This is a genomic window from Nocardioides sp. R-C-SC26 (assembly GCF_021246465.1).
In the GTDB taxonomy this organism is placed as follows: Bacteria; Actinomycetota; Actinomycetes; order Propionibacteriales; family Nocardioidaceae; genus Nocardioides.
Genome location: NZ_JAHRHK010000014.1, coordinates 57,672 through 104,767, shown reverse-complemented (window position 1 = coordinate 104,767; position 47,096 = coordinate 57,672). Strand labels below are relative to the sequence as shown.

The 47,096-nt window shown below is 70.6% G+C and carries 48 protein-coding genes; 14 read left to right on the top strand and 34 right to left on the bottom strand.

All coding sequences use genetic code 11. From position 1 onward, the window contains the following. From KSO97_RS13550 to KSO97_RS13540, 3 genes are all read right to left on the bottom strand, one after another. A partial coding sequence (locus KSO97_RS13550) for a hypothetical protein (RefSeq protein ID WP_232679743.1) occupies positions 1-748 on the bottom strand: 748 nt, incomplete at its 3' end. Positions 749-1,049: 301 nt separating this feature from the next. Then, positions 1,050-1,865 (bottom strand): PASTA domain-containing protein, encoded by an 816-nt coding sequence (locus KSO97_RS13545; protein WP_232679741.1) that lies wholly within the window; start codon positions 1,863-1,865, stop codon positions 1,050-1,052. A gap of 210 nt (positions 1,866-2,075) precedes the next feature. Beyond that, on the bottom strand, positions 2,076-4,214 hold the full coding sequence (locus KSO97_RS13540) for a DEAD/DEAH box helicase (RefSeq protein ID WP_232679740.1): 2,139 nt from the start codon (positions 4,212-4,214) through the stop codon (positions 2,076-2,078). A gap of 271 nt (positions 4,215-4,485) precedes the next feature. On the opposite strand from KSO97_RS13540, the gene KSO97_RS13535 reads away from it, so the two are divergent. Next, positions 4,486-4,929, top strand: a complete 444-nt coding sequence (locus KSO97_RS13535; RefSeq protein WP_232679738.1) for a nuclear transport factor 2 family protein — start codon at positions 4,486-4,488, stop codon at positions 4,927-4,929. On the opposite strand, the gene KSO97_RS13530 is transcribed toward KSO97_RS13535, so the two are convergent. Further along, positions 4,907-5,890 carry an oxidoreductase gene (locus tag KSO97_RS13530; RefSeq protein ID WP_232679736.1) on the bottom strand — a complete coding sequence of 328 codons (984 nt, stop codon included), beginning with the start codon at positions 5,888-5,890 and terminating at the stop codon, positions 4,907-4,909. The genes KSO97_RS13535 and KSO97_RS13530 overlap by 23 nt on opposite strands. A gap of 59 nt (positions 5,891-5,949) precedes the next feature. Here KSO97_RS13530 and KSO97_RS13525 point away from each other — a divergent pair, with 59 nt between their 5' ends. After that, positions 5,950-6,687 carry an acyltransferase gene (locus tag KSO97_RS13525; protein ID WP_308188305.1) on the top strand — a complete coding sequence of 246 codons (738 nt, stop codon included), beginning with the start codon at positions 5,950-5,952 and terminating at the stop codon, positions 6,685-6,687. 89 nt (positions 6,688-6,776) lie between these two features. Here KSO97_RS13525 and KSO97_RS13520 read toward each other — a convergent pair whose 3' ends face one another. Together KSO97_RS13520 and KSO97_RS13515 are read right to left on the bottom strand one after the other, a co-directional pair. After that, on the bottom strand, positions 6,777-7,112 hold the full coding sequence (locus KSO97_RS13520; protein ID WP_232679734.1) for a hypothetical protein: 336 nt from the start codon (positions 7,110-7,112) through the stop codon (positions 6,777-6,779). Between the two features lie 100 nt (positions 7,113-7,212). Continuing rightward, a complete protein-coding gene (locus tag KSO97_RS13515; protein WP_232679732.1) occupies positions 7,213-8,193 on the bottom strand; it encodes an SDR family NAD(P)-dependent oxidoreductase in 981 nt (326 codons plus the stop codon). Between the two features lie 89 nt (positions 8,194-8,282). Between KSO97_RS13515 and KSO97_RS13510 the strand changes: the two genes are divergently transcribed. Then, positions 8,283-8,771 carry a DinB family protein gene (locus KSO97_RS13510; protein WP_232679731.1) on the top strand — a complete coding sequence of 163 codons (489 nt, stop codon included), beginning with the start codon at positions 8,283-8,285 and terminating at the stop codon, positions 8,769-8,771. Between the two features lie 147 nt (positions 8,772-8,918). Here KSO97_RS13510 and KSO97_RS13505 read toward each other — a convergent pair whose 3' ends face one another. The 4 genes from KSO97_RS13505 to KSO97_RS13490 all read right to left on the bottom strand — a co-directional run bounded on the left by KSO97_RS13505 (position 8,919) and on the right by KSO97_RS13490 (position 12,243). Then, complete coding sequence (locus KSO97_RS13505; protein ID WP_232679729.1) at positions 8,919-9,401, bottom strand: HIT family protein; 483 nt, start codon at positions 9,399-9,401, stop codon at positions 8,919-8,921. 216 nt (positions 9,402-9,617) lie between these two features. Beyond that, a complete protein-coding gene (locus KSO97_RS13500) occupies positions 9,618-10,442 on the bottom strand; it encodes an FAD:protein FMN transferase (RefSeq protein WP_232679727.1) in 825 nt (274 codons plus the stop codon). Beyond that, on the bottom strand, positions 10,439-10,933 hold the full coding sequence (locus KSO97_RS13495) for an FMN-binding protein (protein ID WP_232679725.1): 495 nt from the start codon (positions 10,931-10,933) through the stop codon (positions 10,439-10,441). Before KSO97_RS13495 ends, KSO97_RS13500 begins: the two co-directional genes overlap by 4 nt. 5 nt (positions 10,934-10,938) lie before the next feature. Then, positions 10,939-12,243, bottom strand: a complete 1,305-nt coding sequence (locus KSO97_RS13490) for a ferric reductase-like transmembrane domain-containing protein (RefSeq protein WP_232679723.1) — start codon at positions 12,241-12,243, stop codon at positions 10,939-10,941. Between the two features lie 236 nt (positions 12,244-12,479). Between KSO97_RS13490 and KSO97_RS13485 the strand changes: the two genes are divergently transcribed. The 4 genes from KSO97_RS13485 to KSO97_RS13470 all read left to right on the top strand — a co-directional run bounded on the left by KSO97_RS13485 (position 12,480) and on the right by KSO97_RS13470 (position 16,005). Beyond that, entirely contained in the window at positions 12,480-12,980 is a 501-nt protein-coding gene (locus KSO97_RS13485) for a DUF2231 domain-containing protein (protein WP_232679721.1), read from the top strand. A 113-nt stretch (positions 12,981-13,093) separates the two neighbouring features. Next, on the top strand, positions 13,094-13,762 hold the full coding sequence (locus tag KSO97_RS13480) for a response regulator transcription factor (protein WP_232679719.1): 669 nt from the start codon (positions 13,094-13,096) through the stop codon (positions 13,760-13,762). Between the two features lie 16 nt (positions 13,763-13,778). Then, positions 13,779-15,149 (top strand): HAMP domain-containing sensor histidine kinase, encoded by a 1,371-nt coding sequence (locus KSO97_RS18370; protein ID WP_232679718.1) that lies wholly within the window; start codon positions 13,779-13,781, stop codon positions 15,147-15,149. Between the two features lie 67 nt (positions 15,150-15,216). Further along, complete coding sequence (locus tag KSO97_RS13470) at positions 15,217-16,005, top strand: hypothetical protein (RefSeq protein ID WP_232679716.1); 789 nt, start codon at positions 15,217-15,219, stop codon at positions 16,003-16,005. A gap of 58 nt (positions 16,006-16,063) precedes the next feature. On the opposite strand, the gene ychF is transcribed toward KSO97_RS13470, so the two are convergent. Both ychF and KSO97_RS13460 read right to left on the bottom strand, forming a co-directional pair. Next, positions 16,064-17,137: a redox-regulated ATPase YchF gene (ychF, locus tag KSO97_RS13465; protein WP_232679714.1), complete on the bottom strand. Its 1,074-nt coding sequence runs from the start codon at positions 17,135-17,137 to the stop codon at positions 16,064-16,066. Between the two features lie 60 nt (positions 17,138-17,197). Beyond that, a complete protein-coding gene (locus tag KSO97_RS13460) occupies positions 17,198-18,031 on the bottom strand; it encodes an oxygenase MpaB family protein (RefSeq protein ID WP_232679792.1) in 834 nt (277 codons plus the stop codon). Positions 18,032-18,091: 60 nt separating this feature from the next. Here KSO97_RS13460 and KSO97_RS13455 point away from each other — a divergent pair, with 60 nt between their 5' ends. The 5 genes from KSO97_RS13455 to KSO97_RS13435 all read left to right on the top strand — a co-directional run bounded on the left by KSO97_RS13455 (position 18,092) and on the right by KSO97_RS13435 (position 22,813). Continuing rightward, positions 18,092-18,682, top strand: coding sequence for a TetR/AcrR family transcriptional regulator (locus KSO97_RS13455; protein WP_232679711.1), 591 nt, complete (start codon positions 18,092-18,094; stop codon positions 18,680-18,682). A gap of 121 nt (positions 18,683-18,803) precedes the next feature. Beyond that, on the top strand, positions 18,804-20,360 hold the full coding sequence (locus KSO97_RS13450; protein WP_232679709.1) for a sulfatase: 1,557 nt from the start codon (positions 18,804-18,806) through the stop codon (positions 20,358-20,360). A gap of 2 nt (positions 20,361-20,362) precedes the next feature. Further along, positions 20,363-21,145 (top strand): exodeoxyribonuclease III, encoded by a 783-nt coding sequence (locus tag KSO97_RS13445; RefSeq protein ID WP_232679707.1) that lies wholly within the window; start codon positions 20,363-20,365, stop codon positions 21,143-21,145. 86 nt (positions 21,146-21,231) lie between these two features. Then, positions 21,232-22,344, top strand: coding sequence for a DNA recombination protein RmuC (locus KSO97_RS13440; protein WP_232679706.1), 1,113 nt, complete (start codon positions 21,232-21,234; stop codon positions 22,342-22,344). Between the two features lie 25 nt (positions 22,345-22,369). Then, entirely contained in the window at positions 22,370-22,813 is a 444-nt protein-coding gene (locus tag KSO97_RS13435; RefSeq protein WP_232679704.1) for a DUF6542 domain-containing protein, read from the top strand. On the opposite strand, the gene KSO97_RS13430 is transcribed toward KSO97_RS13435, so the two are convergent. After that, positions 22,776-23,396 carry an L-threonylcarbamoyladenylate synthase gene (locus KSO97_RS13430; RefSeq protein WP_232679702.1) on the bottom strand — a complete coding sequence of 207 codons (621 nt, stop codon included), beginning with the start codon at positions 23,394-23,396 and terminating at the stop codon, positions 22,776-22,778. The two genes, KSO97_RS13435 and KSO97_RS13430, sit on opposite strands and share 38 nt — an antisense overlap. Before the next feature lie 80 nt (positions 23,397-23,476). On the opposite strand from KSO97_RS13430, the gene KSO97_RS13425 reads away from it, so the two are divergent. After that, positions 23,477-24,442: a glycosyltransferase family 2 protein gene (locus KSO97_RS13425; protein WP_232679700.1), complete on the top strand. Its 966-nt coding sequence runs from the start codon at positions 23,477-23,479 to the stop codon at positions 24,440-24,442. Between the two features lie 42 nt (positions 24,443-24,484). Here the strand turns inward: KSO97_RS13425 and KSO97_RS13420 are convergent, their stop codons facing one another. The 16 genes from KSO97_RS13420 to hemL form a co-directional block, all read right to left on the bottom strand. After that, positions 24,485-25,486: a 4-hydroxy-3-methylbut-2-enyl diphosphate reductase gene (locus tag KSO97_RS13420; RefSeq protein ID WP_232679698.1), complete on the bottom strand. Its 1,002-nt coding sequence runs from the start codon at positions 25,484-25,486 to the stop codon at positions 24,485-24,487. 151 nt (positions 25,487-25,637) lie between these two features. Then, positions 25,638-26,234 carry a 50S ribosomal protein L17 gene (gene rplQ, locus KSO97_RS13415; protein WP_232679696.1) on the bottom strand — a complete coding sequence of 199 codons (597 nt, stop codon included), beginning with the start codon at positions 26,232-26,234 and terminating at the stop codon, positions 25,638-25,640. A gap of 139 nt (positions 26,235-26,373) precedes the next feature. After that, positions 26,374-27,390 (bottom strand): DNA-directed RNA polymerase subunit alpha, encoded by a 1,017-nt coding sequence (locus KSO97_RS13410; protein WP_232679694.1) that lies wholly within the window; start codon positions 27,388-27,390, stop codon positions 26,374-26,376. A 119-nt stretch (positions 27,391-27,509) separates the two neighbouring features. After that, complete coding sequence (rpsD, locus tag KSO97_RS13405) at positions 27,510-28,118, bottom strand: 30S ribosomal protein S4 (RefSeq protein WP_232679692.1); 609 nt, start codon at positions 28,116-28,118, stop codon at positions 27,510-27,512. A gap of 34 nt (positions 28,119-28,152) precedes the next feature. Beyond that, the gene (gene rpsK, locus KSO97_RS13400; protein WP_139982931.1) at positions 28,153-28,557 is read right to left on the bottom strand and encodes a 30S ribosomal protein S11; all 405 of its coding nucleotides are present in this window, start codon (positions 28,555-28,557) and stop codon (positions 28,153-28,155) included. Between the two features lie 100 nt (positions 28,558-28,657). Continuing rightward, positions 28,658-29,035 carry a 30S ribosomal protein S13 gene (rpsM, locus tag KSO97_RS13395; protein WP_232679689.1) on the bottom strand — a complete coding sequence of 126 codons (378 nt, stop codon included), beginning with the start codon at positions 29,033-29,035 and terminating at the stop codon, positions 28,658-28,660. Positions 29,036-29,320: 285 nt separating this feature from the next. Then, positions 29,321-29,434: a 50S ribosomal protein L36 gene (gene rpmJ, locus KSO97_RS13390; RefSeq protein ID WP_004008316.1), complete on the bottom strand. Its 114-nt coding sequence runs from the start codon at positions 29,432-29,434 to the stop codon at positions 29,321-29,323. 61 nt (positions 29,435-29,495) lie between these two features. Continuing rightward, positions 29,496-29,717, bottom strand: coding sequence for a translation initiation factor IF-1 (gene infA, locus KSO97_RS13385; RefSeq protein ID WP_232679687.1), 222 nt, complete (start codon positions 29,715-29,717; stop codon positions 29,496-29,498). A gap of 268 nt (positions 29,718-29,985) precedes the next feature. Further along, positions 29,986-31,041 carry an LLM class flavin-dependent oxidoreductase gene (locus tag KSO97_RS13380; protein ID WP_232679685.1) on the bottom strand — a complete coding sequence of 352 codons (1,056 nt, stop codon included), beginning with the start codon at positions 31,039-31,041 and terminating at the stop codon, positions 29,986-29,988. A gap of 55 nt (positions 31,042-31,096) precedes the next feature. Beyond that, positions 31,097-33,484 (bottom strand): ATP-binding cassette domain-containing protein, encoded by a 2,388-nt coding sequence (locus tag KSO97_RS13375; protein ID WP_232679683.1) that lies wholly within the window; start codon positions 33,482-33,484, stop codon positions 31,097-31,099. A 6-nt stretch (positions 33,485-33,490) separates the two neighbouring features. Then, positions 33,491-34,513, bottom strand: a complete 1,023-nt coding sequence (gene ccsB / locus KSO97_RS13370) for a c-type cytochrome biogenesis protein CcsB (RefSeq protein WP_232679681.1) — start codon at positions 34,511-34,513, stop codon at positions 33,491-33,493. 10 nt (positions 34,514-34,523) lie between these two features. Further along, entirely contained in the window at positions 34,524-36,188 is a 1,665-nt protein-coding gene (locus KSO97_RS13365) for a cytochrome c biogenesis protein ResB (protein WP_232679679.1), read from the bottom strand. After that, the gene (locus tag KSO97_RS13360) at positions 36,185-36,946 is read right to left on the bottom strand and encodes a cytochrome c biogenesis CcdA family protein (RefSeq protein ID WP_232679677.1); all 762 of its coding nucleotides are present in this window, start codon (positions 36,944-36,946) and stop codon (positions 36,185-36,187) included. Before KSO97_RS13360 ends, KSO97_RS13365 begins: the two co-directional genes overlap by 4 nt. Then, positions 36,939-37,553: a TlpA disulfide reductase family protein gene (locus KSO97_RS13355; RefSeq protein ID WP_232679675.1), complete on the bottom strand. Its 615-nt coding sequence runs from the start codon at positions 37,551-37,553 to the stop codon at positions 36,939-36,941. The genes KSO97_RS13360 and KSO97_RS13355 overlap by 8 nt, the downstream gene beginning before the upstream one ends. Beyond that, on the bottom strand, positions 37,550-38,257 hold the full coding sequence (locus KSO97_RS13350) for a histidine phosphatase family protein (RefSeq protein ID WP_232679673.1): 708 nt from the start codon (positions 38,255-38,257) through the stop codon (positions 37,550-37,552). The genes KSO97_RS13355 and KSO97_RS13350 overlap by 4 nt, the downstream gene beginning before the upstream one ends. Next, positions 38,257-39,540, bottom strand: coding sequence for a glutamate-1-semialdehyde 2,1-aminomutase (gene hemL, locus KSO97_RS13345; RefSeq protein WP_232679790.1), 1,284 nt, complete (start codon positions 39,538-39,540; stop codon positions 38,257-38,259). The genes KSO97_RS13350 and hemL overlap by 1 nt, the downstream gene beginning before the upstream one ends. Before the next feature lie 353 nt (positions 39,541-39,893). Here hemL and KSO97_RS13340 point away from each other — a divergent pair, with 353 nt between their 5' ends. Further along, positions 39,894-41,177 carry a lytic murein transglycosylase gene (locus KSO97_RS13340; protein WP_232679671.1) on the top strand — a complete coding sequence of 428 codons (1,284 nt, stop codon included), beginning with the start codon at positions 39,894-39,896 and terminating at the stop codon, positions 41,175-41,177. 51 nt (positions 41,178-41,228) lie between these two features. Here the strand turns inward: KSO97_RS13340 and hemB are convergent, their stop codons facing one another. From hemB to KSO97_RS13315, 5 genes are all read right to left on the bottom strand, one after another. After that, entirely contained in the window at positions 41,229-42,215 is a 987-nt protein-coding gene (gene hemB / locus KSO97_RS13335) for a porphobilinogen synthase (RefSeq protein ID WP_232679669.1), read from the bottom strand. A gap of 10 nt (positions 42,216-42,225) precedes the next feature. Next, positions 42,226-43,959, bottom strand: coding sequence for a uroporphyrinogen-III synthase (locus tag KSO97_RS13330; protein WP_232679667.1), 1,734 nt, complete (start codon positions 43,957-43,959; stop codon positions 42,226-42,228). Between the two features lie 109 nt (positions 43,960-44,068). Then, positions 44,069-45,016 carry a hydroxymethylbilane synthase gene (hemC, locus tag KSO97_RS13325; RefSeq protein ID WP_232679666.1) on the bottom strand — a complete coding sequence of 316 codons (948 nt, stop codon included), beginning with the start codon at positions 45,014-45,016 and terminating at the stop codon, positions 44,069-44,071. Next, positions 45,013-46,371: a glutamyl-tRNA reductase gene (locus tag KSO97_RS13320; protein WP_232679664.1), complete on the bottom strand. Its 1,359-nt coding sequence runs from the start codon at positions 46,369-46,371 to the stop codon at positions 45,013-45,015. Before KSO97_RS13320 ends, hemC begins: the two co-directional genes overlap by 4 nt. Next, positions 46,368-47,054: a redox-sensing transcriptional repressor Rex gene (locus KSO97_RS13315; protein ID WP_232679662.1), complete on the bottom strand. Its 687-nt coding sequence runs from the start codon at positions 47,052-47,054 to the stop codon at positions 46,368-46,370. Before KSO97_RS13315 ends, KSO97_RS13320 begins: the two co-directional genes overlap by 4 nt. Positions 47,055-47,096 lie beyond the last annotated feature (42 nt).

Below are 47,096 nucleotides of genomic sequence, written 5' to 3'. Positions count from 1 at the left end.
GCGGCGGGGGGCCGCTCGGGGGCCCGACGACGATCTGGTTCACCGCACCGCTGGTGGCGGTGTCGAACGGGTAGCCCGTGATGTCGAGGATGCCCTTGAAGGTGCCGGTGGTGGCGCCCTGCGCGGTGGTGACGGGCGCGTTGACGGGCGAGCCGGCGATCGCTCCGGCGCCGTCGCGACGCGAGATCGCGACGTTGCCGGTGGTGGCGGACGTCGTACCGCTCACGGCGGCCGTGACGGCGTTGTTCGGGGCGCCGTAGGGCTGGACGAAGTAGCCCAGGGTGCCGCCGGCGGCCAGCTCGACGGACTCGGCGGTCGAGCTCAGCACCACGCCGTTGGCGGTGTCGGTGACCGTGGGCGTGGTGGTGTTGTTCACCGCACGCACCGAGACCTCGCCGTTGACGAGACCCGTCGCGGGCCAGTCGTAGGAGAACGTGCCGTCGGCGTCACGGGTGTTGACGGTCTGGATGTCGGTCCAGGTGCCCCCGCCGTTCAGCGAGTACTGGAAGGTCACCGAGTTGATCGAGTCGCCCGCACCGGCGACGAGGCTGATCGTCGGCGTCACACCGGAGGCCTCGGCCTTCAGCGACGCGTCCCCGTCCGTGTTGAAGAACGAGTACAGCGTGATGGTGTTGGCACCGACCTGCGTGTTCACCGAGGTCGCGGCGGCGACGCCCTGGGCGCCGGAGACGGCGAGAGCTGCGACGGCCGAGACCGCGAGCCCACGCTTGAGAGCGCGATTGCGCATAACTGGTATTCCTCCCATGTCGTCATGCTGAGCGGATCTCAGGCATGAGCCCCACAGAGCCCCTCTGGCTCCCCTGGGTTGTGGACCCCCTCTGGTCCACGGGTGGTGCTGGGCCCCCTCAGGCCCTGTCCAGCAACCGACGTGCGTCGGCCGCCTTCCTTCCTAGCACAGTAGCGATGACGCACACCCGTGACGAGCCTGCGATCGCCCATCTGCCCGAAAGGGCACGTCCTGACGCGCCGGGCCTAGGACTGACTAGGTGGTGAGACCACCGAACGGCTGACGCGCGCGACGGCGGCGGTCAGGGCGCCACCCCGACCCGCACGGTCGCCCCCGGAGGCACGAGCGTGCCCGGCTCGGGATCGACGTCGGTCACGGTGCCCGAGCCCAGCCCGTCGACACGATCTCCAGGAACCTCATCGGCCCTCAGGCCGAGCTCGGCAAGGGTTTCGAGGTAGGGCTTCTCGGCGACTCGGAACCCCGGAACAGCGACGTAGCCCTCGACGACGGCGACGGTGTCGAGAAGTGCGTCGACACGCTCTTGGGCGTTGGAGGAACGAGCCCGGAAGACAGCGTTCTCGCTCGGGACGTAGACGCTCGCGCCGTAGATGGCGCGCCCCTTCGCGCCATCGGCACCCAAGGTCTCTTCGAACTCCTCGTCCGGGGAGCGCAACGCGTCCAGGCCGCCGATCTGGATCGGCACCCAGTCGGTGAACTCCTCGCCCTCGTAGGAGGGGCGGACCTCGACACTGTCGGTGTCGGCCGGGTACGGCACGTACATCATGCAGATGGCGCCGATGTCGACCAGCGCCGTCGGCTCGGTCGGCGTGCCGCACTGGTGCGCGTTGGTCGACCATTCCTCCGGGACCGCGATGACGGCGTGTCCCACGCCCACGTATCGCGTACCCACGGGCGGTGCCGGCGCGGCGCTCGCGTCGTCGTTCGCGCCGCCGTCGGACGCCGTGGGCTCGTCGTCATCGCCACCGGCGAAGGCGAACGTCGCTGCTATCGCGGCGACCAGGAAGACCACGACGAGCACTGCTCCCCCACCGCGTCGACGTGGCGTCGGCTCTGTCGTCAGATGGTCGGCAGGAGGCTGGGCGTCCGAGGTAGTCATGCAGGTGGGACGGACGACGCCGGGCCGTGGTTCCGGATTCGGTCATCGAGCTCGTCGAGATGCGGCGGGGGTCTCGACAAGCTCGACCACCGGGTCGCGGGTCTCGACAAGCTCGACCACCGGAACGGGGGTCTCGACAAGCTCGACCACCGCAACGCGCGGGTCTCGACAAGTTCGACCACCGGAGGTCTCCTCGACCACCGGGTTCGGTCAGCGGCGGTTGCCGAGTGCGTCGGTCAGCAACGCCACGAGTGCCTCGAGCTGGATGTCGACCGAGGAGCCGATCTCCTCGTCGGATCCGTCGAGGGCGCGGGCGGCGAGGCCGGCCTTGCTGTCGATCAGCTCGGCGATCCGGCTGTCGATGGTCTGCGCGGCGATGATGCGCCAGGCCGTGACCGGCTCCTCCTGACCGATGCGGTGTACGCGGTCGATCGCCTGTGTCTGCTCGGCGTCGGTCCACGAGAGCTCGGCGAGCACCACGTTGGAGGAGACCTGGAGGTTCAGGCCCACACCGGCGGCGGTGAGCGAGCAGACGACGACGGCGACGTCGGGGTCGGTCACGAAGTCGTCGATCGCCTTCTGGCGCGCGGACGGCGTCTGGTTGCCGCGGATGGAGGAGTACCGCAGGCCCCGCTTGGCGAAGACCTCCTCGGCGGCGTCCATGACATCGATGTGCTTGGCGAAGAACACGACCTTGCCGACGCTGCGCGCGAGCTGGGCGGTGTAGTCGGCCGCCAGTCCCGCCTTGGCGTAGCCGATCTTCCTCATCATCGTGAAGACGTTGTCGCCGCCGGCCTCGGTGGTGGTGTCCTCGCGCTCCCACGCGGCGACCTGGCGCACCAGGTCGTGGTCGATGCCCTCGACCTTCTGGCCCGACCGGCGCGTGGCGATCGCCATGTCGTAGCGCTCCAGCAGACGCCGGGCGAGCTCGCGCTCGGCGTCGCGGATGGAACGGCCCAGCTCGTCGTCCAGCTCCACCGGGAGGTCGGCGATACGTCGTGCCGGAATGTCGGCGGCGACGTCGACCTTGCGGCGACGCACGATGCCCATCTCGATGACGCTCTGCCGCGCCGAAGGGTAGAAGCCCCGGTCGATCGGCGTGTAGCCGTTCTCCTCGAGCTTGACCATCAGCTCGGTGCGCGGCTGCTTCTCGTCGATCCAGCCGAGGAACTGCCAGATCGCGCGGAAGTCCTCGATGTCGTTGATGAGCGGCGTGCCGGTGAGCGCCATCATCAGCGGTCGCGCCGTCCGCGCGCGGATCCGGTCGGCGATGCCGAGCACGTGCTGGGACCGCTGCGACGTCTTGTTCTTGATGAAGTGCGCCTCGTCGACGACCATCCCGCGGAAACCGAACTCGCCGAGCCAGCCGACGTGGCGATCGAGGATCTCGTAGTTGACCACGACGATGTCGGCGAAGGCGTCGAGGTCGGCGCCGTTGCCGTAGACGACGGTGACGGCACGGTTCGGCGTCCAGCGCTCGGCCTCGCGCGCCCAGTTCGCCTTGACGACGTTGGGGACGACCACCAGCAACGGGAACGCCTGGGCGGCCTGGGCCGCCAAGAGGGCCTGGGCCGTCTTGCCCAGGCCGGGCTCGTCGGCGAGCAGATAGGAACGATGACCCGCGCCGGCGGACTCGACCACCTCGGCCTGGTGCTTCATCAGCTCCAGCCCGGACGGTGTGCGCAGGCTCTCCGGCTCGGGCAGCGCCATGCAGGCCGAGGCCCCGTCGGCGGCACGCTCGAACGACTCCAGGAGCGGTTCGATCAGCTCCCACCCGACCAGCCGCCGCGGACCGTCGTAGCGCGGGGTCGTCACGGTGTAGTCGGGTCGCAGGAAGGGGTGGGACAGCAGGCGCCGGGTCACCGACAGCGGCACGACCTGCCGCTCCGCGGCAGCCAGCGCGACGTCGTCCGGCGCGACGGGTCGGTCGACCGGGGCCTCGAGCCCGGCCGCGGCCAGCATCTCCCGACGCAGCTCCTTGGCGTCGAAGGAGAGCTCGGCGCCCTCATCGAGCAGGGCGAACAACGACGGCTCACGAGCCGCCGTCTTGGCGAGGATCGTGCCGATGCCATCGAGACGCTTCAGTTGCTCGGCTCGCTGCGGCTCGGCGATGTCGGCGTCGGTCTTGACCCGGCCGCGCTCCTCGCGCGCCAACAGCGCCACGACCTGGAACTTGGCGCGGACCGAGGAGGTCACCCGCCCCCGCTGCACGGCCGACTCGACCTCGCGGACACCGCGGGCGAGCTGAGGGATGATCCCCTCGTTGTCGAGTCCGGTGCGCTGCTGGTTGCGCGGACGACGCTGCTGACCGCCGCGGGCACCGCCACTCTGCTGGCTACGTCGAGCCACTCACTGCTCCTTCGTGGGAGCGACCAGACGCTCCGAAACGGCGTCGGGCCGCAGTCGACGCCGGCGACGGGGGCCCACTCGAGGTGCGCGGACCTCGTGCATGTCCGTTCGGCGCGATCGCGCGGGGCTGACCGACCACGGTGAGCCCGCTGGAGAGGAGCGACGCCGGGCGTCGCTGCTCTGCACTCATGGTACCCCGCGCGCCGCCCGCGCACCGCAGATGCCCGCAGATCACCCGCCGAGGTCCTCACCCGGTGCCTACGGTGGGTCCATGGACGACGCCCGCCGGATCGAGAACCTGCTCTACACCTACGCCGATCGGATCGATCGCGGCGACCTGGACGGCGTGGCCGCGCTGTTCGCCCACGGGCGGATCCACGGGCAGGAGGGCGGTGGTCCGGAGACCGTGTTCGAGGGTGCGGATCGGGTCCGCGCCCTCTACGGCGCGACGGTGCGGCTCGACCCGGCGTCCGGGACGCCGCAGACCAAGCACCTGACCACCAACGCCATCATCGAGGTCGACGCCGACGCCGGGACGGCGACCTCGTCGTCGAACTACCTGGTCACCCAGGCCACCGCCGAGCTGCCGCTCCAGATCATCGTGACCGGGCGCTACCGCGACACCTTCCACCGCATCGACGGCACCTGGTGGTTCGAGAGCCGCACGATGTACGTCGACCAGACCGGCGACCTCAGCCAGCACCTGCTGTGGTGACCCCGGTGACCTGCTCGGACCACTCCCACAGGCGTGCCGCCTCGGTTCGATCGACGGCGTAGGGCTTCACCCCCGAGCTGTCGCTGCCGCCTGCCTCGTCCACCGCCGCGAGCGGAGCGACGTCGCAGTCGACGAGGTACTCGCCTCCACGATCGGCCAGGAGCGGGGAGACCGCGGCCCAGACGGCCGTCGCGGCACCCTGCTCGGGTGACTTGAACTCGGGAATCGCCACATTGCCGTGCTCGTCCGGTTCGAGCAGCGCGGCGACGTCGTCGGCCGTCAGGTGCCGGCCGAGCGTTGTGAGGATGGCACCCGGATGCACCGAGAACGCACGGATGCCGCGTCCGCGGCCACGGCGGTCGGCCTCGACGGCGAACAGCGCGTTGGCCGTCTTCGACTGCCCGTAGGCCAGCCACTTGTCGTAGCCGTCCTCGAACCACGGGTCGTCCCAGCGGATCGGCGAGTAGTAGTGGCCGGCCGAGGAGACGCTGACTACGCGCGCGCCGTCGGCGAGCAGCGACCACATACCGACGGTCAGGGCGAAGTGGCCGAGGTGATTGGTGGCGAGCTGCATCTCCCAGCCCTGCGGTGTGCGGGTCTCGGGCAACGCCATGATGCCGGCGTTGTTGATGACGGCGTCCAGGCGCACACCGTCGGCCACCAGGCCGGCGACATAGCCCGCGACGCTGCCCTGGTCGGCGAGATCCAGCGTGCCGATCTCGACGCCGTCGCAGCCGGCGAGCGCATCCCGGGCGACCTCGGGACGACGGGCGGGCGCGAGCACGCGCGCACCGGCGTCGGTCAACGCACGGGTGATCGCGGTACCGATGCCGGCGTAGCCGCCGGTGACCAGGACCGTGCGACCGGTCAGGTCGTGGCCGGCGAGGACCTCGGACGCCGTCGAGCCGGCACCGAACGGTGAGCCGAGGGGCTGTTGGCGGGGCGACGTCGGGGCTGACATGGCCCCGGACAGTAGTGGACACCTGTCCGGTTCGTGACCGCCGCCACTACGGTGTCGACGTGAATCCCCTGCAGCGCTCGGCCCTCGACCTGGCGCACCGCGCCGTCCAGATCGGCCACCGCTGCGTCGAGCGGGCGGGCGAGGTCACGCCCGACACGAGGACCGGGCGTCGGTTCGGCGCGCTCGGGCCGGGGAGCCTGATCGGCTACCCGCAGGCATCGCTGGTGAACATCGAGCGGATGCACTTCGGGCGCGACGTGCTCGTGGGGCGGCACGCCACGCTGGCGATCGGCTACGGCCCCGGCGACCCCTATGCCCCCGACCGCGCGCTGGTCGTCGGCGACCGCGCCGTGCTCGGCGCCCGGATCACCATCACCGCGCACGAGTCGATCGTGATCGGCGACGACGTCTTCTTCGGCCAGAACGTGTTCGTCACCGATGCCAGCCACGGCTACCAGGACCCCGAGCTCCCGATCGGACGACAGTTCGGTCCGCACGCGCCGGTGTCGATCGGCGCAGGTAGCTGGATCGGCCACGGCGCGATGATCCTGCCGGGCGCGCAGATCGGTCGGAACGTCGTGGTGGCCGCCGGGTCCGTCGTCCGGGGGTCGGTGCCGGATCGCGCCATCGTGGCCGGGACACCCGCCCGGATCGTGCGGTCCTTCGAGCCCGGCGTCGGGTGGGCCGACCGCCACGGCGACGTGCGCCCGATCGTGCCGGGCGTGTTCTCCGGCGTCCAAGCACTCGCGACCCCGGAGACGTCGGACGTCGTCGAGGACTCGTTGCCGCTGACGTGAGAGGCCGCGATCGCTGAGGTCGGGGATCGCACCTGACGCACGGCGGCCCGGGACGCACGTCGCGCCCCGGGCCGTCGATCAGCGTGGCGTCACTCCGCGGACGTGGCGCACTCCGCAGCGTCGTCAGCCAGGCCGGACAGCGCCTCGGCGTCCTTGTCGGACCCCTCGTAGTCCTCGTCGCCGTCGACGAGCGCGCGCAGCGTCTCGTCGGAGACGTCGGACTTCTCGAGCGCCTCGGCGATGCAGTCGACGACGCCGTCGGGCATCGAGTCGGCGACCTCCTGGGGCAGCGTCGGCACGTCTCCGCCCTTGATGGCGTCGGCGATCTCATCCGCGCTCGGCCGGTCTCCACCGCCGCCGCAGGCGGTGAGGGCGAACGCCATCGGGACGGCGACGGCTGCGATCTTGAATCGACGGATCGACACGTGGACTCCTCTAAGTCGGGCCCGCCGGCGCTCGGTCGGCCGGCGGCACCGGCCTCATTCCACCCAGGGGAGCGTGCGAAACCCGGCCCCGCGCGACCGCTCAGAGACGCGCGCCGGTCACGGCCTCGACGTAGGTCACCAGCCGCTCGACGGCGGCGTCGTCTCCGGATCGCTGCCACCCGAACGTCGTCGGCCGCTGCGCTCGGTCGTGCCAGAAGTGCGGTGGCCGCGACGGTGGCCGCGTCGCGATCAACCACACCGCGGTGTCCGCGGCGTCGGCCGCCGTGCGCAGCAGCGGCCGCGTGAGCCGCTCGAAGCGCGGCAGGTGCTCCAGGACACCGGGAGTGCCGGACCATCCCGGATGCATGCTGGTGACCGAGACGCCGTCGACTGCCAGGGCGTCGGCCCACACCGCGGCCAGCTCGACCTGCATCCGCTTGGTGCGCGCATAGGCCTGGACGCCGTCGTACTCGCCGTGGCGGAACTCGATGTCGTCGGCGTCGTCGGCGTGCAGTCGTGCGCCGTACATGCCGCCCGAGCTCATCCAGACCACGCTCGCGGCGCCCGACGCGGCCAACGGCTCGCGCAGACCGGCGGTGAGCAGGTGCGGTCCGAGCACGTGCACGGCCAGTCCGATCTCGTGGCCCTGGGGGCTCTCCTCCCGCGCCTCGGTCATCGTTCCCGCGTTGTGCAGCAGGCCGTCGAGTCGCCCGATGCGTTCCAGCGCACCCGCCGTCCACGAGCGGACGGCGTCGAGATCGCCGACGTCGCAGACCTCCCCGACGATCTCCGACCCGGGGAAGCGCTGCCGGGTGGACTGCACACACCGCTCCACCTTCTCCGCGTTGCGACCGAGCAGGTGCACGGCGGCTCCGAGCTCGAGCAGGCCCTCGACCGCGGCGGCACCGATTCCCGACGTCGCCCCGGTGACGAGTACGCGCTTGCCCGCGAGGGAAGCCGGCGGCGGGTCCGCCGGCCACCATCGCGAGCGCAGCGCCGGGCCGACCCGGCCGTACCCGAGCACGACACTGCGGTCCAGGGCGGCGTCCACCGCCGATGTCAGACGTCCACGAACGGCCATGCCCCGACCCTACGAACCGGCCGCTCACCCGGACGGGCGTGCGTCGATGCGTCGCCCGGGAGATCGGGCGTACCACTAGGGTCGCGAGGATGGTGACGACGACGGCGCCCGAACGTCAGCTGCTCGAGGAGATGCTCGACGCCCAGCGTCGCGCCGTCGCCGCGCTGCTGGACGACGTCGACGAGACCGAGGCGCGTGAGCGGCTGGTGCCCTCGCTGACCACCGTGCTCGGGCTGGTACGGCACGCGACCTTCGTCGAGCTGGTCTGGTTCCACGCCCGCGTGGACAGCGTGGCGCGGCGCGACCTCGGCCTGCCCGACACCGTGGACGAGAGCTTCCTCCTCGGCGACGACGACACGGTCGACTCCGTGCGCGCCGCCTACCTGGCCGCCTGCGAGCGTTCACGCGCGATCGCCGTCGAGCACGAGCTGGACGAGGAGTGGGACTGGCACCGGGCCCGGGTGAGCCTGCGGTTCATCTACGCGCACATGATCGCCGAGCTGGCCCGGCACGCCGGCCACGGCGACATCCTGGTCGAGCAGTTGCGCGCTCGACGTCCTCAGAGGTCGCGCGGATAGGGGCTGTCGTGGTGGGCGTCGTCCCAGCGCGTGCAGGGGTGCCGCCGACGAGGGAGCCGTGCTGAAAGCACGGCGACGCCGGAGTTGGTGCTCAGGTACGTGCGGGGGCGGCGGCCGCCCGACATCTGCCCTGTCCGCAGGATCTCTTCAGTAGTCCGGATCGTCGCGACGCGCGCAGATCTCTGCGGTGAGCGCGGCACGCAGGTCGTCGTGAGCGGGACCCAGCATCGTCGTCGGGTCGGCCCACCGGCTGGGGTCGTGGCTCCACACCGGGCGCCCGATGACGCCGGGCGGCTCCCACTCGTACCGAGGCCAGATGTGACAGTGCAGGAACGCGTCGGTGTTCCCGAGGATCTCCACATTCATCCGACGGAATGCTGGGTCGAACTGGCGGCAGACCGTCTCGACGGCGTCCGCGATCAGGTCGACGTCGGCCAGGTAGCGCAACCGTTCAGTACGGGGGAGGTCGGAAAGCCGGTCGACTCCCGGGTGCGCGGCCAGCGCAAGGGAGTACCCCGGCAGGAACTGGACGTCGCCGATCACCGCGAAAGACGCGTCCAGGCGTGCCATCACGGTGGGGTTGCGGCCCTCGATCGCCGACTGCACGCGCTCCCCTCGCCAGTCAGTCACCCCGTCACCGTAACCAGGAGTGCGTCCTGCCAAAGGAGCGCGTCACCAGGTCGAGAGACCACCTCGCGATGGTTCGCTTTGGTCGCGGCCTCGCGGATCGCCGCGGACCGTCGTCGGAGGTAGGTCGCTCCGTCACCCGATCCTGATGATCGACCGCTGATCCTGGGAGTCCGCGTGCTCCGGCCGGTGGGCGGTGCGTGGACTCGTTCGTCGACGTCAGCACGCCATCTTGTCGGTCCTCCGGGCGGGAGGCCGAGCCGGCACGACCTGCTCGCTCCGACCGTCCTGCCAGACGACGAGTGCCTGGAGATCCTGCCGGCCCAGCCACGTGATCGCCCCGTCGTCGAGGGCGTAGGCGGCGGTGGCGGCGAGGTCGGCTGTGATCAGGTCGTCCGAGATCACGGTCACCTGGGCGACGGCGACGGGAGACCTGCCGGTGCGCGCGTCGACGACGTGGCGGCCACGGTGTGCGGCGCCCGAGGTGGCCACGGCACCATGGCGCAACTCGAGGCGGGCGAGGAGGGCCGTCGGGTCGCCGGGGTCCTCGATACCGATGCCCCACGGCTGACGGTCGTGCTCGGCCACATGTGCGACGAGGTCTCCGCCGGCGGAGAGACAGAAGTCGGTGCCGACCAACTGGCGAAGGTGCTCGCTCGCGCGGTGGACCGCCCACCCCTTGACGACGCCGCTCGGGTCGAGGTGTCGTCGCCCGTCGGCCCGCGAGCGCCACACGTCGAAGGCGCCGTCGGTGTCCAGCCGCGCCTGTTCACCGAGCTCGAGGACCTCACGGACCTCGGACGCCACGAACGTCCCGACCGCGTCGCCGAGGTCGCCGAGAGCCAGCTGGCCGCGGTTGACCCGGCTGATCACGGAGTCGTCTCGGTAGGTGCTGAACACACTGTCGGCGTGACGGAGGTCCTCCATGACGCGGGACCAGGCGCGGAGTCCGCGGCTGGACTGCGCGTGTGCCCCGCGGAGGGCGATGCTGATCGGCATGCCCATGACGTGCTCGACGGCCCGCCAGGTGCCGTCGACGGTCATGCGGTGGTCCTGCGTGCGGTGGTCGCGTCGCCGACGACGGGGGCGGCGGTCCCGCTGCCGGCACGGTCCAACGCGGCTTGAAGCGACTGCTGGTAGCCCTCGCTGGTGTAGGTGGCGCCGCTGACCATGTCGACACCGTGCGCTCGGAGCTGGTCGGCGGTGGTGCCGATGGTGTGGTTGACGAGGATGGGCAGAGCTCGCGAGTTGACCTGTTCGTCGGTGGAGTTCCCGGTGGGGTGCTGCAGCACCGTGGCGCCGACGACGGTGCCGTTGTCGAGCGTCAGCTCGACCTGGACGGGGCCCCAGCGGGTCTGGACGGTGTCGCCGGCGAAGGTGCCCACACCCGGGCCGGTCCCGGTCACGGTGGTGGTCCCGGCGGTGTAGTCGCCGGCAGAGGCGAGCGCGGCGGGGCCCATCGTGGATGTGCGGTAGCCGATCAGGAGGACGAGTGCGGCGATGGTGGACATCGTCCACAGCACGATGCGTCTCATGCCTCTCACCACTCGAACGTCTCGACGTGGAGCTGCCCGTCGGGCAGCCCCAGACGGCGGAGGTCTCCGCCGACGAGGTCCGCCCAGGCGGGTGGGCCGCAGACGTAGACGTCGCGGTCGGCGAGGTCGGGAACCCACTCGGCGAGCACGTGGTGGTCGGCTCGGTGGCGATGGTGGGGTGCCAGCTCGGCGCCGAGCCATGAGGCCCGCCCTCGACGCGAGCCGCGGCTGCGGAGGACGTGGAGGCCACGGTCGCGGGCGAGATCGTCGAGCTCCTCGCGGAACAGCGGAACGGAGGTGTAGCGCTCGATCAGGGTGGCGTCGCCGGGGGCGTAGGCGAGGCCCTCGGCCAGCGCACGGATGGGAGCGAGCCCGGCGCCTGCGCCGATGAGCAGCACGCGGGGCCGGGTGCGGACCCGCGCTGTGAGGCGTCCGTGGGGTCCCTCGAACAGCACCCGGGTGCCGGACTCGAGAGCGGCCAGGCTGGTACTGCCGTCGCCGACGCCCTGGACGGTGATGCGCAGGCTGCGTCCGTCGGGAGCAGCCGAGAGGGAGTAGGGATTTCCTCGGGTCCAGCCGGGCCGGCCGAGGAATCTCCAGGTGAGGAACTGCCCGGCCAGGGCAGGGAGTCGGTCGAGACGGCGCCCCGTCATGTGGATCGAGACGATTCCCGGGCCCTCGGGAACCACGTGGGTGACGGCGATCCGGTGGCGCAGGTTCTGGGCGAGGGGGACGCCGAGGCGGAACACGATGACCGTGGCCAGGGTCATCGCCCAGGCCGTCCACCAGAAGAAGGTCCGGCCTGGGGACGCGGTGAACTCCTGCCCGGTCCAGAGCTGGTGCGGAAAAGCCAGGCCGACACCGAGGTAGGCGTAGAGGTGGAGCAGGTGCCACGACTCGTAGCGGAGCCGACGGCGGGCGGCCCGGATCGAGGTGCCGACCACCATGAACAGGCACATGGTGCCGGCCGCGGCCAGCAGCATGCCCGGGTAGGTGACGCTGATCGTCCAGGTCATGCCGGGAAGGTCGGGAAGCGAGCCGCCGGCGTAGCCCCAGACGATCAGCACGATGTGGGCCAGCATCACGGTGAAGGAGGAGAAGCCGACCGTGCGGTGGATGCGCGCGAGGCGGTCCTGACCGAAGGCACGCTCGATCACGGGGACCCGCGCCATGAGCACGACCTGTCCGAGCAGCAGCGCCGAGGCCACCAGTCCCGCCAGGCGCCCCAGGGAGACGAGCCCGGCGGGCCAGGAGGCGAGGTCCTGGACGCCGTCGCCGGCGGCCCACCACCAGGTCACCAGGAGGAGCACTGCCGCCCCCAGCCCGGTAGCAGCCCCCCGGGTGAAGCGGTCTCGAGTTGCGAACCTCCGCCGGTGTCCGGCCGTTCGGCCTTCGGGCGGCAACGTCTGGCCCGGCGATACCGGGAGCATCGTGGTCATGTGTCCCTCCGTGTTCTGGTGGGACGACTGTGGCGCCGCCAACCTGTCACCTACCTGACCAGCGGCAGTCAGGTTGTTGGCAGGTCCGCCTCGCCAGGCTGGTCGTCATGTTCGATGTGATCAACGGGCTCCCGGTGCATCCCCTCGTGGTGCACGCTGTCGTCGTCCTGCTGCCGCTGGCGGTCCTGGGCACCATCGCCATCGCCGTCGTGCCGCGATGGCGCACCTCGTACGGCCCCCTCGTCGTAGCCGACGCCCTGGTCGCGACGTTGCTCGTTCCGGTCGCCACCTCCAGCGGTGAGCAGCTCGAGCGTCACGTGGGCGATCCCGGTCAGCACGCCGAGCTGGGCGACCAGCTCATCTGGTTCGCCCTGCCCCTGCTCGTGCTGTCGGCCGCCCTGGTCTGGATCGAGAGGCGAGCCTCACGTAGCCCGGTCGTCCCGTCCGCCGAGCCGTCCACCAGTGGTCCGAGACGTCCGTGGATCCGCACCACGGTCGCGGTGCTGGCTGTGGTGGCCGGAGTGGCGGCCGGGGTCCAGGTGTACCGAGTGGGCGATTCGGGGGCACGTGCGGCGTGGGGAGACCAGGTCAGCGAGTCCAGCCGGTAGCCCTGGCCCGAGTGGTCGCGAGCCGTGCGTCGTGGACGATCCGTCGTGGAGTCGCGCGCCCCGCGGAGTGCAGCGGGCACACTCTGATCGACGACACGTTCACGATTGCGGAGGTGGAGACGTTGCGAGTGGGCGTCTGCGAGGACCACGAGCCGATCCGCCGTGCGCTGGTCCGAGCCCTGCGCCAGGCAGGGCACGACGTGGTCCCTGCCCACAACGGTCGCGAGGCCGTGGCGTTGTTCGGCTCCGACGCCTCGCTCGACGTGATCGTGATGGACATCGGACTCCCGGACGCCGACGGCCGCGACGTCGTGAGGGCCCTCAAGTCTGCCGGGCAGCTCGCACCCGTGCTGTTCCTCACCGCCCTGGACGCCGTCCACGACAAGCTCGAGGGCTTCGCCGCGGGCGCCGACGACTACGTGGTCAAGCCGTTCGAGCTACGCGAGGTCCTGGTCCGACTCGAGGTCCTGGCCGCCCGGCGTCCGGCAGAGGCCGTCTCCGACCGCGGATTCGTGCTCGACCCCCTGACCCATTCGGTACGTACCAGTCGCGGCGAGGTCAGGCTGAGCCCGACCGAGTTCCGCATGCTGGCCGCGATCGCGGCCAGGCCCGGACAGGTCGTGCGGCGACGGACCGTGGTCGCGGCGGCGTGGCCCGACGGTGCCTCGGTCAGCGAGAACACCATCGACAGCTACATCCGACGCATCCGCACCAAGCTCGACGAGATCGAGTCGCCGTCAGGGATCGAGACCGTCCGTGGAGTCGGCTTCCGTGTCCTCTGAATCGTCTCGGTCGACCGTGCCGGCCAGCCCGAGCGCGGCTGGCGCGCTGCGGCGACGGCTGATCCTGGCCGCGGCCGGTGTGACCCTGATCCTCGCGGTCCTCCTGGTGGTCGTCGTGCAGGTCGTGCTGGAGAGGACGTCCAGCCAAGCAGTCGACCGGGTCCTCTCCGATCGCGCTGCGGCGGTCGTCGCCGACACCGGGGCCCTCGATGGACGGCTGGTGGTCCCCGTCGGCGAGCTCGGCCCCGGGACCGTCGTCTACGACGAGGGCGGGACGCTGGTCGCCGGCACCGTCCCGCCCGCACAGCAGGCCGAGTTCGGTGCGCTCGCCGGTGCGTCGCGTATCCAGGTCCGGCACGACGTCGGGGGCTACCAGCTGCTCGCCGTCCCGTTCGAGACCAGCGGTGGCGCTGAGCGCCAGCGCGCGGTCGCGGGCGTCGTGGTCGTCTCGGAGTCCTTGACGGCCTACGAGGACCAGGAGCGAGCCGCGCTCGCCGTGTGCGTGGCCGCCGGCCTGCTGTTGGTGCTCCTCACGACGGCATGCGCCGCCTGGGCCAGCCGCCGGGCGCTCGCGCCCGTGGCGGCCATGGCGCGCACCGCCGAGGAGTGGAGCTCGCACCACCTGGACCACCGCTTCGGGCTCGGCGAGCCCACCGACGAGATACGAGCGCTGGGACACACGCTCGATCGACTGCTGGACCGCGTCGCCCAGGCCATCACCGACGAACAGCGACTCACGTCCGAGCTGGCCCACGAGCTGCGTACGCCACTGACTGCCCTGCAGACCACGGTGGAGCTCATCTCCTACCGCGAAGACCTCGACGAGGAGCTGCGCGCCGACGTCGCCGAACTCATGGCCTCCTGCCGCACCATGGGTGCCACCATCACCGGCCTGCTGGACCTGGCGCGGTCCCATGCCCGGTCACCGGGCGGTGCGGACAGGCGTGGCCAGAGTCAGCTCCTCGCCGTCCTCGCGGAGGCCATGCGCCAGGTCGAGGACCCCTCCAGGATCGACCTCTTGACCGTTCCCGAGCTCACGGTCGGCGTGCCCACGGACCTGGCAGTCCGCGCTCTGGGTCCCGTACTGGAGAACGCCCTGCGCCACGGGCAGCGCGTGGCGGTCCACGCCCATGTCGTCGGTTCCCACGTCGCCGTCGCCATCAGCGACGACGGCCCGGGGGTCGCCCCCCACGTCGCCGAGGTCATCTTCGATGTCGGCAGCACGACTCACGCGGGTGGCAGCGGCCTCGGGCTGGCGCTGGCGCGCCGGATCGCACGCAGCGTCGGCGGCGACGTCCTCCTGGAGAGCGGCACTGGCACGCAGACCGATCCGGCCGCCTCCGGCTCAGGCCGAGGTGCGACCTTCACCATCCTCCTGCCCACCTAGCCCAGCAGCACGGAGGGGAAGCCAGGCTGTCAGGTCATTGGCAGGTCGCCGGGGCCATCGTCGGACCATGACGACGACTCAGGCCGCACCGCTGCGGCAGATGCTCAGCAAGGTCCCCGAGGTCACCCTCTGGTTCTGGATCATCAAGGTGCTCTGCACCACCGTCGGAGAGAGCTTCGCCGACTACGTCAACGAGACGCTCGGCTTCGGCCTCCTGCCCACCGCTGCCCTCTTCACGGCCGCCTTCGCCGCGATCCTGATCCCCCAGATGCGCCTGACCCGCTACATCCCCTGGGTCTACTGGCTCACCGTCGTCGTCGTCAGCGTGACCGGCACCCTCTACACCGACATCCTCACCGACCGCCTCGGCGTCCCGCTGTGGATCAGCACGGGCGCATTCACCGCAGCCCTGGTGGGCGTGTTCTACGTCTGGCACCGGCGCGAGCGCACGCTCTCGATCCACAGCATCACCACCACGCCCCGCGAGGCCTTCTACTGGCTCACGGTGCTGGTCACCTTCGCCCTCGGCACGGCCACGGGCGACTGGACCCTGGAACTCACCGGCTGGGGCCCCGGCGTCTCGGTGCTCCTCCCCCTCACCCTGATCGTCGGCGTCGTCCTGCTGTGGAAGTCCGGCATGAGCCCGGTGCTGAGCTTCTGGCTGGCCTACGTGCTCACCCGGCCGCTGGGCGCCAACATCGGCGACTGGCTCGCCACGCCGAACAGCGCGCACGGCCTCGGACTGGGGACGCTCGGCACCAGTCTGGTCTTCCTGACCGCGATCGTGGCCACCGTCGTCCACCTGAGCAGGAGCCGGGTCGACGTACTGCCGGCGCGCGGGACGGTCGACGAGTAGGGCCGGAGCGGACCGACAGCGCTCTCGGGGACCCGTCCGGACGCGTACGACGACCGAGTCAGACGTTGAAGCGGAACTCGACGACGTCGCCGTCGGCCATGACGTAGTCCTTGCCCTCCATGCGGACCTTGCCGGCCTCACGGGCCTTGACCATGGAGCCGGAGGCGATGAGGTCGTCGAAGGAGACGATCTCGGCCTTGATGAAGCCCTTCTGGAAGTCGGTGTGGATGACGCCGGCCGCCTCGGGCGCCGTCGCGCCCTTCTTCACCGTCCACGCGCGCGACTCCTTGGGGCCGGCGGTGAGGTAGGTCTGCAGGCCGAGGGTGTCGAAGCCGACACGGGCCAGCACCTCCAGGCCGGGCTCGGTGACACCGGCCTCGGCGAGGAACTCCGCAGCCTCCTCGTCGTCGAGCTCGATCAGCTCGGACTCGAACTTGGCGTCGAGGAAGATCGCCTCGGCCGGGGCGACGAGGTCACGCATCTGCTGCTTGAGATCCTCGTCGTGCAGCTCGTCGGCGTCGCAGTTGAACACGTAGATGAACGGCTTGGCGGTCAGCAGCGAGAGTTCGCGCAGCAGCGACCTGTCGATGTCGGTCGCGATGATCGGCGTGCCGGCCTCGAGCGCCTGCTGCGCCTCCTTCGCCGCCTCCAGGTTCGCGACGAGCTCCTTGACCTTGCGCGACTCCTTCTCCAACCGGACGACGGACTTCTCCACCGTCTCGAGGTCGGCCAGGATCAACTCGGTCTGGATCGTGGAGATGTCGTTGCCGGGGTTGACCTCGCCGTCGACGTGGGTGACGTCCTCGTCACGGAACACGCGCGTCACCTGACAGATGGCCGCCGACTCGCGGATGTGGGCGAGGAACTTGTTGCCGAGCCCCTCCCCCTGCGAGGCACCGCGCACGATGCCGGCGATGTCGACGAACTCCACCGTCGCCGGGAGGATCCGCTCGGACCCGAAGACCTCGGCCAGGCGCGGCAGCCGTTCGTCGGGGACGCCGACGACGCCGACGTTCGGCTCGATCGTGGCGAACGGGTAGTTCGCCGCCAGGACGTCGTTCTTGGTCAGCGCGTTGAAGAGCGTCGACTTGCCCGCGTTGGGGAGACCGACGATGCCGATGGTGAGAGCCACGGGCGTCGATTCTAGGCCCGGTGGCACTCCCTGGCCGATTCGGCTCGGGCGCCTCGGCGCTCAGATGACGCGACGCCCCTGACGGAATCGCTTGCGCATGTCACGCAGGATGAGGCGGGCCTCGAGCTGGCGGAGCACGCGCGGCACCCGCCGGTACACCGGCGGGAAGACCTTCCAGAACAGGTCGTAGAGCATCTGATCGCGGCGCGACCACGGCAGCGCCAGCACCTCGCGCGTCCGCGCGTCCAGGTTGCCGCGCGTGAGCAGGTTCTGCAGCGGCACGGCCAGGCGCAGGTAGACCGGCCCGCCGTGATAGCTGAGCAGCTGCTTGGCGTAGCACTGGACGATGGGGTCGGCCTCGAGCTTGGCGAGCGACTCCTCCCAGTAGACGTCGAACTCGGCACGAGTCTGCGGCCACATCTGCGGCGTCACCTGAAGCGCCGTGCCGTAGATCCAGGCCTCGCGGTAGCAGCGCTCGCGGGTGGCGGCGTCCATCGGACCGAACATCCGCTCCATCAGCCACTCGCCGTTCTTGACCAGCGTCGCGGCGACCCACAGCTGTAGCTCGGGGTCGAAGGCGGAGTAGCGACCCGGCGAACGCACCGAGGTGTGCATCCGATTGACCAGCCGGGAGATCTCCTTCTTCTCCTGCTCCGTGCCGAGCACCATCACGTAGACGAAGGTCAGCGTCGTGCGGAGGCGATCGACCGGACGACGCAGGGTCGTGGAGTGCTCGGCGACGCCGAGACCGACGCCCTTCATCGCCAACTGGTACATGACCGAGGATCCGGCACCCAGGAGGAGCATGCGTTCGCAGACGTAGGCGTCCAGGCCGAACTTGCCCTCGGCCGGGTCGGGGGTCGCGGCGCTGCTCGGCGCGCCGTCGTGCGTCATCGTGGCCACGTGCAACAATGTCTCACTAGTTGTTGCATCGTTGCAAGAAGGCAGGGTCATATGTCGGACGACGCGCTCCTCGACGCCGCCGTCGCGCAGTTCGCGCTCACCGGCGTCCGCCGCACCAGCGCCGACGACATCGCGCGGCGAGCCGGCGTCAACCGCACCACCCTCTACCGACGCCTGGGCACCATGGACCTGATCGCCCAACGTGCGTTCCTCCGCGAGACCGAGCGCGTGCTGACGCAGATCATGACCGACGTCCCGGAGATCCCTCCCGCGCCGAGCGCCGGCTTCGACCCGGCGTCCAACATCACCGCCTTCTTCTCCGTGACCTTGGACGCCGTGCGCGGCAACGAGCTGCTGCGGCAGCTGTCCGTGCTCGACCGGGACGAGACGCTGGTCGGACTCACCGAGCGGGCCGGCGCGATCATCGCGCTCTCGGCCGATCTCGTCGCCGCGCGCGTCGTCGCCCTGCGCGCCCACGTCGGCAACCCCCGCACCGACGACGTCGCAGCCGTCGCGCAGACGCTCGCGCGGATCACCCAGTCGCTGCTCCTGACACCCGACGGGCCACCCGACCTGGCCACCGAACCTGCGCGGCGCGCCTACTGCGATGCGGTGATCACACCGCTCGTGCTCGGGGTGTGACGGACGCCTCTCCGGGCCGTGCGGCGACCCCGCGATCATCACGATCACCAGGCGCCACACGGGATCGCGATGCCCGCTGCCGATGCGGGAGTTCAACCAGCCGTCCCGCAGAATGGCCGCCATGCACGGCAGACGGACGACGCAGCGGGCGGCTCTCGCCGTCGCCATCGCCGGTCTGGCCGTGGGCACTCTCGCGGCCTTCACCGGGGCCCCGTCGTCGGCCGAGCCGGATCGATCCGTGGTCTCCGCGGCCTCGGCGGTGATCGATCCCGTCGGCACGGCAGCACCCGGCCGGCCCAACGGCGACCAGTTCACCGGCAAGCGGCCCAACATCATCCTGATCACCACCGACGACCAGGCCAGCAGCGACATGCGGTGGATGCCCAAGACGGTGCAGAACCTGGGTCGCGCGGGCGTGACCTTCAGTCGCGCACTCTCACCGCATCCGCTGTGCTGCCCGGCGCGCGCGGCGATCCTCACCGGCCAGTACGCGCAGAACAACGGCGTGAAGTCGAACCAGGACCCGTTCAACTTCAAGGCCCTCAAGATCAGCACCACGCTGCCCGTGTGGCTGAACCGGGTCGGCTACAACACCGCGTTCACCGGCAAGTACCTCAACGGCTACGGCACCCACGGGAAGCCCCAGCCCGGCTGGGACTACTGGGACGCCTCGATGATCAACCCGTACTCCTACGTGGGCTACGAGATGTATCAGAACGGCAACCCCCAGTGGTACAAGAAGCTCAACAACGTCGACTACATCAACATGCGCGTCGACAAGCTCGTGCGCGAGTACTCCGCCGACGACAAGCCGTTCTTCATCTGGGCCTCGCACGTCGCGCCGCACGGCCGACTCGACAAGGTGAAGAACATCCCGTCCACCGCCGAGGCCCTACCGCCGCGGCGCTTCCAGCGGATGTTCTCGGGCGTGAACTCGCCGTCGTTGCGGGACCCCGGATACACCTCCGACCGCATCAGCGACAAGAACTCGCTCGTGCAGCGCAAGAACCGACCGACGACGCAGAAGATCAACACCGTGTTCCGCTCGCGGATCCGGTCGCTGCAGGCTGTCGACCAGGGCATCGCCGAGCTGGTGCGGACGCTGCGCTCGCTCGGTGAGCTCGACAACACCTACATCATCTTCACCTCCGACAACGGCTTCCTGCTCGGCGAGCACAACCTGATCACCAAGAACGTGCCGTACCGACAGTCGTTGCGCGTGCCGATGATCGTGCGCGGTCCCGGCGTCCCGGCGGGCGCGGTGCGCAGTCAGCGCGCGCTGATGATCGACGTCGCTCCCACGATCGCCGACCTCGCCGGCGCCAAGCCCCTCATCCCGGTCGACGGCGTCTCGCTCGTGCCGGCCGCGGTCGACAACGCGCCCCTGCGCGAGACGGTGCTGATCCAGGCCGGCCCGCAGACCCCGGCAGATCTCTCCTACGGCTGGTGGTGGCGCGGCGTGACCACCGACCGCTACACCTACGCACGCTTCTTCGCCAACGGCCTCGAGGAGCTCTACGACCACCTGCACGACCCCTCCGAGATCAACAACGTCGCCAAGGACCCGCGTTACGCCGACGTGCTGGCTGAGCTGCGACGTCGAACGAAGGCCCTGGTCACCTGCAGCACCTCCACCCAGTGCAGCCAGAAGTTCGACGCGATGCCGGGTCCGTCCTGACCATGCGCCTGGCCACCTGGAACGTGAACTCGCTGCGCTCGCGCATCGACCGTGTCGAGGCCTTCCTCCAACGGCACGACGTCGACGTCCTGGCGCTGCAGGAGACCAAGGCCCGCGAGGACCAGCTGCCCCTGATGGGCCTGCAGGCTCTCGGCTACGAGGTGGCGGCGGCCGGCGTCAGCCAGTGGAACGGTGTCGCGATCCTCAGCCGCGTCGGGTTGGACGACGTCGAGATCGGCTTCGGCGGGATGCCCGGCTTCGGCGACCCGATCGCGCCCGAGGCCCGTGCGATCGGCGCCACCTGCGGCGGCGTGCGGGTGTGGTCGCTCTACGTGCCGAACGGGCGCAAGATCGACGACCCGCACTACGCCTACAAGCTCGAGTGGCTGGCTCGCCTTCGCGAGACCGCCACGTCGTGGCGCGACGTCCCGACGGCGCTCGTCGGCGACTGGAACATCGCCCCGACCGACGACGACGTCTTCGACATCGCCCAGTTCCGCACCAGCACCCACGTCACCCCGGCGGAGCGCGCCGCCTTCCAGGGCCTGCTGGACGACGGATGGTCGGAGGTGACCCGCGACCACGCGCCCGGCTTCACCTACTGGGACTACTACCGCCAGCGATTCGAGCGCAATCGCGGCCTCAAGATCGACTTCGTCCTCGGGTCGCCCTCGTTCGCCGACCGCGTGACCGGCGCGTTCATCGACGTCGACGAGCGCAACCCGACGATCGGCACGGGGGCGCCGTCCGACCACGCCCCCGTGGTCGTCGACCTCGCCGACTGAGTGACGCGACCTGTCCTTCGAGGACCCTGACGCTCCTCCGGCGACTGAGGCCGGGGACTGTCGGTGCTGACGGGCACAGTGTCGGCATGGACGCTTCCCCCGCGCTCGTCACCATCGCCGTTCTGCTCGTCGGCCTCGCCGGCACCCTCGGCTACCTGGCCGGGCTCCGCCACGGCCTGAGCGGCGGCCCCGACCCGACTGCCGCCGACGCCGCGCACGGTCGCGACCCCGAGGCCGAGGTCCTCGTCGTCCGCGAGGGACTGGAGCGGCTCCACGATCAGCTGCGAGACCTGGAGCACCAGCGCGTCTCCTGGCAGGGCCAGCTCCACCAGCAGGTGCTCGACATGCGCGCGGGCACCGAGGCGCTGCGCCGCGAGACCCAGTCGCTGTCGACCGCGTTGCGTCGCCCTCAGGTGCGCGGGCGTTGGGGCGAGCTGCACCTGCGGCGGGCCGTCGAGCTGGCCGGCCTCGTCGCCCATTGCGACTTCTCCGAGCAGTCGACGCACGTCGGGGCCGACGACGGCGTGAGGCGCCCTGACCTGGTCGTCTCGCTCGCGGGCGAGCGGCACGTCGTCGTCGACGCCAAGGTGCCGCTCGACGCGTTCCTCGACGCCACCGCGACCGACGAGGCGGAGGATCGCGACCACCATCTGGCACGGCACGCCCGGCAGGTGCGTTCCCACATCGACGGTCTCGGTGCCAAGGCCTACTGGCGCTCGCTGGCGAGCACGCCCGAGTTCGTCGTCCTGTTCCTGCCCTCGGAGACCTTCCTGGTGGCGGCGCTGGAGGCCGACGCCGGGTTGGTGGAGTACGCCGCGGAGAGGAACGTCGTGCTGGCGACGCCGTCGACGTTGATCGCGTTGCTCCGCACAGTGGCGCACGGCTGGCGCCAGGAGCGGTTGAGTCACCAGACCGCCGAGGTGCACCGCTTGGGCCGCGAGCTGCACCGCCGACTGCAGACCCTGAGCGCGCACTTCGACCAGCTCGGACGCTCGTTGAACGGCGCGGTCACCCACTACAACGCCGCCGTCGGCTCGTGGGAGTCACGCGTACTGGTGCAGGCGCGGCGCTTCTCCGAGCTCGGCGTCACCGACGATCCCCTCGCCGCTCCCGGCAGTGTGGCCAGCCAGGCAGTCGCGCCGGCTGTGCGGCGAGGCGACACCATCGACCCGTCGGGGCCGTCTACCGTGGCGGTGTGAGCAGGCGCGTGAGCGGAGCGGCGCGATGACCCTCCCCGCGTCCCGCACCATCTGGGAAGAGGGCCGGATGCCGGGGCGCAACGTGGTCGCGCTCGCCGCCGCGCTCGCGATGACGCTCACGGCTCTCGACCTCGTGGTCACTCAGCGCATGAGTGCACTCTTTGACGTCGGCTTCGTGCTGACCTGCCTGGCCCTCGCACTCGCCGTCAGCACCAGGGACTTCTTCACCGTCGGGATCCTGCCGCCGATCCTGATGCTCGGGACGTTCCTGCTGGTCGCCGCCGCCGACACGGCGGCGCTGGCGCGCGAGGACGACGGCTACGTCCAGGCCGTCATCTCCGGCCTCTCCCATCACAGCCTCGGTCTGGTGATCGGCTACCTCGGCGCCCTCGGCGTCCTCGCGGTACGCCAGCGCGTGCTCCGGGCGCGGCTCAGAGAAACCGCTCCGCGTCACCGGCTCCCAGCCTGAGCACCTCCGGAGCCCCCTCAGACCAGTCGACGACGGTCGTGGGCTGATCGGAGGTCTCGCCGGCCTCGATCACGATGTCGACGTCGTGGTCGAGTTCCTCCTTGATCTCCCACCCCATGGTGCGAGGCGCCTCCTCCCCGGGCAGGATCAGCGTGCTGCTGAGCAGCGGCTCGCCGAGCTCGGCGAGGAGCGCCTGGACGAACGCGTGGTCGGGGATCCGCACGCCGACGGTGCGCTTCTTCGGGTGCAGCAGTCGCTTCGGCACCTCGGGCATCGCCGGGAGGATGAACGTGTAAGGGCCCGGCGTCGACGCCCGGATGGCGCGGAACGCGGCGTTGTCGATGTGCACCAGCTGGCCCAACTGGGCGAACTCGGCGCACACCAGCGTGAAGTGGTGCTTGTCGTCGAGCTTGCGGATACGCAGGATCCGGTCGCGGCCGTCGCGATTGCCGATCCGACTGCCGAGGGCGTAGCCGGAGTCGGTGGGGTAGGCGATCAGAGCGTCGTCGCGCAGGGCCTCGACGATCTGGGCGATCAACCGCGGCTGCGGGTTGTCAGGGTGCACGTCGAGGAACCGGGCCATGGCCTGAGACTGGCAGACTCCACCCTGGACACCAAGCGGTCACTCCGACCGCCACGACGCACCCCGGCGAGAGGACGACGATGGCGAGACGACGCATCGCGTTCGTGCTGCCGGTCTACGACGAGGTCGAGTCCTTGACGGCGTTCCACGCCGCGCTGACCACGGCGATCGCCGAACGCCCCGACCTCGAGTTCGAGCTGGTCTACGTCGACGACGGAAGCCGCGACGGCTCCCTCGATCTGCTGCTCGAGCTCCGCGAGGCAGACGACCGGGTCGCCGTGCTCGGCCTCTCACGCAACTGCGGTCACCAGATCGCCGTCACGGCGGGGCTGGGCGCCGTCGGAGCAGCCGACGCGGTCGTCGTCATGGACACCGACCTGCAGGACCCGCCCGCCGTCGCGCTGGAGCTGATCGCGCGGTGGGAGCAGGGCGCCGACGTCGTCTACGCCCAACGCCGCACGCGGCGCGACTCCCGGTTCAAGCGCACGACCGCCTGGGGCTTCTACCGGCTGCTGTCCCGCGTCGCCTCGATCGAGATCCCGCGCAACGTCGGAGACTTCCGCCTGATGGATCGTCGCGTGGTGGCCGAGGTGGGCCGGTACCGCGAGCACGACCGGTTCCTGCGCGGCATCGTGGCCCACGTCGGGTTCCGCCAGGAGGCGGTGCTCTACGACCGCGAGCATCGGCACGCGGGGCGTACCAAGTACCCGCTGCGAAGCATGGTCGCCCTCGCCAGTGCGGGCATCGTGGGCTTCTCCACTGCGCCGCTGCGGTGGATATCCCGGCTCGGGTTCGCCATCTCGTTCATGGCGGTGCTGGTCGCCGCCTACGTGCTCTACGTGCGGGTGTTCAACCCCGAGGACGCCGTTCCGGGCTGGGCGTTCCTCGGCGTCGGCATGTTCCTGCTCGGCGGAATCCAGCTCATCATGATGGGCGTCATCGGCACCTACCTGGGCCGGGTCTACACCGCGACGCAGAATCGTCCGCTCTACTCGATCGCGCTGGTCGCCCGCGGATCGGCAGAGACGGACCCGTCGTCGCGTTGACCCGTCTTTATCCAAAGACGGGTCAACCTCCCGCGGGCGCGGTCAGACGCGCCCGGCGGCCTTGAGGTCGCGGCGCAGCTCCTTGGGGAGGGCGAAGATCAGCGTCTCCTCGGCCGTCTTCACCGCGCGCGCCTCGGGGTATCCGCGCTCGGCGAGGAACTGCAGGACGCCGTCCACCAACGCTTCTGGCACGCTCGCGCCGGAGGTGACCGACACGGTGCTGACGCCGTCGAGCCAGGACTCGTCGATCTCGGTGGCGTCGTCGACGCGGTAGGAGGCCTTCGCACCGGACTCCAGGGCGACCTCGACCAGCCGGACGGAGTTGGAGGAGTTCGCGGACCCGACGACGATCACCAGGTCGGCGTCCTGCGCGATCTCCTTGACGGCGAGCTGGCGGTTCTGGGTGGCGTAGCAGATGTCGTCGGACGGCGGATCCAGCAGCAGCGGGAAGCGCTCGCGGATCGCGGCGACGGTCGTGAGCGTCTCGTCGACCGAGAGCGTCGTCTGAGACAGCCAGGCGACGCGAGCCGGGTCACGCACGACGATCTTGTCGACGTCCCAAGGCCCCTCGACGAGCTGGATGTGCTCGGGTGCCTCGCCGGCGGTGCCCTCGACCTCCTCGTGACCGGCGTGACCGATCAGCAGGATGTCGTAGTCCTCGGCGGCGAACCGACGTGCCTCGTGGTGCACCTTGGTGACGAGCGGGCAGGTCGCGTCGATCGTCTTGAGGTCTCGCGACTCGGCCTGGCGGTGCACCTCGGGCGAGACGCCATGAGCGGAGAAGACGACCGTCGCGCCCGGCGGTACCTCGTCGAGCTCCTCGACGAAGATCGCGCCGCGCGACTCCAGGTCGGAGACCACGTGCTTGTTGTGCACGATCTGCTTGCGGACGTAGACAGGCGAGCCGTAGAGATCCAGGGCTTTCTCCACGGTCACCACCGCGCGGTCGACGCCGGCGCAGTACCCGCGCGGCGCCGCGAGCAGGACCGCTCGCTCGGCGTCCTCCGGGCTGAGGATCTGCGGCATGCCGACGTCGGTGGTCATGGGTGCCAGTCTACGAGGGGCTCCTGCCCCACCTGGAAACGACGAGACCCGCCGTCCAGCTGGACGGCGGGTCTCGTCGTTTCCNGCACCGGCGCCCCCCGCCGCCGAGGGGGGGGGGGGGTCTCGTGGTGGAGCGGGTGAGAGAAGGAGGTCAGTCCTTCTTCTCCTCCTCGGCCTCGGCGGGAGCCTCCTCCGCGACCTCCTCGGCCTCGGCCACGGGGGCCTCGGTCTCGAGGGTCTCGGTCGCCTCGGCCTCGGTGTCGACGTCGGACTCGACCGCGGGGGTATCCTCGACGACGTCCTCGGCCGGAGCCTCCTCGGCAGCCGGAGCCGGCGCAGCCTTGGCGGGCTTGGCCGACGCGGGCTTGGGGCTGTAGGCCTCGGTGACGAGCTCGATCACAGCCATGGGCGCGTTGTCGCCCTTGCGGGGACCGATCTTGGTGATCCGCGTGTAGCCACCGGGACGCTCGGCGAAGCCGGGACCGATCTCGGTGAAGAGCACGTGGACGACGCCCTTGTCGCGGATGACCTTGAGCACCTCGCGCCGCTGGTGCAGCGGGTTCTCGCCCGCGTGCGCCTTGCGTGCCTTGGTGATCAGCTTCTCGGCGTAGGGCCGCAGCACCCGTGCCTTGGCCTCGGTGGTGGTGATTCGGCCGTGCTCGAAGAGCTGGGTGGCCAGGTTCGCCAGGATCAGGCGCTGGTGCGAGGCGCTACCGCCGAGGCGGTAACCCTTCTTGGGAGTAGGCATTGCTTCTCTCGATTCTCCTCGGCCGTGTCAGGTACCGAGGTAGCGGGTTGCTGTGCGTTGACCCGTCTTCAGGTAAAGACGGGTCAACGCCCTTGCTGGTGTCGACCCGTCTTCAGACAAAGACGGGGCAACGTGTGGATCAGTACTGCTCGTCCTCGACGAAGGCATCGTCGTCGTCATCGCCGTAGGCGGCGAGGGCGGCGTGCGGGTCGAAGCCCGGTGCGGAGTCCTTGAGCGAGAGGCCCATCTCGACCAGCTTGGCCTTGACCTCGTCGATCGACTTCGCGCCGAAGTTGCGGATGTCGAGCAGGTCCTGCTCCGAGCGGCTGATGAGCTCACCCACGGTGTGGATGCCCTCGCGCTTGAGGCAGTTGTAGGAGCGGACGGTCAGCTGCAGGTCCTCGACCGGGAGGGCGAGGTCGGCGGCGAGCTGCTCGTCGACCGGCGACGGGCCGATGTCGATGCCCTCGGCCTCGACATTGAGCTCGCGAGCGAGACCGAACAGCTCGACCAGCGTCTTACCGGCCGAGGCGATGGCGTCGCGCGGCAGGATCGAGGGCTTGGTCTCGACGTCGATGACGAGCTTGTCGAAGTCGGTGCGCTGCTCGACACGGGTCGCCTCGACCTTGTAGGTCACCTTCAGCACGGGGCTGTAGATCGAGTCGACCGGCATGCGGCCGATCTCGTTGTCCGCGCCCTTGTTCTGCACGGCCGAGACGTAGCCACGGCCGCGCTCGACGACGAGCTCCATCTCCAGCTTGCCCTTGTCGGACAGGGTGGCGATCTTCAGGTCGGGGTTGTGCACCTCGACGCCGGCGGGCGGCGCGATGTCGGCAGCGGTGACGTCACCGGCACCGGACTTGCGCAAGTACATCGTGACCGGCTCATCGTGCTCGGAGGAGACGACGAGACCCTTGAGGTTGAGGATGATCTCGGTGACGTCCTCCTTCACGCCCTCCACCGTGGAGAACTCGTGCAGGACGGAGTCGACCTTGATGCTCGTGACGGCCGCGCCGGGGATCGAGCTGAGCAGGGTGCGACGGAGCGAGTTGCCGAGGGTGTACCCGAAGCCCGGCTCGAGAGGCTCGATGACGAACCGCGAGCGGAACTCGTCGACGGACTCCTCGTGCAGGGCGGGACGCTGTGCGATAAGCACTGTTTCTTTCCTTTCCGGACCCGACCGCTATATGAGGGGCCCGAACTTCTGAGTGGGAAGGAAGGTGGAGCGGTGCGGACGCCGCCTCGGCCCGTGGGCCGGGGCGACGCCCGCGGAGATCACTTCTTCGAGTAGTACTCGACGATGAGCTGCTCTTGGATCGGCATCTCGGTCTGCGCACGCACGGGAACCTGGTGGACCAGGGTCCGCATCCGCGACGGGGCCGCCTCGAGCCACGCGGGAACGATCCGCTCGCCGTGGGTCTCGCGGGCGACGATGAACGGCGTCATCTCCAGCGACTTCTCGCGCACGTCGATGATGTCGTACTGCGTCACCTGGAAGGACGGGATGTCGACCTTGCGGCCGTTGACCAGGAAGTGGCCGTGGACCACGAGTTGGCGGGCGTGACGACGCGTCCGGGCGAAGCCGGCGCGGTAGATCACGTTGTCGAGGCGGCACTCCAGGAGCTGGAGCAGGTTGTCGCCGGTCTTGCCGGTACGACGAGCAGCCTCGACGTAGTAGTTGTAGAACTGGCGCTCCATCACGCCGTAGGTGAAGCGGGCCTTCTGCTTCTCCTGCAGCTGCGTGCGGTACTCGCTCTCCTTCACGCGCGCGCGGCCGTGCTGGCCCGGCGGGTAGGGGCGCTTCTCGAAGGCGGCGTCGCCGCCGACCAGGTCGACACCCAGGCGGCGGGACTTGCGGGTCATGGGACCGGTGTAACGGGCCATGTCAGGTTCTCCTGTTCAGTCTCGTCGTCGGGGCTCAGACGCGCCGGCGCTTGGGCGGGCGGCAGCCGTTGTGCGGGGCGGGCGTGACGTCCTGGATGGTGCCGACCTCGAGGCCGATCGCACCCAGCGAACGGATCGCCGTCTCGCGGCCCGAACCCGGGCCCTTCACGAAGACGTCGATCTTCTTCATGCCGTGCTCCATCGCGCGACGACCCGCGGCCTCGGCGGCCATCTGAGCGGCGTACGGCGTGGACTTGCGCGAGCCCTTGAAGCCGACGGTGCCGGCGGAGGCCCACGAGATGACCGCCCCGGTGGGGTCGGTGATCGTGACGATCGTGTTGTTGAACGTGCTCTTGATGTGGGCCTCGCCCTGAGCGACGTTCTTCTTTTCCTTGCGGCGGACCTTCTTGGCCGCGCCCGCACGAGCCTTGGGAGGCATGCGTTATCTCCTGAAGTAGCTGGTCTTGAGGGGGAAGGTGAGTGATCCTCCGAGATCTCGAGACGGTCGCAGCGCGACCTCCTCGACCATCGGGGTCAGATCACTTGGCCTTCTTCTTGCCGGCAACCGTGCGCTTGGGACCCTTGCGGGTACGCGCGTTGGTCTTGGTGCGCTGGCCGCGGACCGGGAGGCCCTGGCGGTGGCGGCGACCCTGGTAGCTGCCGATCTCGATCTTGCGACGGATGTCGGCCTGGACTTCGCGGCGGAGGTCACCCTCGACCTTGAACTCCTGCTTCTCGATCTCATCGCGGAGCTTGACCAGCTCTTCATCACCCAGCTGGTGGACCCGCATGCTCGGGTCGACACCGGTCAGCTCGAGGAGCTGCTGGGCGCGGGTACGGCCGATGCCGTAGATGTAGGTGAGCGCGATCTCGACGCGCTTGTCGCGCGGGAGGTCGACGCCGACGAGGCGTGCCATGTGATGGCCTTTCGTGGAACTGCAGCGGTGTCGTCCGCGATGCACCCGGGTCTGTGCCCAGCTCCGGCCGTCTGCTCCGGAGGTGATTCGGCGGTATCCCGTGGGACCCGCCTAGCGATCGCGGTGATGGGTATTCAGTTGTTGAACTCTGGTTCGGGCGTTGTAGCCCAGGTTGCCTGTCGGCTCACCGGGTTTCGATGCGCCCGTTCCGGCCTCGCAAGCTCGGCCGGAGGGCTTACTCAACCTGCGGCTGAGACGCCCCGCGCTCCTTCGTCGCGCGTGGCTTCAGCCTTGACGCTGCTTGTGGCGCGGGTTCTCGCAGATCACCATGACGCGGCCGTGGCGACGGATCACCTTGCACTTGTCACAGATCGGCTTGACGCTCGGGTTGACCTTCATCTCGAAGGACCTTTCTTCAATCGGCTGGCGCTGAGTGGTTCAGCAGAAGCGAGCCGGCGGCTCACTTGTAGCGGTAGACGATGCGACCGCGCGTGAGGTCGTAGGGCGACAGCTCCACCACGACCCGGTCCTCGGGGAGGATCCGGATGTAGTGCTGGCGCATCTTGCCGCTGATGTGGGCGAGAACCTTGTGCCCGTTGCTGAGCTCCACACGGAACATGGCATTGGGGAGGGCTTCCACAACGGTGCCCTCCATCTCGATCACGCCTTCTTTCTTCGGCATGTCCTCACAATTCGCTCGCTGGTTCGTCTACCGTCCGACCCGGGAACCTCGCCGTCCGGCGGACGACGTGGACCTCATGTGGCCGTTCCATCCGCCTCATTCCCAGCGCGCGCCGCTCGCGACCCACGCTGGAGGAGCGAGGGTGGCGACCGAGCGATCCGGGCAGCCGCGAGGCAACACGAAACAGACCCATGTTGGGCCGACGGATCAGTCTAGGCGCACCGACTGCGGAAGTACGAATCGGAGCCACGGGGACCTCTCCGGCGCCTCACGCGGCAGCCGCCCCCTCCACCAGGAGTCGCAGCGTGTCCTCCCGTGCCGGCGACGCATCGGGCTTGGTGCCCTCGACCGCACCGGCCACCGGATGCACCATCACCTCGTCGACGTCGTAGCGCGCGGCGAGCTCGGCGATCTGCGCCCGGGAACTCTCGGGGTCGCCGATCACCCAGCGCGAGGCCATCGCCTCGACCAGCTCGCGCTGCTGGGCACTCAGCTCGCGTGCCTCGGCGTCCTCGACCGCAGGCAGTGCCGTCAGCGGCTGGCCACTGCGCAGGGCCAGCATCTGGTGCAGCTGCGGCTCGGCCAACCGCCGCGCCTGGGACGCCGTCTCGGCGACGCTCGCGTTGACCGTCAAGAACGTGCGGGGTTCGGCGAGCGCCTCGGACGGCTGGAAGCGCGAGCGGTACAGCTCCAGCGCCTCGGCGGTACCGGACCCGGAGAAGTGGTGGGCGAAGACGTAGGGCATGCCCTTCTCGGCCGCCAATCGCGCGGAGTAGTCCGACGAGCCGAGCAGCCAGATCTGCGGCACGCTGCGCGCCTGCGGAGTCGCCGCCAAGGTGTGCACACGACCACGCAGCTGGAGGCCGACTCCGGCCGGCGACATCATCGCAAGCACGTTGTCGACGTACTCGGGGAATCGCTCGACGGCCTCCTCGCTGACCCCGCCAGCGCCGTGCCGCAGCGCCCAGCTCGTCACGGGATCGGTACCCGGGGCCCGACCGATGCCCAGGTCGATCCGGCCCGGGAAAGCCGCCTCCAGCAGGGCGAACTGTTCGGCGACCACGAGCGGAGCGTGGTTGGGGAGCATCACTCCCCCGCTGCCGACCCGCAGACGTGACGTCGCTCCGGCGATCATCGCGATCAACACCGGCGGGTTGGTTGCCGCGACGGCGGGCATGTTGTGGTGCTCGGCGACCCAGTAGCGCCGGTAGCCGAGGTCGTCGGCCACCCGGGCGACGCCGAGCGAGGCCGCGAGGGCGTGGGACGTCGTCTGGTCGCCGCGGACGGGGACGAGGTCGAGGACGGAGAGCGCAGGAAGGGTCATCGCCCGGATCAACCTCGCCAGGCTCTGCTCCATTCCACGGGCCCGGGCTTCGACGTCAATCCGACGACGTGGCGCTGCGGCGCACGAGCAGGAGACCGGCGACGACCGCGAGCACGCACAGGCCGCCGAGCAGCGCGAGGTCCATGACGTAGTGGCCGGCGCCGGGCAGGGCGATCCAGTCCTCGTCCTCCCCCGGCTTGGTGGTGCGGGTCAGTCCCATCGCCGAGGCGGCGGCGCCGTACGCCCACCGCGACGGCGCGAGCCAGGCCACCTGCTCCAGGAGCGGTCGACCCGCGACGGCGAACAACGACCCCGAGAGCACCAACTGCACCATGATCATGCCGACGAGCGCCGGCATGGTCTGCTCCGAACTCGTGACGATCGCGGAGAGACACAGTCCGACCGCGGTCATCGTGAACGAGAGCACGCCGATGGCGACGGCTACCCGAACCGTCCCAGCGCTGCCGTCCGCACCGGGGAGACCCACCGTCGCGATCCACGTGACGAGCAGCCCCTGCACGAACGCCGCGGCGCCGAGCACGAGGATCTTGCTGGCGAAGTAGACCGTCGGCGAGAGCCCGACGGCGTACTCGCGCTGGAAGATCGGCCGCTCCCCGATCAGCTCCCGGATCGAGATCGCCGTACCCATCAGGCACGCCGCGACGATCAGCACGATCAGACGCTGCGTGGACTCCTCGGGGTTGAAGAGGAGGCCTTGGGGGCCCGGGCGCGCGGTGGCGTCGAGTGAGAGTCCGTTGCTCCCCGGCACGATCCGACTCAACCCGCCCAACACCACCGGGAGGAGCAGGAGCATGGTCAGCAGGAGCCGGTCCGAGCGCACGACCGCGATGTTGCGGCGCACCATCGTGGAGAGCTGTTTGGCAAAGGACTGATGCGGGGGCTCGGGCGCGGAAGCCGTGACCGGCGCCAGGTGCCGGGTGTCGACGGTGTCGGCGTGCTCCGGGATGCGCTGCCACAGGTCGGCGTCGTCGAGCAGGTCGAAGACCTCGGGATAGCTCTGCACGCCGAAGTGCGCCAGCACGCCGTCAGGAGGGCCGAAGTAAGCGACCTTGCCGCCCGGCGCCAGCACCATCACGTTGTCGCACACGTGCAGAGCCAGCACCGAGTGCGTCACCACCACGACCACGCGGCCCTCGTCGGCGAGGGTCCGGAGCTGCTTCATCACCTCGAGGTCCAGGCCGGGGTCCAGGCCCGACGTCGGCTCGTCGAGGAAGAGCAGCGGGGGCGCCGTCAGCAGTTCGGTGGCGATCGAGACGCGCTTCTTCTGACCTCCGGAGAGCTGGGTGCCGATCCGGTTCGCGAGCCTCTGCTGGAGCTGCATCTGACCCGCCACGGTCTCCACGCGAGCAGCTCGCTCCGCCTTCGTGGTGTCCGGCGGCAGGCGGAGCTCGGCCGCGTAGCCCAGCGCCTGGCCCACCTTGAGCTGCGGGTGCTGGATGTCCTGCTGGGGCACCAGACCGATCTGGAACCGCAACTGGTCGTAGTGCTCGTAGAGGTCGTGTCCCTGCCAGACGACGCGACCGTGCGTCGCCGGGCGCAGCCCGGTGAGGGCGCCGAGCATCGTCGACTTGCCCGACCCCGAGGGGCCCACCACCGCAGTCAGCGTCGACGGTGCGAGCTGGATGTTGAGGTTGTCGAGCAGTCGCTTGCCGTCGCCCACGACCACCGAGAGGCCGTCGGCGTAGAGCGTGTGCTCGTGGGCTGTGGCCGAGGCGACCAGCTGAGCGCCGTCCCAGGAGAACTTCTGATTGCCGAAGCCGACCTGCGCTCCAGCGGGGACCGGCACCGGACCGGCCACGCGGACGCCGTCGACGTAGCTGCCGTTGAAGCTCGCCAGATCGTGCAGCGTCGCCGTGCCGGCGCCCTGGCCCACCTCGAGCCGCGCGTGGAAGCGCGAGACGAGTGGGTCCTCCAGCACGACGGCGTTCGACGGATCACGGCCGATCGTGATCGCGGCACCCACCGGCGCGCCTGCCGCCACCATCACGGTGCCGTGCGCGACGTGTCCGGGGGTCGCCTGCGACGGCAGGTCGCTGAGGGGGCGGCCGGTGGAGGTATCGAGACTCCCCGCTCGTTGCTCACCAGGCTGCTCGACCACCGGAGGCGCGGGTGCCGGCTCGACCGACCACACCGCCAAGGGCACGCCGTCCGGCGCTCCGAGGCGCACCTCGAGCGGTGAACCCGAGACGGCGGCGCGCTCGGGCAGCCGGGTGCCGACGACGTCGAAGGTGCCCGCGCTGCTCATATCGCTCAGCGTCCACCCGGCGGCGCCCCGCTCGAGCACCAGGTGTTGGCGGGATACGCGGGGGTCGGCCACCACCACGTCGCTGGTGAGCTCGCGCCCGACCACCACGCGCGCTTGGTCGAACTCGACAGGGCCCTCTGGGGTGCGCACCCACAGGCGCGCGCTGCTGCCGTTCATCGCGGCTCAGCGTAGTGAGACGGCACCCTCCTGGGGGGCGATCTGGCTCGATTGCGCGGGTGCCGCGTAGGAGTGCTGGGAGCTCGTGGAGAAGTAGTTGATGCCGATGAAGTTGAAGAGCAGCGTCGCCAGACCGACGCACGCCAGGATGGCGGCGTTGCGGCCCTTCCAGCCTGCGGTGGCGCGCGCGTGGAGGTAGGCGGCGTAGACGACCCAGGTGATCAGGGCCCACACCTCCTTGGGGTCCCAGTTCCAGTAGCGCGACCATGCCTCGTGCGCCCAGATCGGACCGGTGATCAGCACCGCGAAGGTCCAGACCGGGAACGCGAACGCGTGGAAGCGGTACGCCGTCCGGTCGAGCACCTCCGGCGAGGGAACGCGCGCCCACGGGCCGCTCGCGGCCGCGCCGCGACGCTCCCTGAGGAGGAAGACGATCGAGAGGATGCCGCCGATGGTGAAGGCGCCGGTGGCGATGATCGCCGAGACGACGTGGATCACCAACCACGGAGAGTTCAACGCCTCGGTGAGGGGGGCCACCTCGGCGTGCAGCCAGATGACGGCGACCATCAAGGTGGCGGTGACGAACCCGACCACGAGCGGCGCCATCCACTGCAGCCGGAACCGGCGCAGCATCACCAGGTAGAGCAGCGAGACGACGAACGTGCCCGCCAGGGTGAACTCGTACATGTTGCCCCAGGGCACCCGGTTCGGATCGGCGGCCATGCCGCGCCCGACCAGCGACACCAGGTGCGCACTGGTCGCGATCACCGTCAGCAGGACGCCGAGGCGGCCCAGGAACGCGATCCGGTGCCCGCGGTCCGGACGGGAGGTCGCGCCCGCCGTCTCGCCGCCGGGACCGGTGAGCACGGCGACTCCGCCGGCGGGCGGCGGCGTCGGCCGCGCGGCGGTGCGCGCGGGCTGACGCAGTGCGGCCCACTCGGCCAAGTGCACGATCAGGGCCAGGAAGTACACCACTCCGGCAGCGCCGACGGCCTGGTTGCTCAAGGTCTCCCACGCGGCGTCGCTCATCGGTCACCCATCAGTCGTTCGTCTCCTCTACACGCGCCGGTCCACCCAACGCGACGGTGATGCGGTTCAGCACGTCGCTCACGTCCGAGCCACCCGAGCGGTCCAGGACGGCGATCTCCACCATGGTCGCACCCGCGCCATCGGCCGACGACGGGCGGGCACGGACCCACACCCGGCGCGAGCGCACGAAGAGCGAGCCCAACAGACCCAACAGCGCTGCGATCATGCCGCCGAGCGCCACCAACTTGCCCGGTGACTGGCTGATCTGCACCCGCACCCACGGCTCGATGCCGTCGAAGGAGACCGAGCCGAGTCCGTCGGGCAGCTGGACGGTCTCGCCGGGCTGCAGGTCGATCCGCAACGGTCGGCCGTCGGTCGGCGCCACGGGCGTCGCCTTGGCGGTGTTGAGCAGGTAGACCGACTCGGGCGTGCCGTCGTCGAGCCCGAGGTCGCCGGTCCAGACGCTCATCGAGATCAGCGGGTTCAGGTCGTCGGGCCAGACCGTGACCGGGTCGCCGTCGATCAGCTGGAAGGTCGGGAAGAAGAGGCCGTCGAGACCGATCTGACCCGGGCGGGCCGACGGCGCCTTGACGACGCCGAAGGACAGGAACGACGGGTCCTGCGGCAAGAACACCACCGGGCGGCTGACGACGACGTCGCCGTTGCCGTCGCGGATCGTGATCACGGGAGCATAGCCGTGGCCGATCAGGAAGATGTCGGTGTTGCCGATGGTGAGCGGATGGTTGACCCGCAGGTCGTAGGTCCGCCGCTCACCGTCGCGACCTTCCTGGTAGCTGATCGGGGCGCGGAACTGGCGCGCCGTTCCGGCTGCATTGCCCTTGGTCAACCAGGTGACGTCGAAGTCGTCGACGGTGAAGGCGAAGGGGTCGAAGTCGTCGGCCCCGAACATCGAGCCGGGGTCCAGGTCGTCGTAGGACGCCGCGGTGTTGGTGAAGGTCTGCCCCTTCACCAGCAGCACTCCGCCCTGGTAGCCGAGCATCGATCCGACCGCCACCCCGATCAGCACGACGATCACCGAGACGTGGAAGACCAGGTTGCCGAACTCGCGAAGGTGTCCGCGCTCGGCCGAGACGGCGTCGGGTTCGTCCGGGTCGGCGGCGCGGAGGCGGTGGCGATTACCGAGCCGCGACCACGTCCGCGTCCCCGCGGGACCGCGGCCGGTGCGCAGCACCTGACGTGCCGTCGCCAGCACGGTCTCGACATCCTCGTCGGTGGTGAAGGTGACGTAGGCGGGCATGCGCGCGAGGTTGCGCGGTGCGCGCGGCGGAGCGGCCCGCAGCGCCCGGGCGTAGACCGCGGTGCGCGGCACGATGCAGCCGACGAGCGAGATCATCAGCAGCAGGTAGATCGCGGCGAACCACGGCGAGTCGTAGACCGAGAACAGGCCGAGCTTCTCGTAGATCGGCGCGAGGTCGGGGTGGTCGCTCTTCCACTGGGACACCTCGAGGGCATCGACGCCGGACTGGGGAATCACCGACCCCGGGACGGCGGCGAGGGCGAGGAGGAGCAGCAGGATGAGCGCCGTCCGCATCGAGGTGACCTGGCGCCACACCCAGCGCACGAGCTCGCGCGCGTTCAGTTCGCCGGCCCTCCGCTCGGCGACGTCTCCGGTGTCCGGCGTCGGACCCGACGTCGTCATCGGCTCTCGGCTCACACCGACACCTCGAATCCGTCGACGAGCTGCCGTTGCATCCACTGGGTCACGAAATCCCAGAAGCCACTGACCATCAGAAGTCCGATCACGATCATCATCGCGCCGCCGAGACGCATCACCAGGGCCTGGCGCTGACGGATCCAGCGGGACGCGGCGAGCGCGCGCGTGTAGAACAACCCGGCCAGGATGAACGGGACACCGAGACCGAGTGCGTATGCCGCTGCCAGGACGGCGCCCCGTGCCGCGGTCGCGTCGGTGTAGGTCAGGCCGATGATCACGCCGTAGGTCGGCCCGACGCACGGCGTCCAGCCGATCGCGAACAGCGCTCCGACCAGGGGCGCGGCGCCCAGTCCGACAGCCGGCACCCGGTGGATGCGCCACTCACGCTGCAGCCACGGAACGGCTCCTGCGAACACCAGACCGAGCACGATGAGCACCACGCCCATTCCGCGGACGATCTCGGACTGGTAGGCCGACAACCAGGCGCCCGCTCCGCCCAACGCCGCGGCGATCAGCACGAAGACGGTCGCGAAGCCGAGCACGAAGAAGATCGAGCCCAGCAGCATCCGGCCACGCCGCTGAGCGGCCTCGCCGCGAGCGAGTTCGGCGCCGGAGAGGCCAGTGGCGTAGGAGAGGTAGCCGGGAAGCAGCGGGATCACGCACGGGCTGAAGAAGGACACCAGGCCGGCGACGGCGGCGACAGGCAGAGCGAGCGCGAGCGGCCCCGCCGCGGCCTGATTGCCGAACCACTCACCCACCGGTACCTCCATCACCCGACTCCGGCGATTCCGACGACTCGGCGATCACATCGGTGATGACGTCCTCCAGCGTGCCCGCGCTCGGGATCTCGCCGTTGATGAGCACCGCGACACGTCCCTCGCGGTCGAGCACGACCGTGGACGGCGGCGACTGCGGGGCGTAGCGGCCGAGGTTGAGAAGCGCGTCGGTGCTGTCGGCGATGGTGGGATAGGTGATGCCGAACTCACGCTCGAAGGCGCGTGCATCGTCCGCGGACTCATCGCGCACCAGCACGCCGAGGAACTCGGCGTCGAGGTTCTCCGACGCCTCGCGAAGCATCGGCATCTCCGCGCGGCACGGGTTGCACCACGAGCCCCAGAAGTTCACCACCACGACCTCGCCGCGGTAGTCGGTGACGTCGATCGGCTCGTCGCCCAGGCTCGTCCCGGTGAAGTCCAGGGGCGCGGGGCGCTCGCTCTCCGGGATCGGCACGATCGAACCGGCGCCGGTGACGAAGTTCGCGTCCTCGGTGCCCTGCAGTCCGCTGCAGCCGGTCAGTGCCACCGACACCACGACGGCGGCACCGGCGATCAGGCTCCCACGACGCGGCCCGCGCCGGCCGGTCACGGCCGCTTCTCCTCGGGCGCACCGCCGGCCGAGAACGGCGCCTTGCGGTCGGCGACCGGGATCAGATCGCCCGCCGGCTCGCTGTAGGTCACTCGCACCAGGCGGTCGTCGTCGAAGTGGAAGGAGGTGACCGAGCAGAGCGTGCACTGACGCTTGCGTGGGTCGTGCAGGAACGAGCGGCCCTCGGCGTGCAGCCGCGTCGTCCAGATCGGCAGTTGGTGGCTGACGACGACGGCCTCGTGCCCGGTCGCTGCCACGCGCGCGTCGTGGACGGCGGCCATCATGCGCTCGGCGATCACCTTGTACGGCTCACCCCAGGACGGCTTGAAGGGGTTGTAGAGGTGACGCCAGGTCGACGGGCTCTTCAGTGCGTTGCGGCCCTTGCCGAACGTGAGGCCCTCGAACTTGTTGATCGACTCCAGCACCCGATCGTCGAGCACGGGCGTCAGGCCGCGGACGGCGGCGAGCGGCGCTGCGGTCTCCTGGGCCCGCTCGAGCGGAGAGGAGACCAGGTGCACGATGTCGCGGTCGCCGATCATGTCGGCCACCCGCTGGGCCATGCGCTGCCCGAGCTCGGAGAGGTGGAATCCGTCGCGACGCCCGTAGAGGACGCCGTCGGGGTTGTGCACCTCGCCGTGACGGAGCAGGTGCACGATCGTCTCGGCCGGAGCCGCGGGCCCCGTCGGTGCTGCGTCGGACGACATCAGGCCTCCTGGGCGTGGGCAGCGGCACGGGCGGCCGCAGGGAGCGCGTCGAGCACCGTCTGGACGGCGCGATCGTCATGGGCGGCCGAGACGAACCACGCCTCGTAGGCCGACGGCGGCAGGTAGACGCCGCCGTCGAGCATGGCGTGGAAGAACGCGGCGTACGCGGCGACGTCGGTGGTCGAGGCGGTGGCGAAGTCACGCGCCGGGGTGTCGCTGAAGAAGATCGAGAACATCGTGCCGGTGCACTGCACCCGGTGGGCGACGCCGGCCCCGTCCAAGGCGTCGGACGCGGCCGTCCTGATCGTGTCGGCGACGGCGTCCAGGTGCGCGTAGACCTCGTCGGTGGCCAGCCGCAGCGTGGCCAGGCCCGCCGTCGTCGCCACCGGATTCCCCGAGAGGGTGCCGGCCTGGTAGACGGGCCCGGACGGCGAGAGGTGTCCCATCACGTCCGCGCTGCCGCCGAACGCCGCGGCCGGCAACCCGCCGCCCATCACCTTGCCGAAGGTCATCAGGTCCGGGACCCAGCCCTCGCGCGCGCCGTCCAGGCCCCACTGACCTTGCCGGCTCGCCCGGAACCCGGTCATCACCTCGTCGCTGACGAAGAGCGCACCGTGGCGCCGGCAGATCTCGGCGAGGAAGGCGTTGAAGCCCGGCTCGGGCGGGACGACACCCATGTTGCCGGGCGCAGCCTCGGTGATCAGGCACGCGATCCGGTCGCCGTGCTCGGCGAACGTCGCCTCGACCGCGGCGCGGTCGTTGTAGGGCAGCACGATCGTCAGCTCGGTCGAGGACGTCGGGACGCCCGGCGTCCCGGGCACCGCGGACGTCAGGAGACCCGAGCCTGCCGAGGCGAGCAGGGCGTCGGCGTGGCCGTGGTAGCAGCCGGCGAACTTGACCACGACGTCGCGGCCGGTGACGCCGCGCGCCAGCCGGATGGCCGACATGGTGGCCTCGGTACCCGAGGAGACGAAACGCACCTGCTCGACCGGCGTCCGGGCCACGATCTCCTCGGCAAGCTCCACCTCGGGCACGGTCGGTGCGCCGAAGGACGTCCCGCGCGCGACGGCGTCCTGAACCGCGGCCTGGACCTCGGGGTGCGCGTGCCCGAGCAGCATCGGCCCCCACGAGCAGACCAGATCGACGTAGTCGTTGCCGTCGACGTCGGTCAGCCAGGCCCCCCGGGCCGAGGCGAAGAACCGAGGGGTGCCGCCGACGGCGTTGAAGGCGCGCACCGGACTGCTGACGCCGCCCGGGATCACCGCGAGCGCGCGATCGAACATCGCTGCCGACGCCGTGACCGACACGGCGTCCGGCTGCCCCGATGGATCGGTGGCCGGCCTGGCGGGCGGGGACGTCGACGTCACCGCTCCATTGTCCGCGACGCCCGGTCGTGGGCCGAACCCGGGCCGTCCGGGCGACGCTGGGAGACCGAAATGCCTCACGGTGACCAACCGACGGACGATTCGATGCGGAGAAGCACGACAGCGCGACATACTGCCCGGGCGACGTGTCGCCCATCACATCGATCTTCGGTTACGGCGTAACCAGGAGCGGAGTTCGGGCGTTGTCGCATCAATACCCGGTCGATGGGGAAGGGAGACCGGGTGTGAAGCACCGAGCAGGAGTGACGACGATGTCGCGCAAGCGAGCACGCAGGCCCGGACCGGCCGACCAGCAGACCGCCAGCGACGCCCGGGCCGTCCGGTCCGTGCGGATCGGTCGGGCGAAGAAGACCGCCGTCGCGGTCCCGATCGCGCTGCTCTCGGCCGCGTGGACGGCGTCCCTGGCCTCGGCCGGCTCGCCGTCGGTCTCGGCCGACGGACCTGGCGAGAGCCCGACGGTGCTCCCCGAGGGCGAGATCGTGCCCGCCGAGGCGATCGAGGCCCCTGCGTCGGTATCGCGCTCGTCGCAGGGCGGCGAGTCCGGCTCGGTCTCCGGCGCCGGCGGCGCGGGCGCCCAGCAGATCGTGGCGACCGCCTCCACCAACGGCATCCCCTCGGCCGCGCTGGCCGCCTACCAGCGTGCGGAGAGCGTCATCAACGCCGCGGACGCGACCTGCAACCTCTCCTGGCAGCTGCTCGCCGCCATCGGCCGCATCGAGTCCGACCACGGCCGCTACGGCGGCTCCGCGCTCGACAGCGACGGCGTCGCCACGCCGCCGATCCTGGGTATCGCCCTCGACGGCACCAACGGCACCTCGCGCATCGTCGACACCGACGCCGGGCAGTACGACGGCGACACGGCCTTCGACCGCGCCGTCGGCCCGATGCAGTTCATCCCCTCGACCTGGGCCGCGGTCGGCGTCGACGCCGACAACGACGGCGTGCGCAACCCGCAGGACATCGACGACGCCGCGCTCGCCTCGGCGGTCTACCTCTGCTCGGGCGACGGCGACCTGTCGACCATCGACGGCCAGCGCTCGGCGGTGTTCCGCTACAACCACTCCACCAGCTACGTCGACCTCGTGCTCGGCGTCATGAACGCCTACCTGGCCGGCGACTACACCGCGGTGCCCGACTCCACGGTCGCCGCCGGCTACCTCACGCCCGCGATGACGCCCGCGTTCGCCGATGACCGCAAGGGACGCAAGAACCGCGACGGCGCCGACGAGGAGAGCACCGAGGAGCCGACCCCGGAGCCGACGGACGACCCGACCACGGAGCCCACCGCGGAACCGACCCCGGAGCCGCAGGACAAGCCGAAGGGGATCACCCTCCCCGAGATCGTGCCGGGCCTGCCCCAGGTCAGCCTGCCGCCGCTGCCGCAGACCACGATCAAGCCCGTCGACGACGTGCTGACGCTGACCCAGGCGCTGGTGCAGTGCACCCTCGAGGGCCTGATCGACAACCCGTTCAAGGCCGGCGACAAGTTCGACGTCTGCATCGCCGACTACACCGGCACCGCCACCAAGGACTGACCTCCGCGCTGCGCCGCGGGGGGCGTTGACCCGTCTTCAAGTAGAGACGGGTCAACGCCGGGAGCGGAGGAGGCGGGCGGCCTCGGCCGCCCAGTAGGTGAGCACGACGTCGGCGCCGGCACGACGGATCGAGGTGAGGGTCTCCACGATGGCCGCCTCACGGTCGATCCAGCCGTTGGCCGCAGCGGCCTCGACCATCGCGTACTCACCGGAGATGTTGTACGCCGCCACCGGCACGGCGACGGCGTCGCGCACCCGGGCGATGACGTCGAGGTAGGCCAGGGCCGGTTTGATCATCACGATGTCGGCGCCCTGCTCGACGTCGAGCAGGGCCTCGCGAACGCCCTCCCGGCCGTTGCGAGCGTCCTGCTGGTACGTGCGTCGATCACCCACGAGCGAGGAGTCGACGGCCTCGCGGACCGGCCCGTAGAAGGCGGAGGCGTACTTCGCCGAGTACGCCAGGATCGCGACGTCGGAGCGCCCGTCGGCATCGAGTGCCTCGCGGACGACGGCCACCTGGCCGTCCATCATGCCGCTCGGCCCGACGACGTGGACGCCGGCCGCGGCCTGCGCACGCGCCATCTCGGCGTAGACGGCGAGCGTCGCGTCGTTGTCGACGCCGCCACGCTCGTCGAGCACGCCGCAGTGGCCGTGATCGGTGAACTCGTCGAGGCACAGATCGGCCATCACGGGGATCGCGTCGCCGATCTCGCCGACGACGTCGCGGATCGCGGCGTTGAGGATCCCGTCGGGGTCGATCGCGCCCGAGCCGACGGCGTCCTTGCGCTCCGGCACGCCGAAGAGCATGAGTCCGCCCAGGCCGAGACCGGCCGCCTCGACAGCGGCGGCGCGGAGGGAGTCGCGGGTGTGCTGGACGACGCCCGGCATCGACCCGATCGGGTGCGGCGCGTCGAGCCCCTCGCGCACGAAGACGGGCAGGATGAGCTGGCGCGCCTCCAGGGAGGTCTCGGCGACGAGGTCGCGCATCGCCCGCGTCGAGCGGAGTCGGCGCGGGCGATGCAGCGGACCTGGAGTCATCGGACCGGACTCACCGCGCCGAGGAGGTCTTCCGCCGGGCAGCGGGCTTGCGGTCCGACGGCTTGGTCACCGGCTCACCGGCCTCGAGCAGCGCCCGACGGCGTGCGTCACCGAAGTCGGCCAGTGCGTCGACCAGCACGTCGACGTCGGGCGCGCTCGCCATCACGTCGACCCGCAGACCGTGCTCCTCGGCGGTCTTGGCCGTCGCCGGCCCGATCACCGCGATGACGGTCGAGGGGTGCGGCTTGCCGGCGATGCCGACCAGGTTGCGGACCGTGGAGGAGGAGGTGAAGACGACCGCGTCGAACTTGCCCGACTTGATCGCGTCGCGCACCGGCGCCGGCGGCGGGGCCGCACGCACGGTGCGGTAGGCCGTGACGTCGTCACACTCCCAGCCGAGCTCGATCAGACCGGCCACCAGGGTCTCGGTCGCGATGTCGGCACGCGGCAGGAAGACCCGGTTGATCGGGTCGAGCACCTCGTCGTACTCGGGCCAGTCGGCCAGCAGGCCCGCGGCCGACTGCTCACCGGAGGGCATCAGATCCGCGCGCAGACCCCAGTCGGCGATCGCGGCGGCGGTCTTCTCCCCCACCGCGGCGATCTTGAGACCGGAGAAGGCACGGGCGTCGAGGCCGTACTCCTCGAACTTCTCCCGCACCGCCTTGACGGCGTTGACGGAGGTGAAGGCGATCCACTCGTAGCGCCCCTCGACGAGACCACGCACGGCCTTGTCCATCTGCTGGGGGTTGCGCGGCGGCTCGACCGAGATGGTCGGCACCTCCTCGGGCACAGCACCGAATCCGCGCAGGCCGACCGAGAGCGACGCGGCCTGGTCCTTGGTGCGAGGCACCAGCACACGCCAGCCGAACAGCGCCTTGGTCTCGAACCACGACAGCGTCTCGCGCAGATCGACGACGTCGCCGATGATCGTGATCGCCGGCGGCGCCATCCGGGCCGCGCGGGCGTCGACGGCGATGTGCTCGAGCGTCGAGGTCACCGTCTGCTGAGCCGTCGTCGTGCCGACGCGGGTCATGGCGACCGGCGTCTGCGGGCTGCGACCCGCCGCAACCAGCTGCTGGGCGATCTCGCCGATCTGGCCCACGGCCGAGAGCAGCACGAGCGTGCGGTCGTCGGCGTAGGCGGCCCAGTCGACCTTCTCGCCGCAGGAGACGACGGCCATCTCGCGGTGGTTCTTGGTGGTCAGCGGGATGCCGGCGTAGGCGGGCACCGCACCGAGCGAGGAGACACCCGGCACGACCTCGAAGCCGATGCCGGCCTTGGCCACGGCCTGGGCCTCCTCGGGGCCGGAGGCGTAGACGAACGGGTCGCCGGAGAGCAGCCGGACGACGCGCAGCCCGCGCTTGGCGTGCTTGACGACGACCTTGGCGCGTGCGGCGTGGGTGAGGGGCTGCCCGTCCTCGCCGAAGCCTCCGTCGACGAACTCCGGGCCGTCCTGCTGCGAGGTGGCGCCGTCGGCCGCCTCGTCGTCCTCGGCGTCGAGGCTGACCTCGACCGGCGCGGGCAGCCCGAGCACCGTGCGGACCAGCGCCTCGTGCTCGGCGACCTCGGTGACGATCACGTCCGCGCGACGGAGCAGGTCGACCGCGCGAACGGTCATCAGGTCAGGGTCGCCGGGGCCGCTGCCGACGAAGGACACCCACGCGCGCGCCAGGCGTTCGGCAGCGCTGCCGGAGGCGGCGGTGCGCGAGCTGCTCGGACGTGCGGTCTTGGTTCGCGTGGTCATGCGCGGTTCACCTTTGCTGGTTGTGGTGAGGCTGTCGTGCTGGGCGGCTGGTCGTACGGGATGACGGGAGCGAGGGTCGGGGCTGAGGGGTTCCGGCCGCCCCGGTCGCTCACGGGGAGGAGCTGCGGGCCAGGTCGGCGGGGCCGTCGGCGAGCATCTCCTCGGCGAGACGGCGGCCCAGGCCCGCGGCATCGCCGACCGGCCCGGACGCCGAGAGACGCACGCTGAGCGCGCCGTCGTCGGAGAGGACGACGGCGCGGAGCCAGAGCTCGTCGCCGTCCTCGCCCTCCACGACGTCGGCCAAGGCGCCGATCGGAGCCGAGCAGCCGCCCTCGAGCACGGCGAGCAGCGTGCGCTCGGCGGTCACGGCGGCCCGCGCGGTGTCGACGTCGAGGGCCTGGCGGAGATGATCGGCCAGTTCGTCGCCGTCGCGGGTCTCCACCGCCAGGGCACCCTGTCCGGGCGCGGGCAGCATCTGGATCGGGTCGAGCACCTCGGTGACCTCGTCCGACCGGCCGAGGCGAGCCAGGCCGGCACCTGCGAGGACGACGGCGTCCAAGCGCCCCTCGCGCACCGCGCCGAGGCGAGTGTCGACGTTGCCCCGCAGCGGCACGATCTCCAGTCCGAGGCCGAGCGCGTGCAGCTGGGCGGCGCGTCGTGGCGAGCCGGTGCCGACACGGCTGCCGACGGGCAGCTCGCCGAGCGTGAGCCCGTCACGCGCGACGAGGACGTCGCGGGGGTCCTCCCGCGGCGGGACGGCCGCGAGCACCAGCCCCTCGGCGTCCTGGGTGGGCAGGTCCTTGAGCGAGTGCACGGCGACGTCGACCCGGCCGTCGGCCAGCGCATCGCGCAGGGCGCCCACGAACACCCCGGTCGCGCTCGCTCCTGCCAGCGGCGTGCCGGCGGCCTGGGAGCGGTCGCCGTCGGTGACGATCTCGACCAGCTCGGTCGGTCGGCCGAGGCGCTTCTCGATCATGGCCGCGACCTGCGCGGTCTGGGTCGTCGCGAGCGCGCTGGCGCGGGTCCCGATGCGCACGGGCGTGGTCGGGGTGGTCACGACGCACCGCCGGGAAGATCGCTGGTGGAGTCGGCACCCGACTCCACCGACGTCGTCGCGCGCGCGCCCACACCCGGTCGGGTGACGGCCGAGACGGCGTCCGGGTCGAGTGCGAACAGCTCGGCCAGCGCGCGCTCGTAGCTGATCGCGCCCTGACCTCCTGCCAGCTCCTTGACCCGCACGGTCGGCTCGTGCAGCAGCTTGTCCACGACGCGGCGGACCGCGCGGCGGATCTCGTCGCGGTCGGGGTCGGGCAGATGCGGAAGGCGGGTGTCGAGGCGCGAGAGCTCGGCGTCGACCACGGCGGTGGCCATGGTGCGCAGGGCGACGACGGTCGGCGCGACCGAGGCCTGTCGCCGCGCGGTCAAGAAGGCGGTGACCTCCTCCTCGACGATGCGGCCGACCTCGGCCAGCTCGGCGCCGACGGGTGCGGTGCTCATCTGCGCGGCCAGCTCGGCCAGCCCGACGAGCAGCACCTTGTCGAGCTCCACGACGGCGGGGTCGACGTCGTGGGGCAGCGCCACATCGACCAACGCCAGCGGCCGCGTCGTGCCCTGGCGCGCAGCGGCGACCATCTCGCGGGTGATGAGCAGCCCGCGCGCGCCGGCGCAGGTGATCACGATGTCGGCGGTGGCGAGCTCGAGCGGGAGGTCCAGCAGTGCGGCCGGCCGGGCGCCGTACTCCCTGGCGAGCCGATCCGCACGCTCGGGAGTGCGGTTGAGCACGACGACGTCGCGGGCACCGAGCCGGGTCACCGTCGCGACGGCGAGGCCGGCCATCGCACCAGCGCCGACGACCAGCACGCGCGCGCCGGCCACCGGGCCGACCGCGACGGCGGCCTGGTCGAGAGCGGCCGAGACCAACGTGGGAGCCACGGTGTCGATCCCGGTCTCGGCGCGCGTGCGCTTGCCGACGCGCAGCGCCTGCTGGAACAGCACGTTCAGCGACGGGCCGACGGCGCCGTACTCCTGACCGGTGCGCAGCGCCTCCCGGGTCTGGCCCAGGATCTGGCCCTCGCCCAGCGCCATGGAGTCCAGGCCGGCGGCGACCCGGAAGAGATGGGCGACGGCTCCGTCGTCGTAGTGGACGTAGAGATGCGGCAGGAGTTCCTCGGCCGAGATGTCGGCGCGCTCCAGGAGCAGGCGGGAGAGCGACTCCACCGATCCGTGGAACCGGTCCACCTCGGCATAGATCTCGATGCGGTTGCACGTCGCGATGACCGCCGACTCCGACACATGCGGGCAGGTCGCCGCGTCGTGCATGAGCTTGTGGGCGCCGTCCGCGTCGACGGCGACCTGCTCCAGCAGCGCCACCGGCGCCGACTTGTGGGAGATACCCACGACCAGGATGCTCACGCCGCACCTCCGTCGGCCAGCAGCGCGCCCGTCTGGGACTTGCGCTGCTCGTGGTAGGCGAGGATCTGCAGTTCGAGGGAGAGGTCGACCTTGCGCACGTCGACGCCGTCGGGGACGGCGAGCACCGAGGGCGCGAAGTTCAAGATGCTGGTGATCCCGCAGCCGACCATCCGGTCGGCGACCGACTGCGCGGCCGCGGCCGGCGTCGCGATGACGCCGATGGCGACGTCGGCTGCGGCGACGATCTCCTCGAGACGGTCGAAGGGCTGGACCTCGACCCCGGCGACGATCTCGCCGTGCTGGGCCGGGTCGGCGTCGAGCAGCGCCACGACCTGGAACCCGCGGCTGCGGAAGCCGGAGTAGTTGGCCAGCGCGTGACCGAGGTTTCCGATGCCGACGATGACGACCGGCCAGTCCTTGGTCACGCCGATCTCGCGGGCAATCTGGTACCGCAGGTAGTCGACGTCGTACCCGACACCGCGCGTGCCGTAGGAGCCGAGGTAGGAGAGGTCCTTGCGGAGCTTGGCGCTGTTCACGCCTGCCGCAGTGGCGAGCTCCTCGCTCGAGCAGGTGGGGATGCCGTCGTCGGCGAGCGTGACGAGCGCGCGCAGGTACACAGGCAGACGGGCGACGGTCGCCTCGGGAATCTCCCGGGCGTTCTCGCTCGAAGTCCGTGCGGTCACTGCTCTTCTTTCCAGCCGCGACGCTGGCGGACCCGGCCCCAA

Bases quoted from the DNA above. Each gene is read 5' to 3' on its own strand.
- KSO97_RS13545 (WP_232679741.1), bottom strand. From the start codon at position 1,865: ATGACTACCTCGGACGCCCAGCCTCCTGCCGACCATCTGACGACAGAG.
- KSO97_RS13535 (WP_232679738.1), top strand. From the start codon at position 4,486: ATGGACGACGCCCGCCGGATCGAGAACCTGCTCTACACCTACGCCGAT.
- KSO97_RS13530 (WP_232679736.1), bottom strand. From the start codon at position 5,890: ATGTCAGCCCCGACGTCGCCCCGCCAACAGCCCCTCGGCTCACCGTTC.
- KSO97_RS13515 (WP_232679732.1), bottom strand. From the start codon at position 8,193: ATGGCCGTTCGTGGACGTCTGACATCGGCGGTGGACGCCGCCCTGGAC.
- KSO97_RS13510 (WP_232679731.1), top strand. From the start codon at position 8,283: ATGGTGACGACGACGGCGCCCGAACGTCAGCTGCTCGAGGAGATGCTC.
- KSO97_RS13500 (WP_232679727.1), bottom strand. From the start codon at position 10,442: ATGACCGTCGACGGCACCTGGCGGGCCGTCGAGCACGTCATGGGCATG.
- KSO97_RS13495 (WP_232679725.1), bottom strand. From the start codon at position 10,933: ATGAGACGCATCGTGCTGTGGACGATGTCCACCATCGCCGCACTCGTC.
- KSO97_RS13485 (WP_232679721.1), top strand. From the start codon at position 12,480: ATGTTCGATGTGATCAACGGGCTCCCGGTGCATCCCCTCGTGGTGCAC.
- KSO97_RS13470 (WP_232679716.1), top strand. From the start codon at position 15,217: ATGACGACGACTCAGGCCGCACCGCTGCGGCAGATGCTCAGCAAGGTC.
- KSO97_RS13460 (WP_232679792.1), bottom strand. From the start codon at position 18,031: ATGACGCACGACGGCGCGCCGAGCAGCGCCGCGACCCCCGACCCGGCC.
- KSO97_RS13455 (WP_232679711.1), top strand. From the start codon at position 18,092: ATGTCGGACGACGCGCTCCTCGACGCCGCCGTCGCGCAGTTCGCGCTC.
- KSO97_RS13450 (WP_232679709.1), top strand. From the start codon at position 18,804: ATGCACGGCAGACGGACGACGCAGCGGGCGGCTCTCGCCGTCGCCATC.
- KSO97_RS13445 (WP_232679707.1), top strand. From the start codon at position 20,363: ATGCGCCTGGCCACCTGGAACGTGAACTCGCTGCGCTCGCGCATCGAC.
- KSO97_RS13440 (WP_232679706.1), top strand. From the start codon at position 21,232: ATGGACGCTTCCCCCGCGCTCGTCACCATCGCCGTTCTGCTCGTCGGC.
- KSO97_RS13435 (WP_232679704.1), top strand. From the start codon at position 22,370: ATGACCCTCCCCGCGTCCCGCACCATCTGGGAAGAGGGCCGGATGCCG.
- KSO97_RS13430 (WP_232679702.1), bottom strand. From the start codon at position 23,396: ATGGCCCGGTTCCTCGACGTGCACCCTGACAACCCGCAGCCGCGGTTG.
- KSO97_RS13425 (WP_232679700.1), top strand. From the start codon at position 23,477: ATGGCGAGACGACGCATCGCGTTCGTGCTGCCGGTCTACGACGAGGTC.
- KSO97_RS13420 (WP_232679698.1), bottom strand. From the start codon at position 25,486: ATGACCACCGACGTCGGCATGCCGCAGATCCTCAGCCCGGAGGACGCC.
- rplQ (WP_232679696.1), bottom strand. From the start codon at position 26,234: ATGCCTACTCCCAAGAAGGGTTACCGCCTCGGCGGTAGCGCCTCGCAC.
- rpsD (WP_232679692.1), bottom strand. From the start codon at position 28,118: ATGGCCCGTTACACCGGTCCCATGACCCGCAAGTCCCGCCGCCTGGGT.
- rpsK (WP_139982931.1), bottom strand. From the start codon at position 28,557: ATGCCTCCCAAGGCTCGTGCGGGCGCGGCCAAGAAGGTCCGCCGCAAG.
- rpsM (WP_232679689.1), bottom strand. From the start codon at position 29,035: ATGGCACGCCTCGTCGGCGTCGACCTCCCGCGCGACAAGCGCGTCGAG.
- rpmJ (WP_004008316.1), bottom strand. From the start codon at position 29,434: ATGAAGGTCAACCCGAGCGTCAAGCCGATCTGTGACAAGTGCAAGGTG.
- infA (WP_232679687.1), bottom strand. From the start codon at position 29,717: ATGCCGAAGAAAGAAGGCGTGATCGAGATGGAGGGCACCGTTGTGGAA.
- KSO97_RS13380 (WP_232679685.1), bottom strand. From the start codon at position 31,041: ATGACCCTTCCTGCGCTCTCCGTCCTCGACCTCGTCCCCGTCCGCGGC.
- KSO97_RS13375 (WP_232679683.1), bottom strand. From the start codon at position 33,484: ATGAACGGCAGCAGCGCGCGCCTGTGGGTGCGCACCCCAGAGGGCCCT.
- ccsB (WP_232679681.1), bottom strand. From the start codon at position 34,513: ATGAGCGACGCCGCGTGGGAGACCTTGAGCAACCAGGCCGTCGGCGCT.
- KSO97_RS13350 (WP_232679673.1), bottom strand. From the start codon at position 38,257: ATGTCGTCCGACGCAGCACCGACGGGGCCCGCGGCTCCGGCCGAGACG.
- hemL (WP_232679790.1), bottom strand. From the start codon at position 39,540: ATGTTCGATCGCGCGCTCGCGGTGATCCCGGGCGGCGTCAGCAGTCCG.
- KSO97_RS13340 (WP_232679671.1), top strand. From the start codon at position 39,894: ATGTCGCGCAAGCGAGCACGCAGGCCCGGACCGGCCGACCAGCAGACC.
- hemB (WP_232679669.1), bottom strand. From the start codon at position 42,215: ATGACTCCAGGTCCGCTGCATCGCCCGCGCCGACTCCGCTCGACGCGG.
- KSO97_RS13330 (WP_232679667.1), bottom strand. From the start codon at position 43,959: ATGACCACGCGAACCAAGACCGCACGTCCGAGCAGCTCGCGCACCGCC.